Below are 57,671 nucleotides of genomic sequence, written 5' to 3' on the forward strand. Positions count from 1 at the left end.
AAATTAAAGGGTATGCTATAAAACAAGTATAAAATCCAAGGTTAAATACATTACAACCATAGGCAAGTAACCCGCCATCTCCAAAGAACAGTGCTTGAATTAACAAAACAGAAGCCATAGTTAAGAATCCCGCATAGGGCCCTAATAATATTGCAAGTAGTATTCCTCCTCCAATGTGTCCACTAGAACCAGTACCAGGGATTGAAAAATTAATCATTTGTGCAGCAAAAACAAAGGCTCCCATTACCCCCATTAAGGGAATTTTCTTTTCATCCATATCATTCTGTATTTTTTTAATTGAATAAGCTGTAATTCCAGTAGTAGCAGCCAACATAGTTCCTCCCACCACTGGTGAAATCAAAGCATCAGCCATGTGCATAATATTCACTCCTTTACAAAATAAAATGCTCCCCAAAGTCAAGCATTTAAAACCATCTATTTTATCTCCGCAGTTGTAAATCGGAACCTCAGTTGTAAATCGAAACGCAACCCTTTCGACACCAATTAGGTTGTATTAATAATAAATATTTATTGTAAATCAATAAATATTTATTGACAATTCTATTTTCCAAGTATAAAATGATATTAAAAGGTACAGAATTTATAAAGTACTTAATTGCAAACAAAAATTAATCTGAAGTACAAAAATTTATAGGAGGAAAATTAAAAATGAAAAAATATTTATTTAGTATTCTTTTAGTAGTAGCTAGTATAGCGTGTTTTACGATATTTAATGTAGTAGGTTCCGAAGTCTTGCCAGATGGAACTCTATCTGAACCATTCTTTCTTATACCAATAGGATTTTTATTTGCTGGCATAGCTATTATATCAGCAATAATAATTTTTATAGTATCTAAATTTGTAAACAACAATAACCAATAAGTGTATAATCTATTATTTTCAATTAATAGATACGTATTAGAACTTAATTATTGTATATTGTATTATCTTAATAGTTCTAGATAGCAAAAATAGGCCTATAGGCCTATTTTTTGCCTTCTATAATCATAATATATCGCTTTACATCATCATTTTAATTTCTTTAAACTCATCAAGGTCAGTATAAAGTTCTCCCTTGTATGGATTTCTCTTAGTTTTCTTTATTTTATATATCATATAAAGAAATACAGCTATATTACTTGCAAGAGCTATAGCTCCTAAAATTGTATAAATAGTAGTATTGTAAGTTGATTTAACTACAAACATTCCTGTATCCTGGAAATTTGGAAAAGTTTGAGCAAACATGCACCATATAGCTAAGGTCTGAGCTCTATGCTGTAGCCAAGCACCTTTTCCAACAGTAAATGCACATAGAGTTGGTGCAATGAGTAATGCTAAGCCTGCATACCAAGAATGAGTAGGTATGCAATTATAAGTATATACAAAATTCCATAAATCATATGCAATAATCCAGAACCAAAGCATATCAGGCCATAGCATATCCTTACTTTTGTCCTTTTTAGTTTGTTTTCTAATTACTATTCCAAACCAACCAGTTATAGCAATGATATTTAGTATACCAGCCGCTGCATTCATATAATTCCATGGACCACCCATTACACCTACTACTTCTCCTTCAATAGCTCCTGAATTCATCATCCAATAAGTGGATCCAACCTCAATATCTCTTGCCACTGCTTCTATAATGTTAATAGCTAGAATCAACGGTGGAAAGCATAGTGCAATTTTATTATCAGCTAGTCTCCAAACAACCTCACCAGTAATTTTATCCTTTTTCTCGATATGACGAATACACCAAAATCCAATACATCCTGCTGTTGCAGAATAAACTTTAGCTAGATGGAACCAGTCAGTATAGGTAACATCCTTTAAAACAGTCATCCAAACAACTGTTAAAATAATTGGCAAAATAACAAAACTAAAAAATCCTGCCCACTTCTGTCTTCTAGAAAATTCATTGAATAAAAACAAACCTGCAAAAACTACAAACCACATTCCCCATGCAGAAAACATTGTTGCTCCTTCAACATAATTAAATTCAAACATTTTATTCACCCTCTACCCCTATCTAAATTTAAAATTACTTTATAAAATCTTTTATAGTTAACTAAGTTATTTAAAAAGTTTCTTTACTTTTTTAGTTGTAATTTTCACTTTACGTTTAAGAATTTGCTTTATAACTACAGGTTTTAAATCCTCATAGGCTACACCCTCACCATCATATTTTCTTACAAGGGAAATAGCATCAAACTTACATTTAGTGGTACATTGTCCACATCCTACACACAGGAATTCATCTACAACCGTTGCACCACAGCTAAGACAACGTTCTGTTTCCCTTTTTATCTGGTCTTCAGTAAATGTTTCACGCAAGTCTTTAAAGGTTTTCCTTGACTTGCTTCCATCTACATGACCTACACTCTGTCTAGGAGTACTATCATATCCTTGAAGTTCTATATTTTCCTTATCTAATGCATGATATTCTTTTCTATCTCGACCAATAATCAAACTTTGTCCTGGCTGAACATAACGATGAATTGAAATTGCACCTTCTTTACCTAAAGCAATTGCATCTATTGCAAACTTAGGTCCTGTTAATGCATCACCACCAGCAAAAACATCAGGCTCACCTGTCTGTAATGTAAATGGATCTGCTTTAATAGTATTATTTCTATTTAGTTCAATTTTACTACCTGATAAAAGTTCTCCCCAATTCATTCCTTGACCTATTGAAAGCAGTACAGTATCAGCCTTAACTATGATAGTGTTATTTTCATCATAAGATGGATTAAATCTTCCACTCTTATCAAATACAGAAATACATTTCTTGAATTCTACTCCTGTAGCACGACCATTTTCAACAATTACTCTCTTTGGTCCCCAAGAATTATTAATTTCAATATTCTCTGATAATGCTTCCTCAATTTCCTCTGGAAGTGCAGGCATTTGTTCACGACTTTCCAAACAGTACATTTTAATTTGTGTATTCCCAATTCTAGTAGCTGTTCTCGCAACATCTATGGCAACGTTACCACCACCGATTACGATTACATTGCCTTCAAGTTTTAACTCCTTACCCAAGTTAACATCTCTCATAAAATCTATACCGGTTATAACATTTTCTACATTTTCACCTTCAATACTAAGTTTCCTTCCCATACATGCACCGATTGCAATATAGAAGGCTTTAAAACCTTGATCCCTTAATTCATTAAGACTTATATCTCTTCCAACCTCAACCCCTGTCTTGAATTCAACGCCTAATTCTTTCAGTATGTCAATTTCAGCATTTATTACATTCTTTTCAAGCCTGAATGAAGGTATTCCTAAAGTTAACATTCCACCAAGAACATTTTCTTTTTCAAACACAGTTACTTTATACCCATCAATGGCTAAGTAGTATGCACAGCTAAGACCTGAAGGCCCTGCTCCCACAACAGCAATTTTTTTACCGTACTCGTGCTTACGTTTAGGCACATATCTATGATCAGTATTTAAATCTTGTTCAGCAATAAATTTTTTGATTTCATCAATAGCAACTGGATCGTCAATATCTCCCCTAGTACAATCTGTTTCACACTTTCTTGGGCAAATACGTCCACATACTGCAGGAAACGGATTTTCTTGTTTGATAAGTTCAAGAGCTTCCCTATATCTTCCTTGAGATGCAAGTTTAACATAACCTTGAACTGCAATATGAGCTGGACAATTGGTTTTACAAGGACTTGTACCTGTATCAACTACATCTTTTCTATTGGTTCTATAATCAGGATTCCATTTATCTGGACCCCACTCAGTATCTCGTGGAGTATCAATTCTCTTTATCTCAGTAGTTACTGGTGTTTTTGAACATAACTTTTGCCCCAATTGTAGTGCATTAACAGGACAATTTTGAACGCACTCTCCACAAGCAACACATTTCTCTTTGTCCACTTTAGAAACATAGTTTGAACGTACCATGTCAGCGTTAATAAACATACTAGCAGTTCTTAAAGCAAGACAAGAACATCCACAGCAATTACAAATAGCATGAGTTTTACCAGAACCATCTAAGTTAGGTATTTGATGCATTAAGCCGTTTTCTTCTGCTCTCTTAATAATTTCAAAGGCTTCTTCACGAGTAATCTGTTTGCCCCTCTTCGTACGTATATAGTATTCTGCTGCGTGACCCATCTGAATGCACATGTCTTCCTTAAGATGACCGCAGCCTTCTCCCATAGCTTCTCTTGCTGTACGGCATGAACAATCAGCAACTGAAAAAATATCATTATCATTAAGATACTTAGAAACTTCCTCATAGGATGCTCTTCTAGTTTCACCTTCAATGGCATGTTCTATAGGTATAACACGCATAAGACCTACTCCTACAGGAAAACTTCCTGCTGTCTTAGGTCCTCTTACTCTTCCATAGGCTTCAAAAGCCCTAGGAATCTGAGGATACTTTTTAACATTCTCCTTATTGTTAACCATCATTTCCATGATACCTGGAACCCAGGTCTCATACCAAAATGTATCTACTCCATCAATTTCATTTACAAAACAAACCCCTGCATCCGCTAATTCTAACAAAAGTTCTGTTGTTCTCTCTACAGATTTGCCACATAAAGGAGCAACATCTTTAGCAGTAACCTTTTTACGTATTTCCATACAAAGTACCACCTCAGCCATTTCTTCTGAAACAACAGGTTCAAGAATCATATACTCTGGATCTGTAGCTTTGATTTCATTTTTCGAGCCACGTTTCTTATTACTGATGTGATTTGCAAGATCAAGTACCTTTTCCTTGACCATATATTATCCCTCCCCAAAATAATTATATGTCATCATAAACAAAACTATAAACACCAGCGTTTACAATGAATTGCAAAGATGGCAAGACTCATTATTATTATTATTAACTATATTAAAATAATCAGCACTTTTAGGTTTTATTAAGTTATTAAAACAAAAGTAACCGAAAGAAGCTGATTATTATATATAGTCAAAATATTTTAAAGTAAGTTTATAATATTTTTAATGTTATGAATTATTTAAAGTTATTTATTTTTCCAATTATCTATTTGTCCACGTATCCAGTCAGCCCATTCTCCAATTCCTTCTCCAGTTTTAGCTGAAATTGGAATAACTTTAATATTAGGATTCAGTTTTTTTACCCTCTCTTTTACTGCCTCCATATCAAATTCAAAATAGTCCGATGCATCTATTTTGTTGACTAATAAAACATCAACTATTGAAAACATTAAAGGATATTTTAAAGGCTTGTCATCTCCTTCTGGTATGCTTAGAATCATAGCATTTTTTGATGCACCAGTGTCAAATTCCGCAGGACACACTAAGTTTCCAACATTCTCCAATATTGCAAAATCAATATTATCTGTTCCAAGACCTTTTAAACCTTGTCTAGTCATATCAGCATCAAGATGACACATTCCTCCTGTATGCAGTTGAATTACTTTAACTCCAGTCTTTGAAACCTTGTGTGCATCCACGTCTGAATCAATATCAGCTTCTAAAATACCAATGTTCATTTCATTTTGAAGAGCTTCAATTGTTCTTAAAACAGTTGTTGTTTTCCCTGAACCAGGTGATGACATAAGATTTAATAAAAAGACCCCATCTTTTTTCAATTCTTCTCTAAGTAGCTCAGCCTGACGATCATTGTTGTCAAAAACACTTTGCTTAATTTCTAAAACTTTAAATGCCTCCATGTAAACTCTCCCCCATTTCATATTTAATTTAGGTTACTTTATTGAAGTAGGTTACAATATATTATTACCAACCGTTCCACAATATAACATAACAGTTGTTATGTTTATAATATAATACACACCTACCTTTGTCAATGAATTAACATTCGAAATAATAAATATGTTATGAAAATACAGACTATTATGTCCTTGATATAATAGTCCTATGATATGTGAACCATGATGTTGTAAAAATATGATATACTATTTTTAAATGGGGTGAATAAAATGAACGCTAATGAACCTAATGAAAAAAAGCAACATATTTTAGATGCTGCAATTAGTGTATTTATAGAAAACGGCTTTGAAGAAACAAGTATGCGTCAAATAGCCTCAGCTGCTGGGCTTACTACTGGTGCAATATATCATCATTTTAAGAATAAGGACGAGCTATTCTACCACGCAGTAAAGGAAGCTATGTACTTTGCTCAAAAACTTTCTGAAAAAGATGAAAGTAGTAATCTTAAAAGCACTGAAAATATGTTAAATGAAATTAGTAATAAAGTTAGAGAACGTATGTCTAAGGTTAATGAGCAACGCCTTTTGGTTTTATTAATAGGCTACGTATTATCCAAGGGTGGCTCTCTTAGTGAAAGCCTTAAACAAGATTATAATGAAATAATAAACAAGGTAGCAGATATGTACTTCTACGCATTTGGTATTGAAAATAAAAACTGTAAGAAAAGTCTTGCTGCTATTTTAATAGCAGCTCTAGATGGTGTTGCAATGCAATATTCTCTAGGGGTTTTAAAACAGGAAGATCAAGAATTTAAAGACACTTTTATGAGATTTTTCGCAGAAAGTATTCCTATATTTATGCAAAAAAATAAATCCTAAACTAAGTTACATAAAACAAGGATGCTTATAATTTTTACATAGCATCCTTATTTTTATATTGCTAAAATAAATAATATATGTGTGATTTTTATAATGAAAACTCTAATTGGTAATCCCTTGGGTCATTTTCATATAGTTCTTTATTTATTTCCTCTGCTTCTTTACAGCCTATTGAAAAATAAAATGCAATTGTTTCTTCAGCAGAACCTGCACAAATATAAATTTTATCTGCTTTCCACTCTCTTGCAACATTGGCAGAAAGTACGAATAAATTTTTACCTATTCCTTTATTTCTACACTCTAAGGTTATGAAAAGCTGATCTAATAAAACATAATTAAATTTTTCACCAAAAAATTCACGATTAACTGTTGAAAACCCCAGTAATTTATTATTATCATCAAAAGCAGCAATGGCACTTCCCCCACTTAAAATGGTTTTCTTCAAATTTCTTAGATGATATTCATAGCCGTTTGGCCAATCACAATCTTGGTAATTTATTTCTACTAATTTACGTTTGCCACCCACATCTCTCCATGCTTTTCCTATATATTGAGATGGATTCATTTTGTTTATATACTCACATTCCTCTAATTCTAATTTTCTATATATAACATCTCCCATACTTCCACCTCCAAATACTCATGCAAAATAATCCTATTCTATAACACTTTGAACACCCTAGAAATTTTCTCTTACCACTAATTTTTTACAATAACTTCACTTTTATATTTACTATTTAAATAATACACATATTCTAGTAAAAATCCAATAACTCTAACATCAGTAAAATCTGTATTCTCAATTAAATTTTTATTTTCAATGAATAATTTTAGAACTGTTATCCCAAAATAGTATAGAGATATATAGTGGCATCTTTCCATAATGCTTGAAAAATTTTTTTTCTTGCAATTGAATTGATTTTATTAATATTTTAAATTTAATTTATATGACTTATAAACCTAGTTAATATAAGCCTTAATAGATAATTTAAAAACTGATTTTATTTTCTAATTGTTTATTATATAGGTTATTTATGTAAAGGTGACCATTAATTAATTGAAAATTCATTATGCTTTTCCACTTCACATTAGTGAAGATTCATGATAAACTTATTTTTACCAAAGAATTTCCTAGTAACAAATTTAAAGCCACAGAAACTTATTTTTTTTATTTAACGTTATAGGAGGAAAATATTATGAAGAATCTAATGAAGAAATGGAATGGATTAAGTTTAGTAAAACGTATAATCATAGGTTTAATCATAGGTATTATATTAGCCGTAACCATTCCTAATGTAGCAAAACCATTATCAATTTTTGGATCTTTATTTGTAGGTGCTTTAAAAGCCATTGCACCTATCCTAGTCTTATTTTTGGTAACCAGTGCTATTTCCCAACACAAAAGTGGTCATGAAACCAATATGAAAACCGTTATTATTCTTTATCTTTTAGGAACATTCTTAGCCGGACTTGTAGCTGTTATTGCAAGCTTTATGTTCCCGGTAAGTCTAACCCTTGTAGCTGGGGTAGAAAATATTACTCCTCCTGGCGGTGTAGTAGAAGTTCTTAAAGCATTACTATTAAACCTAGTTGATAATCCAGTAAAGGCTCTTTTCAATGCTAACTACATTGGTATATTAGCTTGGGCAGTAATTCTTGGTTTTGCCTTAAAAAATGCTGCAAGTTCTACAAAATTAATAATTTCCAATGTTTCTGATGCATTATCTCAAATGGTTGTATGGGTAATAAATTTTGCACCCTTAGGAATCATGGGACTTGTAGTTGATACTATCGTTACAAGTGGAATAGCTTCACTTCTTAGCTATGGAAAATTACTTTTACTTCTACTTGGAAGTATGATTTTTGTAGCTCTTGTTGTAAATCCAATAATGGTGTACGTAGCTATTCGTCAAAATCCATACCCCCTTGTATTTAAATGCTTAAAAGAAAGTGGAATCACAGCATTCTTTACACGTAGTTCTGCTGCTAATATTCCTGTAAATATGAGTTTATGTGAAGAACTTGGTTTAGATAAAGATACTTATTCAGTATCAATTCCTTTAGGTGCCACAATTAACATGGCTGGTGCAGCTATTACTATTTCTGTTTTAACTCTTGCAGCTGTTCATACTCTTGGTATCCAAGTAGATATTGGTACAGCAATAATTCTTAGTGTACTTTCTGCGGTAAGTGCTTGTGGAGCTTCTGGAGTAGCCGGAGGTTCACTATTACTTGTTCCTCTAGCATGTAGCTTATTTGGAGTCCCAAGTGACATTGCTATGCAGGTAGTTGGTGTAGGTTTTATCGTAGGTGTTATTCAAGATTCTGCTGAAACTGCACTTAACTCATCCACAGATGCACTTTTCACAGCAACAGCTGAATTTAGTAAGTGGCGTAAAGAAGGTAAAAAAATAAATATTTCTAAATAGAAATTAAATACTAGTGTAATTCTTATATAAATATAAAAGCCTCCAAGGATAGCTTATAAACTATTCTTGGAGGCTTTAAACCTTTATAACCACTATAAAAATTAGAATCACCTTTTGTGTATCATGGATATACAAAAGGTGATGAAAAAATTCATCACCTAAATATTACTTCTTAAATATTCCAAAAGGTTTTCCAACAGGTAAAAATACTCTTCCAAAGTGAGTATTTAATACTGCTGCTGCTGAACCATAGAAAGATACTAAAGCTATTGCTAACTCAGAATAAGCAGCTAGCATATGTGTTCCATGCTCCATTATTCCAAAAGTTGTTAGCGTTAATCCTAAGAATAGGAAATCTATCAATAGGAATATTGTAAATAACACCTTATGAGTTTCCATTGCACCTATAGTCATAAATATTGTAAAAATTAAATACCCTAAATAAGCAACTCCTAATTGATTTATGTCAGCTTTAGCTGCTAGGGCTGGTCCAAATACTCCATTTTGAATTAACCAAGTAAAACCAACACCATACCAAAAGAATGCATAAGCACCAAAAGCAGTTGCTCCAAAAGTGTTGTTATGCTTAAAATCATTTAAACAAGCCAACAATTGTGCTGTTGCTCCTAAAAATATTGCCCATGGTAATACTAAAGATACTCCCTCTGTTAATCCTAACTTTTGAGATGATGCTACTAATGTTACCATTGCTAGTCCAAATAAACCTATTGCCGACGGATCAGCTACTACTACTTTAACCTTTGTTTCTTGCATAATATCCTCCTAATATAAGTTCACACAAATTTCATACTTTTAAACAATAACAAAAATATTATCCATTGTCAATAAAAATTATAATGTTTACATATTTATAAACTATTACTTTGAATTATATAAAGAACTATCCATCAATATTAATATGCAAAATAAAAAAACCGCCACAATAAGTGACGGCTTAAAATTAATAATTTTCTTTTCTAACTTCGAAATAACTTTGAGAATATTTACATACAGGACAAACTTCAGGAGCCTTTTTTCCCATTATAAGATGTCCACAAACACGACATTCCCACATAGTTTCTTCACCTTTTTCAAATACCTGTTGCATTTCAATATTTTTTAGTAATTTACGATAACGCTCTTCATGAGATTTTTCAATAGCAGCCACTCTACGGAATCTTTCAGCTAACTCCTTAAATCCTTCCGCTTCTGCATCCTTTGCAAAACCATCATACATGTCTGTCCACTCATAGTTTTCACCTTCAGCTGCATGTAAAAGATTTTCAGCAGTGTTTCCTAAATTACCCAACTCTTCATACCATATACGAGCATGCTCTTGTTCATTTCTAGCTGTCATTAGAAAAATTTCAGCTAACTGATCGTATCCTTCTCTTTGTGCAATATTGGCGAAGTATGTATATTTGTTTCTCGCCTGGCTTTCACCTGAGAAAGCTTCCATCAAATTCTTTTCTGTCTTTGTTCCTGCGTAAATATTTTTAATCTCTTTTTCTTCTTCAATTTTAACAAATACTGAGGCTGGTTGTTTACATTTAGGACATCTAAAACCTTCTGGCAACTCCCCTTCATGAATATAGCCACATACTGAACAACGATATCTTACCATTTTTTTATTCCCCCTAATTTAAAATTCTTTATTTGAAATTTTAATTATTTATTTTTTCACAATTCATTCCTACTATTTCTTATTATACCACATAATATTTAATTTCCCAATACTAATTAGGTTCTCGAAATTTTATAATAGAGGGTATATCGTGCGTTTCTGTTACCAGTAAATTAAATTTTTAAAAACCTACTTAAATATTAGTCCCTTTTACCATTTCTATATTCTCTCATTAAACTGATAGCAGATAGGAATCCAATGTACAGTGGAATCATCACTAGCAAGATTGCAAAAAAATCCCTTGCTGCAGAATATGATGACGTTGTAAATCCTTTAATACAAAGATGACCTAAAAAATATGATATAGGCAAAAATAGAATTTTTATTGTCACATTTTTTACTTTTTCATATCCTCGGAATACAAACATAATTATTCCACAAAGCATTACCAATGCTAAGTCAATAACTAAATAATATGCCAAAACAAGTCTTGGCAATGTGAAAACACCTCCACCAGGATTTTGGTCATTACCATATATTAATCTATCTTCACTTCCATTAGTCATATAATAGTAGACGGAATCTACCACTTCACCATTTGGATTCAAAACAGTATTATTTGCAGGATTTTTAGCAATACTTCTGTTCCAAATACTATCCCATGCAGTTATATTGTAAACATAACCTGTGTTGTCATCATTAGGATAACTACTTATATCATATCCTGATACTTTATCACTGAATAAAGCAAGTACCGACCCATTATCCTTTTCTATTAAGGATACTGTGCCTTCACTATAAGGAATATACTTTGGCGCAGTAAAAAAAGCAATTGTAATTGAAGCAATAACTATGGTCAACATAACAGAAAAAATAATTGTTTGGAGTTTTTTCTTACGCAAAGTAGCCTTTAGATTTCTCAGTGGGGCTACATCTGTATCTATAGGTGGATTATTATATAATTTCATCTCATCAAGTTGCTTTCTACAATCCTCACAAAAACTAATATGCTGTTCCACAATAATGCAAGTATCATTACTGGCAATATTTTCTAGATATAAAGGCAAAAGATCTCTAATCACATTACAAGGTACTTTCATTTATAATCCTCCATTCGCTCTTTGATCTTATTTCTAGCCCGGTGATACGTAACGCAAGCCCAATTATCACTTTTTCCAAACAAACAAGCAATCTGTTTGAAGCTCAATTCTCCAAAAACTCGCAGTGAAAATACTTCTTTATATGGTTCGTCAAGATTATGAAGAATTTCGTGAATTTCCATAGATTCTTCTGTTGAAGATATTATTTGTTCAAAATTAAAATTATCTTTTTGTTCAGAAAGTTCATCTAAATGTATAGTTTTTTTCTTCTTGCGCAGAAAAGAAAAGTAGCAATTTTTTGCAATTTGACATAACCACACTCGTATATCACAGTTACCCTTAAATTTTTCAATAGATTTTATTGCCTTCATAAATGTTTCAGCTGTGATATCCTCTGCTATATGCCTATCTCCAGATAAACTATATATATACAAAAAAATATCTTTAAAATAATTATTATATATATCCTCAAACTCCGTCACTCTATCACCTCCTCACTTATAAGACGCTTTTGATTTGATTATCTTACACTAATATTAAAAAAATTTAAAAGCTAAAGAGAATTATCCATATATTTTTCAATTTATTCCATTATTACTCTGATGTACATTATGTCATAATATCCATTAATTATAAAATCATTAATATAATAAAATACTCTGCTATACTCAAATATATTGTCTTATCTTATGGTTCTTACAATTTTCTTGAATTAACAATTCTTTTTTACAATTAAGTTTTTTAGAACTTTATTTATATTAGAAATGAACCAATATAAACAAACAAACTAAGACCTATAGGTTATCTAACTATCATATCACACGTATTACGAAGAATGGTAATAGGAAGACAACCCATAGGTCCCTAAAAACTTGCTGAGAAGCTTTTATTAGTATTATATATACTCCAATATATTAATTTATTATTTAAAGACTATTCCCTAAGATAAACTACAAATTTTTTCCAATGAAGACATAAGGAATTTTTATTTAGAACTTTCAAGAATCTTTATAATTTCTTTTGGTTTTAATACCTTTCCAAAGGAAACAACTTTTTCATTAATAACTAGTGCTGGAGTTGTCATTACTCCATAAGCCATAATATCCTTAAAATCCATAACTTTAATTATCTCAGCTTCCTTCCCTGTTTCTTTTAATGCTATTTCAGTATTTTCTTTTAATGTAATGCATTTTTTGCATCCTGATCCTAGAATCTTAATTATCATACATATCACTCCTTAAATATTATTTTAAAAAATCTAAATAAAACAAATTCTATTAAAATTAAATATATAAATATATATTCTTATAGTAGAAGATACCCAAAGGCATTAAAGACATAACCTATGATAATGATTCCTATAGTAACAATTCCTACGAATATACCTAATAGTTTTGGTTTCACTACTTTCTTTAGCATAATCATAGATGGAAGGGAAAGTGCAGTTACACCCATCATAAATGATAAGGCTGTACCAATTCCTACTCCTTTAAGTACCAATGCTTCTGCAATTGGTAGAGTTCCAAAAATATCAGCATACATAGGAACTCCTACAAAAGTTGCTATCAGAACAGAATACCATTTATCCTGACCAAGAACAGCAGTAATTACATTCTCTGGAATCCAGTTATGAATTGCAGCTCCTATTCCTACACCGATTAAAATATATAGCCATACTTTTTTTATAATGTCCAAAACCTGATTTTTAGCAAAAATCATCCTATCTTTTTTAGTCAAATCTTCTTGCTCTACTTCAATCATCTTATTGTTAAAAACGAAGGACTCTACATATTTTTCAAGTTTCAACTTGCTAATAATTGAGCCTCCAATAACTGCAAGAATAAGACCTACAACAACATAAGCAATTGCAATCTTCCAGTTAAATATGCTTGCAAGCAAAATAACAGAAGCTAAATCTACAAGAGGTGAAGATATTAAGAATGAAAATGTAACCCCAATTGGTAGACCCGCACTAGTAAATCCTATAAACAAAGGAATGGATGAGCAGGAACAAAAGGGTGTAACAGTTCCAAGTAAGGCACCCAATATATTGGCCCAAATACCATTAAATCTTCCTAAAATTTTCTTAGTTCTCTCTGGAGGAAAGAAACTTTGTATATATGAAATTAAGAATATTAATACTGAAAGTAGTATGAATATCTTCATAACATCATATATAAAGAAGTGAATACTTCCTCCAATTCTGCTACTAACATCTAGGCCAAATAAATTTTTTACTATAAGTGTAACTAAATTACTAAGCCATTCCATTTTCAATAGTTGATTATTTAACCATTCAAATACAAACACATTCCCATCTCCTTAAATTATATTTTTTAACTTTAATTAATTCCAATATTACAAAGTGAATTTTTTACTTAACTCATTTTAAAAGCTATATAGATAATCGTCTATATCCATTATATGACTACACATAGATAACTGTCAATATGTTTGCAATTATTATTTTTGAAGTTAAATTAAATAAGACAACTTACAATTAGTGAAAATAAATCACTTAATATACAAAACTAAAATAAGCTTTGAATCTTATTCACTAGATTCAAAGCTTATTTAATTTCTATTACGTTATCTTCTTAAAGTTTTTTAATAAAAAATTCTATTTATTATTGTTTTAAATCTTAAACTTCCATAATTATTGGCATAATTATTGGTCGTCTTTTAATCTTCATATATATGAATTGTGATAGAGAATTTTTAACTGCAAATTTTATATTTCTTCTACTCATATCTTTAGCTGCTAATTTCTTTTCAACTTCTTTTAATACAATGCCCCTTGCATCATTAATGATGTTTTCTGATTCCCTAACATAAACAAAACCTCTAGTTATTATGTCTGGTCCTGCTACTATAGTATAAGAATCTTTTTTAATTGTAATTACTACAGTTAGAATTCCATCTTGTGCTAATAATTTTCTATCATGTAATACACTACTTCCAACGTCTCCTACACCTAGTCCATCTACCATTATTGCTCCTGTTTTTACTTTACCTGATATGGTAGCAGCTTTGCTGTGCACTTCCAATACATCACCAACTTGGGATACAAATATATTAGACTTATCCATACCTAGCTTCTCAGCAAGTAATCCATGCTGCATTAAATGACGATACTCTCCATGAACCGGCATAAAGTATTTTGGTTTAACTAAAGAGTGTATTAGCTTTAATTCCTCTTGACAAGCATGCCCTGAAACATGGATTTCTTCTAAGGAATTATATATAACTTCAGCACCCCTTTTAAATAAATCATTTATTACATTGGATATACACTTTTCATTTCCTGGTATTGGAGATGCAGATATAATAACCAAATCACCTTTTTCTACTTGTACACTTCGGTGTATTCCTGCAGCAATTCTTGTAAGCGCTGACATCGGCTCACCTTGGCTACCAGTTGTGATTATTGTAATGTTTTCACTATCGTACTTACCAATGTCATTTATACCAACAATACTCTCTTCAGGAATGTTTAAATACCCAAGATTCATTGCTACTTGAGATATTTTTTCCATACTTCTTCCACTAAAGGCTATTTTCCTTTCATAGAAAATAGATGCATTTACAATCTGTTGTAGCCTATGAATATTTGATGCGAAGGTTGCCACTATTACTCTTCCTGTTGCTTTACCAAAAATCCTATTAAGGGATTCTCCAATTACCTTTTCTGATATGGTATACCCTTGACGTTCCACATTAGTACTATCAGCAAGTAGCAATAATACCCCTTGCTTGCCCAAAGTTGAAAGTCTTTGTAAATCCATAACCTCTCCATCAATTGGAGTATAATCTACTTTAAAGTCTCCAGTGTGAATAACTCTACCAATAGGTGTATGCACTGCAATAGCACAGGAATCTGCAATGCTATGACTATTTCTTATAAATTCTACACTTATATTTTCTAATTTAATAGTATTTCCAGCTTTTACAACATTAAGGTCACAATCTTTTAGTATATTATGCTCTTCTAATTTACTTTCCACCAATCCTAAAGTTAGACGGGTCCCATACACTGGAACATTAAGTTGTTTTAACACATAAGGTAATGCACCTATATGATCCTCATGTCCATGAGTCAAGAAAAAACCTTTTACTTTATCCTTATTTTCTAGCAAATAAGTTATATCTGGAATAACTAGATCAACCCCATACATATCTGGCTCTGGAAATGAAATTCCACAATCTATTACAATAATTTCATCCTTATATTCTATAACTGTTATATTTTTACCAATTTCCCCTAGTCCCCCTAGAGATATAACCCTAATTTTATTTTTAATCTTACTTTTCAAAACATATCCTCCTATTATAAACTAAGTTTATATTCTTTCTCCTCGTTTTAACTTTTCAATAAACTCAGTTAAATCACTTCTTTTTACTCTCCAATGCCTACCAATTTTAAAGGCTGGAATTTTCCCTTCTTGTACTAGTTTATATGTAGTAACTTCACTTATTTTGAAATATTCTGCCACCTCACTAACAGTCATAATCTCATTATCACTCATATTATCATTCATTAAAATTTACCCCCATTTATGTTTAGGATCTTTCTATTTGCTTTTAATTTAAAATCTAAATATGTTAATTCACAAGTTAAGCTTTCTACTTACCCTTGACTTATTCAATTATTATCACTTATATATTATTATATATATATAGTTATAATTAATCAAGTTAGATTAAACTATACTTTAATTAGTTATATTATATTTCATATTATTATGTTAAAATATAAATGATTATATTTAATTATATTTATACCCAAATACAATTAAATTTATTCCCAAAGGTATAAAACACAGTTTTATAAAATATAAGGAGTAATATAGATCATTCTTATATTTTATAATTTTACTTTAAGGAGGCTTGGATATGGATTTTATAAAAAACAACTATAATACTCTGCTTATGGAATGGATAAGATTAAAAACAAAGCAAGCAGTTATTGAAAATTCCCAAGATGGAACTTTAGAAAAAATAGAGGAAGCATTGTTAAATTTAGATATAATTGATATTGAACTTATTAATATTTCAAAGGATTACTATACCTTAAAATTTAAGCATGGAGGCTTATCTAAAATTAAGCAATTTATTTCACAGCAAATAGAGAGCTAACAACTTAATAATTGAAACTCGACTCACTGCGTTCGCTGAGTAAGTGATTCACACCAAATCATAGATTTGGGTTCTCTACTTAAATGATAATAAAAAAATATATGAATTACCTATGCTTTTTCAAAGGTAATTCATATATTTTTATTTTATGACCTATGTTCTATGCCATATGCCTTTTATTTATATGTTTTATAGAATCTATTATTTATCTCCAAATAAAAGACATTGTGAAAATAATTTTTCATATCCCTCTGAGGCACCAAGTTCCATGTATTCCATTTCACCTGCTAATTCCTCTATTTCTTTCTTAACTTTAACAGACATAAGTGCCATGTATGCTCCAGTTTTAGAAGAATTCCCTACATATACTAGTTTATTCTTTACCTCTTCTGGCAAAATTCCTGTTCCTACAAGGCTATCTGCTGGAAGGTGAGCGCCAAATTGTCCAGCTATCATCACCTTATCTAATTCACCCATATCAATCTTAGCCTGTTTTAACAAGGCATAAAATCCTGAAAGCAGAGCTCCTTTTGCTAATTGTACCTGACGAACATCCCCTTGAGTTATTAGTAGCTGTTCTGGAGTACCTTTTAAAATAAATTCTCTTTTATTCCCATTTAATTGTATCATCTTATATCGATAATCAGATTCCTCTAGTTGTTCTTTTTTTATAAATGCTCCATTGTTTTTTACAATTCCTGTTCTAAGAAGCTCTTTCACTACTGCTAGTATCCCACTTCCACATATCCCTATAGGGTCTTCCTCTCCTATAACCTTAAGGTCTATTCCATTTTCAGTGATTTCCACACCTTCAACAGCGCCCTCTGCTGCTCTCATCCCTGAACTTATATTCATTCCTTCTAATGCTGGTCCTGCTGCACAGGAACAGGAAAGTAATCTTCCACCCTTAGATAAAACTATCTCTCCATTAGTTCCAATATCTATAAATAGTATATTTTCCTCAGCTTTATGTAATTCACAAACATAGGCACCTGCCACTATATCAGCTCCAATGTAAGAGGATACAGAAGGAAGGCAATATACTCTTGCACACTTAGCAGCCTTTATCCCAAGGTCACTTGCTGATATGTTTTTTGCCTTTGTAAATATAGGAGCGTAGGGAGATTTTCCAATTGATGTTGCATCAACACCTAAAAGAAAATGCATCATAGTACAGTTTGCAGCAATAGAAATTTCATAAATATTTTCTTTCTTTACTTTTCCCTCACTACATAACTCTTCAACCATTTCATTAATAGCTTCTACAATAGTTTTCTGTAACTCTTCTTTTGAACCCTCTGGATGTTCTAATTCATAGGTTATTCTAGTTAAAACATCTAGCCCAAACTTCTTTTGGGGATTAATTCTTGAAGCTGTAGCTAATTCCTCACCATTGTTCATATCAATTAATGCTGCAACCACCGTTGTAGTTCCGATATCAATGGCAACACCATAAAGAAACTCAGTAGTATCACCTGCCTCAAGGGCAATTAACTCGCTGTCATTAAATACTCCAGTTACAGTTCCATAGCTGCTTTCATAGTCCCTTAGCAACTTCCAGTTGACCTTTTTAGACCCAAGTGCCTCACATAAAGAATCTTCAAAAGGACTTTGTTTTTCTAAAGTAGGCATTTTTATTTCAAAGATTTTTTTAGAAATTGTAGGATTAAACTCAAATTCAGGTACATACCCAGTAGTAAGTATTTTATGCTTTCTTTCCTTTTGCAGAATTTCAATTGTAATATCTTCTTTTGGTACTACCAAGCAGGAAAGTCTTATGTCTGCGTTTATTTCATCTTCTTTCAATAGCTTTCTTTCCGTTGGCGAAAGTGGCGGAAGATTTCCTTCCAACACCCTGACCTTACATTTCCCACAAGAACCATTTCCATTACAAGGATTATCTACAAAAATATCATTTTCTAATAATAGCTGTAGTAAGTTTTTCTTTGGAACATACTCAAAGTCCTTACCTAACTGTTTAATAAAAATCTTAGGCATTTCTATAGCATCTCCTTTTTTAAAGTCTCAAGGATTGCTTTGACATTTGTAAGAGGAGATTTCATTCCAAGTCCACAGGCAGGTGAAATTATGTTCACTCCATCTTTAACACATTTTTTAGTCAAATCAGAAACCTTCTTAGGCTCTCCAAATTCAATTGTATAGGTACTCACATTACCCATAAGTAATCTATCTCCTAAATTCTTTCGTGCCTCACTCATACTAACAATGGAGTCAAAGCTTAGAACATCACTTTTTATTTTTTTTACCTCTTTATACACATTTTTCATTTGGCCACATATGTGCACGATAGTTTTTCCCTGTACTTCTTGAATAGCATCCACTAGCTTATTAATATATTTCACAGCAAATTCTTCAAATAGCTTAGGTCCTAAGATTTCACCAGTTCCACTAGGGTCAGAAATAGCAATTATATCTGCCCCTGCTTCTATTTGCTTCTTTGCAAATAAAATTAATTGATCGGTAACATAATCAACATATTTGTGAGCTTCTTCATTGTTTTTTCTCAGCTCTTTATAAAATACTACAGGTTCCATAACAGAACTAGCAGTGCTTATTGGCCCTGTTAAATTCCCTATTATAGGAACATTGGTCCCCTTTGCTTTTAATAATTTAATTGCATCAATAACTACTTTAGCTCTTCCCTCCTGAAAATTAATCTCGTGGAGTTTCGTCCATTCCTTTACTGAATCTATCGCATACTCCACAACATGAGGTTCATATATGTTTGACCCCATATTCACAGTTGCTCCAAACTCTTCAGACTCAATGGTCATACAAAAAGGAACTCCATAATTTTCAAAACAGTCCTTTTCATATACTGCAGTAGCTAAATCAGCCATAGTTTGCGCATTACTATGAGCCTTTGAAAAATCTATTCCAAGGTCTTCAATTACTTCTGTTGTAACCATGTTCATCATGCCACCAGGACAAATACATGGAACTCTATCAACCTGTTCTCTGTTGAAAACCATATTTAATCGTTCTCTTGGAGATATCATATTACATCCTTCTTTCTAAGCTATATTAAGCATTTTTTTTGCTAATTTTACTGCCTCCACAGCATTGGAACTGTACCCATCTGCACCAATGGTATCTGCAAATTTTTGAGAAATCGGTCCTCCACCTATAAGGACTTTAACTTCATCTCTAATTCCTGCTTCCTTTAACAATTCAATAACTTTTCCCATTCCTGACATAGTTGTTGTCATTAAGGTTGACATGCATACAAAAGAAGCGTTAACTTCTTTAGCTTTGTCTACAAAACTTTTAAGCGAAACATCCCTTCCTAAATCAATCATTTCAAAACCAGCAGTTTCCATCATAATTTTTACTAGATTCTTTCCTATGTCATGGGTATCTCCTTCTACAACTCCAATAACTCCCTTTGGCTTGCTATTTCCTTCTTCTTCTATAGGAAGATGAGGTCTTAATATTGATAGCCCTTCATACATTGCATCTGAGCATAGTAATACATCTGTTACGAAATATTCTTCCTCTTCATATAATTGACTTGCACGGTTCATACCATCTACAAGTCCTTCCATAATACCATCAAAGGCTTTATACTTTGCCTCTACATATTCCTCACAGGCTTCTATTACCTCTTCTTCTTCCATTTCTAATACGCCATCAGATAATCTTTTTAATAACTGTTCTTTAGATGCTGTCATTATTATTCCTCCATTTTAATTACAAAATTTTTCAAACATATATTTTTACATGAAATTTTTCGGATCTATTGGCCACTTTCCATATTTTCTTGCAGAGGCCATAAATTGATCAATATTCTCTAAAGGAACATTTCCTGAAAGGTCACAACCTGATGCTAAAATATAGCCACAAGGACTATCATAAGCCTTTTGCATGCAAGTTTTTACTGCAGAATCTACCTCCTGTGTACTTCCTAAAATTAGAACTTCTACTGGGTCTACATTACCTAGAATTGGAACTTTATCCCCTGCTACTTGTTTTGTGTAAGCTAAATCAACTCTATTATCTATACTTAACATATCGCAACCGGACTTTACCATATCCCCTACTATTGATGTTGTGTCTCCACAAATATGGTAACAAACTAAGCCTTTTGCCTCATGAATATCCTGCATTAAATCTATAGTGTAAGGTAATACAAATTCTAAATATTGTTTTCTATTAAGAATTGTTCCTGATGCAATTGGGTCACATAGCAATATAAGAACACCTCGTTTTATAAATTCTCTACATATCATCTTTAATGCTTCTGTGCAAAACTTAATTAACTCATGTACTTTTTCTGGATTTTTTCTAGTTGCTCTTAAAAAATTTTCTGTTTTATAAATACTTGCTGCTGCAGTAAAGGGTCCAGATATTAAAACCCCTGTTGGAACCTCTTTACCTAGCTTATCAATTAATATTTCTGCAGCCTCAATATGTAATTGGAAAAGTTTATCGTTTTTTAATTCTAACTTTGACATATCAAGTTTATCTATATCATTTAAATCCTCTAAAACATAACTCATAATTGCTGGTACAGATTCCTCTGGATCATTCATCTTACTACCTAATGCAATACCTACACCATGTAATCCATATTCAACCACTAATAAATCGTTTCCAAACCTTTCATAACAAGCTATCTGTGCTTTAGCTTCATTTAACGCACTACTTCTTTTCTCTTTGTGGGTCATTCCTAATGCTAGTCCAGACATAGAGCAAGCTACAGGCATTGCAAGTATTCTGTCCATAGGTTTTCCTGTCATGAAGGCATTTAACCTTTCAATTGGGGTCATTTTATCATCCTTGTGCATATACAACCATCTCCTTTTTTTAAGGTGTTATTTATTTATAGTAATTCAAGGGTTTTAATAACCCCATCTTTTAACTGAAAGTCTTTATTTTTCATGCATGTTTGTCCAACAAACTTTGCTAGTCCTATAGCCTTTATGCAACCTTCTTCATAGTTTAAAGGTCCTCCTAAAGAAACATCCTTCCACACTGCTTTATCAGTTCCTAATAAAGAAAAAGTAGTTTTCGGACAAAGTACTATTATGATTTCTTCATTTATGATTTTATCCATTGTTTTTAATAAAGGATAAGTAAACATTTCCACTACTTGTTCTGCAAACTTAGGTCCAAGAATATTAACTCCCCCAGAAGAGTCTGCATAGCTAATGATGTTTACCCCTACTTTTTGTGCTTCTTCTATAAATTCAATTATTTCATGTTGAAATTTATTAAAAACTTCCCTAATTAACTCTGGATTCTTTCTAAAAGTTTTGAAAACAACCCTTGGTTCAATTAAAACATTCATTATTGTAAATGGTCCCGAAACATTTAAAACCACATTTTCACCTTGTTCTCTCAAAGACTTACAGGCTTTTAAAACTTCGGAAATTCTTCCCTTTGAAAAATCAATTTTAGGTAAATCTAGCAGTTCTTCTGTAGTTGTACAAATATATTCTTTGGCTCTTGGTCCTATATTCTCATCCCCAAGATTAACTTTTCCCCCTAGTGCCTCCCCTTCCACAGTATGACAGAAGGGTAGTGTACAAACATTGTCCTTATAGTATTCCTTAAGCTCCTTTGCAAGTGTCACCATACTATCCCAATTTTTATAAGCATCAGGAAATTTCAAATTGGTTTTTTCAATAATTTCTTTACTAATTCCCTGTTCATTACCATATGTACATTTATAATCAATTATTTTTCCCATGGTACCCCCCTAATTTATTAATAAAAAATTCCTACTATTTTTTTCTTATCTAAGTTACTGCCAATTACGGTTACCTTTGTAGTTTTTACCGTTTCTAAATACTCCCAATGATAATGGTGTGGAGTATAATCAAAGTAAACCAGTTTCTTTGTAGAAAGCTGAACAATTCCCTTAGCTCTTACAATAAAACTATACTCCTGTTGATTTAAAGAAAGTAATACTTTATCTATTTCTTCCTCTGAAAAAGTCCTTAGCTTATCTATAGAAAAAGTTTCAAACATCTTATTAGCTGCCAAAAAGGCAGGCCTATCCTTTAACTCAATTTCATAGGATTCCATACTGTTTATTGTTTCAACAATTTCTTCCCCTGATAAAGAAATCCATGGCTCTTTAAAAATTGTAGCCTTGGGATTTATTAAACTTATTTTCTTAATAATCTCTTCAACTTCACTATCCACTAGATTCTCAAAATGACTTAAAAAAATCATCTGAGCATTTTCTATTTGATCTAAATAAAAACTTCCAAAGTTCTCACTGTAATCATTGAAGGAATCTACATCTACAATGGTGATAACATCCTTAATCTTTATATTTAAGGTTGAATTTGAGGAAACCCTATTACAAACCTTTAGTATATCTGATAAACTACCTACACCAGAAGGCTCAATAAATATATTATCTGGTTTATACTCTAAGACTAACTCTTCTAAGGCTTTATTAAAATTTTCTGTAACAGTACAACAAATACATCCAGAATAAATCTCTTTAATTGGAAGACTATGTTGTATTAAATCCCCATCAATGCCAATATTGCCAAATTCATTTTCAATTAAAGCATTACTTCCTTGCATATTTGGAATTACTTTATTTAAAAATGTTGTCTTTCCACACCCTAAAAATCCCGAAATAATACTTATGTTAGTACCCATAATTCCCCTCCATACATCAATACTCTTAATTATAGCTTTTACACTTAAGGCAGTCTAATTTGAATTTCAAATAGAAAGTTACTATTTAATTGAATTTACCTATACATTAAATTTCATTATATCTTCAGTTGCAACTTTAACATGGGAATTAATTACTTCTATTTCACATACTTAGAAATGCCACTAACTTTCGACTCAAAAAGAGGAAGACTCACGTCTCCCTCTTAATTTATAATAGTAAATACTCCTAAATTCTATTGTTACATTCTTCTTTTTCTTTTATTTACTAATACTACAACTCCTAGAGTTGATAACATTGAACCTACTGCTAACATTCCATTTGAACCAAACACAGAACCAGTCTTTGGAATAACTGAAGTTTTTTCTGTTGTAGTTTGTACCTTTGTAGTTGATGCAGTTGGTGTTTTCGATGTTGTTGGTTTGGTTGGTTTTGTCGGTGCTGGTGGTGTTGTTGGTTTGGTTGGTTTTGTTGATGTTACTTCTTTTACAGTAAAGTTTACTGTCTTAGTAGCTTTATTTCCAGCCTTGTCAACAACATTTATTACAAGCACATAAGTTCCAGTTGCTGTAATTTCTTCACCTTTATACTCTTTATTATTAAGAGTCATAGTCATAGTTGATTCATTATCATCAACGCTAATCACCGGTGTCACACTTCCTTGGTAAACCTTTCCTTCTTCAACTCCTGTTACTGCTATTACTGGAGCTGTCTTATCTATAGTGAAACTTATTTCATAAGTTGAAGAGTTCCCTGCTAAGTTAGATGCATTTACTACTAATTTATGAACACCTTCCTCTGTAATTGGAGATCCATCATAATTTTTATCATCTAAAGTAGCAACATATGTGCCCTTATCAACTTTAATTACTGGAGTTACATCAGTACTATATACCTTGTTCTTCTCAACTCCTGTTACAGTTATAGTTGGAATTTCATCACCCTTAACAACAGTTAGATTCTTTATTGTTGTGTTTCCGAATAAATCCACTGCTTTTAATTCAATTACATCTCCAACCTTAGCTGAAACCTTTTTATTAAATTCTCTAAGCGTTCCATCTGCCCCTAAAGCTTCTAAATATTGCGCATTAGCTTCTTGTTCTCCGTTTATAAAGAATGAATAGCCAAAAGCATTATCTGTAACGTCTCCGCTTAAAGTAACTGTTCCATCTAGATTAAGTTTTACTAAATAGTCTGACTTATCATCAGCATTTGTATTTACAGCATATGATGATTTTAAGTTTATTTCTGGTGCTGTTGAATCAAAGTAAAGTTTGTACATATAATCTGCTACAACAGTCCCATCAGTATCCTCTATATATACTGATATTTTTACAATTCCGTCTTCAATAGGAACGTAAGCCCCTGCTACTAGATCTTTCACAGGTACTACCTTGTCTTGTATTCTTATTTGCTTTACATTCTTACTAAGCTTACATGCTACAGGAATATAATATTTTCCGTCATCGCCCTTTTCTACATCCTCAGCAGTTAATATCATATTTGATTGAATGTTAAATTGATATGAAAGGGTATTTTCCGGTATATCTGCCACAACGAAGTAAGATTTTATTGTAATATTCCCAGCCTCATCTGTAGCTGTAACATCTAATACGCTAGGCCCATCTGGCACAGTTATATCAGTAGAAAATTCATTATTTTCTACAACTACTTTATTATTATTAATTCTGAAATCACTTAAAAATTTCTCATTTATTTTTCCTTTAATTGTGATTGTATTTTTATTTGTTACAATTTTTTCAGTAATACCATCTAAATCACATGGAAGCATATCAGATTCATCAACGGTAATCTCTGGTACTTTTGTGTCAAAAATTACATTATATACTCCATCCCTAAATATGTCTGTAATAATGTTACCATCCTTATCCTTTGGTACTAAAGTTATAGTATTTTCTTCTTGATCCTTAACAGGTATAGTTGCACTAAAAGTACCTAAGTTTTTGTCTAAAGTTGCTGGAACATCATTTACTGTTAATGTTTCAACATTATCACCTATAACACCTTTTACAGTATATTTCCCATCTGCAACGTCTTTATATGCAAATCCATTAGTACAGTTTGTAGTTCTTGTTGCATTAGTTGGTATTGCTCCACTCTTAACTAAAAGGTTAAATGTAGCAGTAGTTGAATTTCCTGCATTGTCAGTGATATCTACAGTTATTACATTTTGTCCTTTTCTTAAATCACCCTTTTTAACAGTGAAGTTAAATACACCATTATCAATTGTTAGTTTTGCTGAATTTAGTAAACTAGATATTCTAGTACCATTAACCTTAACCATAGGAGCACCAGTATCTCTTCCATCAGCAAAAACTTCTCTAGCAAGTCCTGAAAGCTCATCACTAGCCTTCCATTTTAATGTATATCCATTTTCTAAAGTATCTATAGTATCCTCTGATACAATTTCTATTTTTGGTGCTACTGAGTCAACCTTAATAGGCATATCAAAAACTTGTTCTTTTGCGTTTTCAATATCTGCTTTTGCTTTAATTCTATAGTAGTATTGTCCATCTTTTACGTATTCATAAGCTTTTGTTGTTTGATTGTAAACTTTGACATCCCATCTACTTGAATAAATACTTTTTCCTGTTGTCTTATAAGGCATAGTCGTATTCTTTCTAACGTCATATTCCACACCAAGATTTCTAATAATTTTGCCTTTACTATCTACAATTTCCGTCTTAATTTCCTTAGCATTTCTTATAATATTTAAATTTGCATATACAGGTCTTAAATAATCCTCTGTTACTGTTGATATTGCAACATTTTCTGGAATAGTATAAGGGACTTCATCAGCTCCTCTAGCTACTCCTAACCATCTAGCTCCAAAAGCATGTGAACCAACTAGTATGGAGCCATCTGCAACGTGATTTGGATCCCACTGAGGCTTGTCTACTACTAGTGGTTTAGACCAATCACCATAAAAGCCGAGATATGGTATGGAAAGTGATGGTGCTCCATCAGTTTCAGACTTAAATTTAACATATCCTTCAACAAACTGCTCTGTTTCAAAACCAGTAGGTATTGTTATTGTAACTGAAACATTTACTGTCTTACCTGGTTCTACTGTAACTGAATTATTACTAAATGTCATTTTTGCTCCATCTATGTTGATATCATGTACATTTGAAGTAACATTTCCTTCTTTATCTGTATTCGATTTAATCTCAGTTAACACTCCTCCATTTTGCAGGGTATAGGTTGCTGCCTTATCTCCATAGTTTGTAACATTTAATTCAAATGTCTTTTCTTTTCCTATTTCCTTAAGAGCTGCTGCTGCTTTTCCATTATAGGTTACAGTTACATTATTGTTTATTGCATCCTTTATTTGAATTAAACCAGCACCCTGATTTCTTGGAGATATAGGTACATCATTAGCACCAAGTAATATCTTAGATGTATTCATGCTTATATTTTTTGTAAAATTAATAAGTTCACCAGTTGGCACACTAAGTTTTTGTGTCTTCTTACCTCCCAATATCAAAGCTTCAGCTCCTGCTACATGTGGTGAAGACATTGATGTACCACTCATTGATTGGTACTTATCATCATTAGCAAGTGACCAAATATTTCCTCCAACTCCTGTTATCTCAGGTTTAAACTCTAAATTTGGAGTTGGACCCCAGGAAGAAAAGTCTGACATTTTTCCTATATTTGAATTACCTGCAGAAATAATACTTCCATTAAAATTTAATTTTAAATTACTGCTAATTAGACTTTTAAGAATCTCTGCATCCTTTTTCGATATACAAATACAAGGAATTGTTACTCCATCCTTTGGAGCTGTATTAACAAGTTCATCATCAATGCCATAGAATATTACTCCTACAGCCCCTGCTTCTTGTGCATATTCCTTCTTTTGACCATAGGATGAGGTTTTACCTGTTACATCTAATTTTTGTATTAGAGCTATTTTACCCTTAGCATTTGCATATAGAGTATCATTAGTATCATCGTTATCAATTGAACCAAGGTCAACAATGTCGTAACCTCCAGCATCTTTTAAAACATCATCCGGTTTTACTTCACTTGTTGTATATAGCATTTGACCTTTTACGTTGTTATCTGCTTTATAATCTAGTGAAACCCCTGTTAATATTGTATTTTCAAAGGATGCTACTTGTAAGGCTTCCTTTGAAATACCAGGTGACCCTACTAATCCTGTATCAGGAATATTAGGGTTTTTAACAGGGAATGTGGAGTAATATGAGTTTCCTCCTGACACAACAACCATTACACCCTTTTCAGTTGCTTTTTTAATTGCTACTTGCTCTGAATCATTTGCATCCACAAAGCCTGAAGGCGCCCCAAGACTCATGTTTATAACATCTGCTCCGTAAATAACAGAATCTTCAATTGCTGCGACTATATCATCAGCAAAGGCTGAAGGATTATCTGGATTATTTGAAAATACCTTCATCCCTAAAACCTGTGCTTCAGGTGCTACACCCTTTATATCTCCATTTGCAGCAACTATACCAGCAACGTGCATTCCATGCATATCTGTTGCCATATTTTTATCAACTACATCGTAGTTCTTATCAGCGTAATTATATACGTATGGTACCTTTAGAGTACCATAGGAATTAGCCGCACTCTTTATCTTTGCTTTTTTAATATCTGTAAGTTTTAAATCCTTATGAGTAACATCTATACCGCTGTCAATTACTGATACTACAGTACCTTGTCCCTTATAACCTAGCTCGTCCCAAACTTGTTTAGCTTGGGTCATTTCAACTGCACTATTCATATCAATTTTATAGCTGTTTACTATTTCTACATCGTTTACCCCTTGTATAGCTTTTATTTTATCTATGTCACTTCTTTTTGCTGTTGTACTGAATCCATTTATTAAGTATCCAAATGAGTTCCTTATTTCTGATTTTGATATATTTTTTACCTTGGTCTTTATGAATGCTTGACTTTGTATAACTTGTTTTTTAACCTTTACTGCGTCGGTAGCACTACCTCCCTTAAATAATTCTGAGGTACTGCCTCCTTTAATCAATTCTGAGGCTGAAGGCTTGTTCAATTTTACAATTAACCTTACTAATTCATTAGGATTTACCTCTTCGTTATCACCTCGTGTAAAAGAATGCAGCTTGTCACTTATTGCTTTTTCATCGTCATAACTACTTGTCTTAGCTTTTGAGTTAGTATTCTCTGCTGCATAGACTCCAGGATTGCCTATAGAAAAAAGCATTAAAGCGGATAAGGTTAATGATAAAAACTTTTTTGATACCTTTAGCATTTAAAAATCCTCCTTATTTAATTTTTAGTTCTGTCAGATCAATGATGATATTTTTTATTTAATCTAAATTTATATAAGTTTTTATTTTATTTAAGATTAAATGAAAACTTATATTTTATATAATATCATCTAAAATTAGATAAGTAAATATTTTTATTCATAATTCTGAATAATCTATCAAATTTTTATTATTTAAATTTTAACAATATAAAATCAATTTCTTTTTTATTCTTGACAATACATGAAATCAATATTATTATGTGGTTATAATTTTTCAATGAAATATAGATAAATAAGGGGGGCTTTATGGATATTAAATTTAACAAAAACCCAGGTGAAATCATTGACGTATTTTTAAGTTTATCCATAATAAACAATAGAGAGGCTGATAAAAAAGATTTAAGTGAAACTTCATTTAAAAGAAATGAAAAAATAGAAAAGGTAATAGATTCAATTATAGAAACTGATAAGGTTAACTTTGATAACTTTCAGTTATTTTTTAATGAAGATGTTTATACTAAAGATGTATTTACTTTTGATGACATATGGAACTTTGAAACTTTAAATGACTATTTAGACTTTTTTAGAAATATAGAAACTGATGATTTGAGAAAAAGACTAGCCCACAAAATTAACAATGAGCTAGAAGAGCTTATGCTGGAGAATTATACTCCTGAGGAAGTTACCAAAAGCAATGATTCCTTGTTAAAATATATACGAACAAAAAAAATAAATCCCGTATTTAAATGGGAAATATATTCTATTCTTAACCACAAAGATGATTACATGAAGGATTTTTTAAACTTCATAAGTGATTATCTTAAAGTCTATGAAGAAATTGACGTAATAAGAAAGGTTGAAATAGATAGTTTTAATGATTATATTGAAGATAAATTAGCTAAGGATGGCATTGACTATTTAAATCAGCTAACAAATAATGGCATAAACTTTAAAAATTATAATACAGTACATGTTTCTACTTCTGTATTTTCAGGTATTTTGTTTAGCTCTTCCACTAAGTCAAATGATTGTTACATAATAATTGGTTCTCCTATGAGAGATGGTGTGAAAATTGTGTACGGTAAGGATGAAATAGAAAAAAATATTTCAGTGTTTAAAGGTGTTTCTGATAGTACAAGATTCTCAATTATTAAACTCCTCCTAAATAAAGATTATTATGGACTAGAGCTGGCTGAAGCCATTGGAATTTCTAATGCTGCAGTATCATATCACTTGACCAATCTTATGATGTCTGGTGTAGTTACTGTAGAAAAAGGAGATCATAAATGCTATTATTCTTTGAATAAGGAAAGATTAAAGGAAAGCATAACTTTTTTATGTAATGAATTAGAATTAATATAATCTGTTTATAAATTTTAAGTTAAAAAGAGGGTGAAAAGCCAGTTGTAAAATGAATCCTGGCCTCACCCTCCTTGATTGAATAGACTTATTTAAAAGCTTCTACTTTATCATCTTTCTTTTTATTTTTAATAAATCCCTTTAAGTAATTTTTATTGTAAAATAAGTATTCTATAAACTTATAAACTGCCTCCACTAAAACTAACCCAGCCAACAAATCAATAATCACATGCTGTTTTACAAATTGAGTTGAGATTATAATTAACCATCCAACTATATTAAATCCAAGCTTATATTTTGTTGGCATATTTTTAAGCTTATTTATTCCCTTTAAAGCTGAAAAAGTTGCTGCTACATGAATACTAGGAAAACAATTATAGGGGTTGTCCCTACTATAAATAAACTTTACAAAATTGCATAGAAAATCATCATGGATTATTATTGGCCTTGGAACATAGGTTTGAAAATTTAGATAAATTATAAGACAAATACAATTAACTATATTTAAAGTCAAAAGTGAAATGAAATATCTTTCCTCATCACAATAACACATTATTATAAGTGAGATTATTAAGTTTGGCATATACATCATATATGGAATAATGAATACACTTACAAAAGGAATTAAATCATCTATATCTGTATATACGGAATGTAATTTGGGATTCTGATAATTATTTATAAAAAAATAGCATATACTACTTATTCCTATGGAAAATACCCATAAATATGGTTTTATAGTTTTCACATTATATTTTTCTAGTAACCATTTCATAAATTTCACCTTCATACGAGAATATTATATATTAATATTATATTATTTGTAATTTTTTATCTACGTTAACATTTATAATTAATCAAAAATTTAAATATAATTTTTTATATCTACTACACAAAGCTATTACTTTTTCGTATTTGATCACTCCCTAAAGGAAAAATCCCTCAGACCGTAGTCTGAGGGAACATTAATATATTTCTATTTAATAGCAACAGCTTCAAAGGTAACGACTTGCTCAGAATTCGATGGATACTGACCAAATTTATAGTCTGAAGAAATCACAATATTTTTAAATCCTATACTTTCAAGTATTAGTCTGAACTCTTCTACACCATACCATCTTAATGGGAACCGCTCCAATTCAGTTTGTAAAAGTACCCCTTCACGCCACTTTTCATATCTCCCATGGGAAATGGTATATTGATTTATATAGTCAACCTCTACAATTTTATTTTCTAATGTGATTATATCTCCATTAGAGCAGTCCCAAGTTTTTGTGGAAACTGTACCTGTTGAAATATCTGTTTGCAAAAATATATCAACAATTAATCTACCACCATTAGACAAATGCCTATAAAAGTTTTGTAATGCTTTTATTGAATCTTCTCTATTATGTAGTAGAAGGAAGGTTCCAGTTGGCACTATAATAGCATCATATTTTGTATCTTGTGAAAAAGACTCCATCTTACCTTCAAAGAGTTTAGGATTCAAACCTCTTTCTTTACAATTATGCTCACATATATTTAACATATCTTTTGAAATATCAAATGCATCCACATTTAATCCTTTTTCTAAAAGCGGAATTAATATACGCCCCGTTCCTGTTGCAGGTTCAAGAATAGGTCCTTTACAAGACTCTAATCTATTCATGTAAAATTCTACATCTCCAAAAGAATGCCCTATAGGCTTATCCATATCATATACTTCTGAAGATAATCTACCATAATAACTTAACATCATTTATCACCTTTCTTCCTTGATTTATCGTAAATACTTATTGGGGGACATACTATACAATGACCTTGTACTAATAATATTTTCGATTCTTGTCTATAATTCAATGTCACCTCTAACTGCCCCGTTCTAATAAGTTAATTTTATTATAACAACAACCTTTAAAGAAAACTGTTCCTGTTTTGCTAAGTATTTATAATAAAATATGATTTCAAGTGAATATTCTTATAGCTTCTCTTTGATTTTTAATTTTAAATAAGGTACAAATACAATTGCTATAAGGGCACTTATCCCCATTAAATATGGATAATAAAGATATTTCATTATGATAAATGGTGACAATTTAGCTAATGCTGATGCTGATAAAAGTTGTGCACCATAAGGAATAATTCCTTGGGACACACAAGAAAACATATCTAATATACCCGCTACTCTTTTAGGTTCAATATCATATTGATTGGATATATCTTTAGCTATAGGCCCTACAGTAACTATAGCTATAGTGTTATTAGCTGTACATATATCAACTAAACTTACTAATGTGGCAATTCCAAATTCAGCTCCTATTTTACTGTTAACTCTTTTTGTAATAAATCCTAGTATAAACTCAATTCCTCCATTGAATTTTATAATTTCAACCATTCCACCAATTATCATTGAAATTATTACAAGCTCAGACATTCCCCCAATTCCTTTGCCTATAGCCTGCAATAGACCTATTATATCAAAGGCTCCCGTAAATATTCCTATGCTTCCTGCAAATAAGATTCCACCAACTAGCACTAATAACACATTAACCCCTAAAAGTGCCGCAAGTAATACTCCTACATAAGGTAAAACTTTAACTAAACTATATGAATAATCCCCTACTACCTTAGAATCTTGCCCCAATGTTATAAAAGTAAATATTAAAGTTGTTATTATTGCTGCTGGCAATACAACTGTAAAATTCATTCTAAATTTATCTCTCATCTCACAGCCTTGAGTCCTGGTAGCTGCTATAGTTGTATCAGAAATCATAGAAAGGTTGTCCCCAAACATTGCTCCACCAACTACAGCTCCAACCACTAAAGCTATAGGTATACCTGTCTTAGCCGCAATTCCTGTAGCTATAGGAACTAAGGCTACTATTGTTCCCATGGATGTACCTATAGATATTGCTATAAAACATGCTATTATAAAAACTCCAGCTACTAGTATGTTACTTGGTAAAAATGTTAGCCCTAAATTAACAGTAGATTCTACAGCCCCCATAGTTTTAGCAACCTCTGCAAAAGCCCCTGCCAATATAAATATCAGACACATTAAAATGATGTTTGGTTCTCCTGCTCCCTTGCAGAATACATCTAACTTTTTATCTAGTGATACTTTTCTATTCATAAATAATGCTACTAATGCTGCTAATAAAAATGGTACAGTTACAGGCATAGCATAAAAGTCCTTTGTAACTAATGATATCCCCATAAAAACTGCTATAAAAATAAATAATGGTAACAAAGCAATAGCACTGCCTTTTTTCAAGTTATCTTTCATTTTTTCCTCCTTAGTTAATTAATGTTTTAATTGTTTTGTATAAGATTTAGTGATCTTAGGCATCTGAAAATAAAAAACTTCTTGCCTTACCTAAAAGATAATGCAAGAAGTTATGTTCTTCCAATTCTTATCTTCCAGGTTAATCCTGCTGGATTTAGCACCATAAAGTTTTAAATAACTACCTTTGGTTGCCGGGCTTCATAGGGCCAGTCCCTCTGCCTCTCTTGATAAGATACTATATTATATTTTTAAATTCTTTATAAGAATAGCATTGGTTTATTATTATGTCAATATAATTCAATATAATTAATCAAAAGCATTTTTATCCATCTTTTATCAAAAAAATCCTCAATTTCTTTTTCTATTTGTTTATGGATAACATCCTTGCCATATTATATATTTAGTATACATTTATTTACCTACCATGTCTTCCGAAGTTTCACCATTGAATTTTCATTATGTTAATGCACTGAACCATGCAGAGTGTAGCAATGCGATACCTTCTCGTATCTGTTGTTCATTCAGTAAACTGTATCCTACAAATATAATGTTTCGCGGACATTCATTCCTATCATTCCAAAATGGAATCATAGAATATACTTTGACTCCGACTTTTTCTGCCTGTTTAATAAGCCAATCTTGTTCTTCACCACCCGGGAACTCCAAAACGAAATGCACCCCTGCCCCACGACCATGTAATATTACTTTTTTGCCAAACATTTTCGTCGCTTCCTGTATAAATATATCATGACACCTTTTGTAGGCGATGCACATTTTTCGAATATGACGCTCATAATTTCCCTCTCTCATATATGCAGCTAAAACACGTTGCGTTAACCATGATACAGGAGAACTATGAGAACAAAATAAACTATGATACCTCTTTAGGAGGCGTACTGGCAACACCATATAGTTCACCCTCAGAGAAGGGGAAAGAGACTTTGAAAAAGTTCCGATATAAATAGTACGATCTTCGGCATCTAAAGAGTGAAGTGCTGGCACTGGATTGGAATCATATCTGAGTTCGCTGTCATAATCATCCTCAATGATGTAAGCATCGTTAACATTTGCCCAATTAAGAAGTTCCTTACGCTGCACAATTGACATTACAGTTCCATAAGGAAATTGATGGGAAGGTGTTACATAAGCAGCACATGCGTTAGAGCAGCAAATTGATGAAAGGATAAGTCCATCTTTACTAGCTGGGATTGCATACACGTTATAATTGTTGTTTATAAATACATCCCTTGCTCCATTATATCCTGGTTCCTCCATTGCAATGGTGTCATTTTCTTTACGCAAAAGAGTGCACAAAATGTTTAAGGAATATTGTAGCCCACTACCGATGATAATTTGTTCCTTGCTACAAACCATACCTCTTGATTTGTACAGGTGTTTTCCGATTTCTTCTCTTAAAAACAGATCACCCTGTTTATCTGGATAATGATTAACTACTTCTTTTTGCGATGATAGGAGAATTTGAGATGTGTATTTTCGCCATAACTTGAAAGGAAATTGCTCATAAGGAAGTGTACCGTACTGAAAATCATATAGAATCACAGGTTTCTTCAGCTCTGATTTTTTGGTAGATAAGGCATTTATACCTTGCGGAACATAGTTTCTCTCCGTAAATTCACTTGAAGTATCCATAACAAAAAATCCTGACCCATGTCTTGCTTGAATATATCCCTCCACAGCAAGTTGGGTATAAGCCTGACTGACAGTATTGCGTGCAATACCTAATGTTTGGGCTAGTGTACGAATACCTGGAAGCCGTTCTCCATGTGCAATATTTCCTTGTTCAATATCTTTTTTGACCTGATTATAAATTTGAAGATACATTGGATCATTTGAATTTTCTTGAATATAAATCATATAATTATAACCATCCTTATACCAAAGTGTATCCTATATTATATCATATAAGTGTAACTTTTAATAGGTTCACTTCTATGCTACAATATGTTTAATTCTATATCAAGTACATATATATCTTGAATAGAAATCAAATTTATATGATTAGGAGGATAATTAAGTTATGCAATATAGAATGAAGAAGTTTCAATTAACGTTGGAGCAGATTGATGAGCTCCTTCATCGTGCTGATACCGGACGATTAGCTACTATCAATGAGGATGGTTATCCATATGTGGTTGCCATGCACTTTGTTTATTACAATAACAAAATTTATATGCATGGTCTACCAAAGGGACAAAAAATCGATAATATAAATAGAAACCCCAAAGTATGCTTTGAGGTTGATGAATTGTTTGGTCTCTTGACTGACAATATCGAGAATGCCTGTGACACCGAAGCAGAGTACAATAGCGTCGTAATTGTTGGAAACGCTTCGCTACTTGAGGACTTGGATTATAAACATGAAGTGTTAAATAAGCTAGTTGAAAAGTACACTCCGCAGTTTGCTGGAAAAGAGCTTCCTGATAAAATGATTAAGGGTACAGCTGTGATTGAGCTTGATATGGTAGAGTGTACAGGAAAATATCATAAATAGAGCAAAAGATAAACTTATTTTGTCTAATTGCCATAAAAACCAAATATGATTTTCCAATAGAATTTATCCCGCTTTTTATTGCGGGATATTTTTTTATTATCCTGCTCTAGAATTGAAAAGTAATTCCTATTAGTTATTAGACGTCACTAACTTTTCTTTCTTCTGTCTACCATAAATTTTCGTAATCACCCTGATTTTTACTATGAAATCCTTCCTTTTATTAAATTGGCTATAGAATACTAATCATCTATCTAATCTCCTACATCGTCAAAACTCCTTTTCATATCTTTTGAAAAATTCGTAATATGAACGCACATTTTCTAATTCCGTCCACTTTTTCACATCAACTGGATTTTCATCAAGATCATATATTTTTGCTCCACCCATAGCAAGGAGAAAAGGTGAATGTGTTGATATAATAAATTGACATCCTAAAAACCGTGCAGAGTCCTCGATAAATTTCATTAATTCCATCTGACGTTTGGGAGAAAGGCTGTTTTCAGGCTCATCCAATATGTATAATCCATTTTCTCCAATTTTTTCAATAAAATATCGAGATGCACTTTCTCCATTTGAATACTCCCTTACATTATCCATAACTTCATTTCTCACAAACTTTGACTGGGTTTTACTCCTAGCAGTATTTACTTTTTTTAGTTGCTCATATTCTTCTATAGACTTCATTTGGAAATGAGAATATTTTGCATCTAAGTATTCTTCAAAAAGTTTTTCCCGTTTTTGATCAATTCTTTCGTTAAGGTTTCGGATATTCAACATATAATCAAATACATCATCACTTGTTATAATTCTGCTATTTTTAGGGATGTCATCTTCAAGTTGCATCTCACACATATTGACATAGTCAGGATAAAAATTAGATTTATTATAGATAGAATCTCGATTGATCCCTGTTTTTTCTGCTATCACATTTAATGCCGTTGATTTTCCCGAACCATTTCCACCATATAAAATCGTAACTGGTTCAAAATCAATTCTTTCAAAACTATGTTTTGATAATATCTTAAATGGATAAAAGGAGTCGTAGCACGTTCTTTTTTCCTCTAGTAAAAAATCAAATTCTATATCATCATTTGGAAATGTAAAAACACTTAAATAAACCATTATAATCACCCTTATCATAACACTATAATATTTGTATTTTTTATTTTGTCTATCATAACCTTTATAACCATCTAATTTTCACTATAACCCTGCCTATTTATTACATCCACAAAGTTAACAAAAGCCCTCAAACCCGCATGACCAGAACAACTAGTTTACTAGTTATATAGTTTTATAGTTAAATATATAAATAGTTTTCTATAAACCTATTTCCCTATGTAAATATTTATATAGAGAACTAGTCATATTTATCTTTTACTTTATTATAATATTTTATTATCAGCTATGCACTACTATCACTATGATTTCATCCTAATGAAAGTTAGATTTTTAAATTGTTTTTTATTACAGAAGTGGTATAGTTAAAATAATTTTTATAAGGTTAACAATATTGCTTGTATATAGTGCTAATACCAAAAGGATTATAGTACAATAAGTAACACGTAGAAAGAAAGCACCAAGATTTTATTATCTTAGTGCCTTTAAAATAGTTTTTGTATCTAGTATTTAACCTATTGATTTAATAGGGCGTGCTTCAATATATCCTCTGTACCCCACATTGGTGCAAGCTGAAATCTTGGTGCAGTTTCTGGTGCCCACTGATATCCATAAACAGTAGGATCAAATTTTTCAATATGATTCCACACTTCATCGATTGCATCCATAAAATCATCATCATTATAGGATTCACCTTGAAAAATCATTAATTTGCAAGGTGGTAATTCTATAAGTTCATACCCATTAGGAATATCATTTGTGTAGTCAATGGGAACTTCTACACCTTGCACATATTGTGATGTTCCTTCTTTAATAAGATGTTTTGGCAGCCACATTCCAATTGGTTCATATATGGCTTCTTTTACACTTGTTAGTACTGACCATACATCACACCCTACCTCTTCACAATATTCAAAATAACCCGTTGCTTTTTTCCCTCGCCTTAACAAAACCTTTCGTGAAGGACGCTGAATAACCTGTACAAATACAGATTTGGTATTAAAATTATCACTCATCTTTTTTCCTCCTTTATGAAATGCACGGTAGGTATCGAAAACTTTCTGAGGCATAAATAGTTTTATTGGTGGTGTACATTGACTATATCTTCTTGGCGGCATCCCAAATTCCTTTGAAAATGCTCTTGTAAACCCCTCGTGTGAGTCAAAGACAAAATCCATCGCTACATCTATAATCTTTTCATTACTATCACGTAGTATTAACGCAGCTTTAGTAAGCCTTAATGCACGAATATAGTCAAATGGTGCCTTACCAGTAACTTCTTTGAAAAGTTTTGCAGCATGCCATGGTGAATATCCTGCCACAACAGCTAGTTCTTTTAACGTAATCTTTCTTAAAATATTAACATCAATGTACTCTTGCATACGTTGTACCGCCATAATAGTTTCAGCCTCACTCATTCTTCCACCTCCAATATCTAAAGTATATATCATAAAGAATTCTATTTCTTGACCTTCATTGCGAATAAAAAAGAGCATTTTTCTTCTCTTAATCACTCTACTAATATACCACTTATTAATAAACCTTATATTTCTAATAATACTTTTTCTAAAATTTCATAATGCCAATAATATAAATCCTCGGTTTTTATTGAAAAAGCTTTTTCTTTATCAACAATTATTTTTCCATTTTTAATAGTTACAAAACTAAAAAAAGGTTCTCCTGATAAAAAGGATAAACTGGCATTTTCACTCCATTCCTCAACTGTTACAAAATCATTTTCAAATAGCAGTTTAAGTAAGTCATAAAAGCTTTTTTGCATAACTCTAAGCTTAAAATGTGGACACTCTTTTTCAACAATATATAAATCTATTTCTTCCCATAACTTTTCAATAACACTTTGCCTATTAATTAAACTTTCTAATGATAAATCTCCTGTACTCATTACTTCAAGAATTCTTGTTTCCCATTGTGTTGGTGTCCAAGAAAGAGTTCTACTAAAATGAATAATCCATTTTTCATGTGGAATGTATTCACCATTTACTATAAATAGAGCTTCTACTAACTTAGTGACAGCATTATTAATCATATAATGACCTTGCACTGTATCCCCCCTATGAATCCATATATCACCTGCTAATCTAAAATACCACCAACAATCAAAAAGTAATCCTTCAGCTTGTAATGGTTCTGGTTTATTTATAAGTTTATCTCTTACAAATTTTTTTATTTCTCCATTGGGATCATATAAAATTTTTGCGTAAGATAAATCCCATAAAGCAATACTATCCCAAGATTTCTGTTTTTCTTCCTCCAAATTTAATATCTTTATATCGTAAAGATATTTTTGAGCCATTGTAATCCCAATTGGTATAGGTGATTTTCCATTATTCCATAGTTCATAATTTTCTTTATCTAAATAAATAACTATGTCAATTTCAGATAGATAATCTACATAACCTCGAGACATCCCTCCATTTAGGGTTATTCCAATTACTCCTTCCAAAGATTTAAGCTTTTTTATACTATTTTGTAATTCTAACATAAAATCATTAATTTTATTTTCACTTTTTAAGTTTACATATGGCCTTTTCATAATAATATCTCCTTCTTAAATTAATCTTTTTATATAAAATATAAATGTAACAGTATAATTTAAATAAAATAAAAAGCCGTAGATTTTACTCTACGACTTCTATCATAAAAAGATAGTTCAATTGCCTAGAGAGTAAAATAAAATCATATACTAATAAAATGGTTCACCAAATAAACTGTCACATCAAACAGTTTTACCACTCTATTTTAATAAATGATTCTATCTTACTTCTCCGTGCCAAATTATACTTTTTGATTACATAGTACTAATTTGACCGAATGGCACTCCACCTTTCAAAATTACACTGTTACATATGAAAATTATACACCTAATTGAAATATTTGTAAACATTATATGTTAGTTTTGGAAATCATACTCAGAATATACTATTTAGCCATATATTTAATAGCAAGTTTCTCCTATTAATGAAATTAATCCATTAGCCAATGTTTCACCCCATGATAAGTAATCATGTCCACTATTGAAGTACTCAAAATAGACATCATATCCCTTTTCTATTAAAACATCTTTTAATATATTATTTGTACCAATCATACCTTCTTTATGTTCTAGAACCCCTACATTTAAATAAAACTTAAGTGGTAACTTTTCTATTGTCTTAAATTTAGTACTTATCCAACAATCTAGTTCATGACCATCATGATCTTTTGGTTTGTACCAATAGGAACCTGATTGAGAAAGTACATTTCCAAAAACTTCGGAATGTTTTAATCCTAAATATGATGCCGTCAATCCACCTAAACTTAATCCTCCAATTATAGCTTCATCAGCTTGACCAGAAATATTATAATTATTTCTAATCCATGGAAGTAGTTCTTTAACAATCATATCTCCAAAGGCATCATCACAACTTAATTCTTTATCTCTCATTCCTATAGAGCCAATAAATATTGCAACTATAGGTTCAATTTTTTTATCTGCTATTACATTATCTATTACATTTCTAGCTGAAAGAATATTAATGTACTCCTCCGCGTCAGTTAGAACTAAAAACTTATAAGGTTTATCATCTTCATCATAACCATAAGGTGTATAAATAGTAACTCTACGACTACCTTCTATATTTTCACTATAAAACTCGTGTTCATGTATGATTCCTTTATGAGTATCATTTCTTTCTTTAACCCAAAATTCTTCCTCTGCATTTGGCATTACTACATATGAATCTACTTCATCTTCATCATCATTTTCACCTTTAAAAACTAATATATTTTTATTTAACTTATCATATTCTAAGTTATTCCATCTCTTTTCACAATTAACATCAAGAGAATCATTAACAGAAAAAGAGTATTGAAAGCGTAATTTGCTATTAATTTCATAGCTTGCATACCATATATCTGTATCTAAAAGTCTCTCCATTTTATTTTCCTCTAAGTTATCTCTCCCTATTGGTAATATAAGAACTATATTTTCAATATCTCCATTGCCCTTATAAACAAAAGTAACTAAACTATTTTCCGAATCACCATCTATCTTCTCTATTAATGGAGCATTACCTTTCTCTATGTTATTCCAAAACACTTGTATAGCTTCAGTGTTTCCTAATTCAATCTTTTCTTTTAATTTCATAATTACTGAACTCTTTAGCATTGTTCTTTTCATATTTTTTCACTCCTCTATTTCTTATAGCTCTATATATCTAAATGACTCCTTTTTCATCCATATATAAACCAAAGTACATGTTAAACTTATTAGTCATCAACTCTACTCAATTGCCTATAACATCAGTTGTATGCATGCTTAAAATCCCCATAATATATATTTCTATAACCTACTTATTTTTCAATATACGCATGCTATAATACCACAATATATTACCCGAGTTGAGTAGCCAGCCTATGTTATGTCAGATCAATAAAATCATATCTTCAAAAGCATTTCATACTGACTAACACTATATTCAAACCCTAATTGGAGTAAAAAGTTTTTAGTAGATTCAGATTGATCATCTACGTTAAGAACGCTAATTTTATGTGGATCTGTATTTTTTATCATATCTGTAATTATACTTCTTGCAATTCCTTTACCCCTATAATCCTTATTCACTGCTATTTGTGGAATATCTCCTGTTTTCTTATCAATAATTCCATAGCCAACAATTTTGTTATCAAAACGCACAATAGAATATTGAAATTCTTCTGGTATAGCACTTATAGAATCAATAGAGTTCTGCCAAGATGGCTGAAAATCCCAAAATCCTGTTAATTGTCTTAAGTTAATTTTGTCAACATGTTCAACCATATAGGTTGTTATTGGATTATATTTATTTTTATCTAGATGAAAACATTGGAACTCTCTTTGAATCTCGAAGCCTTGTTTTTTATATAGTTCAACCGCAGATGTATTAGATTTAATTACTTCAAGCAAATATTGCTCTACTTGCTTTTCTTTAAGCTCTTTTTTGATATTTAAAAGCATATTGCTTGTGATACCTTGTCTTCTATATTCAACTGTAACGCCTGTCCCAAGATCATATACTGTTGATTTTCCATTCCAATTTCTAAATCCATTTAAAACGAATCCTACTAACATTTCACTTTTAAATGCACCTATGGACATTTCGGAGACATAACCCCTTCTTTGAAGCATTTGCTTAAACTTCCAGATAGGTAAATCCATCTTAACCTGATAATCAGAAAATGCATCTGAAAACGTTTTATGAAGTGTTTCAATACTTGTTTTATCTAATATTTTATAACTAAACATTTCTTATCTTCTCCTTTATATTATATAATCTTTTAATTTGGCAATAAGTTTGTCAATATTCTTGAAAAAATATTTCTTTAAAGATATGCTTAATATTTATATTATATGTGTTCTTTTAGTATATCACATTAACATTTGCTAATTACATAAAAACCAATACTTAATAACACTAAGTATTGGTTTTTTATCTTTTATTTATTTTTTCTTAACAGGAATCCAAATTTCACTGTAATAATTTTCATCCTGATTACCCTTTGGATAATCAGCTATATTTGTATACATTTCAATGTTATAACCAGCTGCAATTTCATAATCTTTACAGTTAGGTAGCCATTCTGAGAAGATTTTTTGGTTTACATCTTGCAATGATTTTGGCATTGCACCCTTGCAGGCAAAAACAGCCCAAGTGTGCTTAGGAATAATCTTTGTAATAAACCCCTCTGGAGTTAATGTGGATGGAATATAATTATCGGCAATCAAGTATTCAAATTCATCTGAACCCATACTCTCATCAATGCATACACCGTACATTCCGCACACAACTTTACCCTTTCCTGTTTGATAATGCTCTGTCCAAAACTGTGGAATTTCTCTAGTTGCACTATCATATTTAAATACCTTTGATACTCCCATAACTGTAAATGAATCTTTTTCAACAATTTTGTAATCCATAATATAACCGCCTTCCAATGAAAATTTGATTTTTAAGGTCCCAAAAGATTTAATCATTGCTCCGTCTTTTCGAACTGCAGTAGGTGTGACACCATGGAAACGAGTGAAGGCTTTTGTGAAACTATCTGGTGAGTTATAGCCATATTTCACTGCAATATCAATAATTTTCTCATCAGTAGATACAAGCTCACTGCCGGCAAGAGTAAGCCTACGTTGTCTAATATACTCTCCAACCGTAAAACCACAAAGCATTGCAAATCCTTTTTGGAAATAAAAAGGTGACACCAAAGCTTGTGTTGCAATTTCCTCTATTGTAAGTTCCTCGGTGATATTTTCCTCGATGTAACTAATAGCTTCACCAATACATTCAATCCATCCCATACTCATCACTCCTGTCTACATTTATATCATATTGCTTTTCAAGCAGTTATTCCCGACTTTTTTTGTTATGTTTTGTCTGGAAGATTAATTTTTAAAGCTTGGCCAACACCATAATGCCGTAGATAGATTATGTTAAATGGTTAGATAAAGGGAATATATATTATGCAAATATTTTTTATCTCTAAATAATTCATAGCTTGAACCAGATAAAACAAATCCAAGATTTTCAACAAGACGAATTGACCTTTTATTGTCAATATAAATGCATGCACTTATCTCTTTTATATTCATATTTCTTATGGCGAATGTAATAATTTCTTTAATTGCTTCTTGCATATACCCATTTCCCCAAAATTCTTCTTTAAGATCATAACCAATTTCCACTTTATACTCTGTGTGATTCCAACAATGAAACCCACATGTACCCATTTTAATCCCATCTGATTTTCTTATTATAATCCAACGATTCTGTAATCGTGGTTCCTGCTGTGTATAAAAATTAATAATTTCATCTGCACCTTCAACATCAGTTAATGGCTCAGCATCAAATAGGTATCTATTAACTACATCATCTGAAAATTCGCTAAATATAAAATCTCTGTCATCACTGGATATGTTTTTAAGAAATAATCTATCTGTTTCTATATTATTAAAAAACATTATTTCCTCCTTTTATATAAAAAGTTTTCTAAAAATCTTTCAAAGGTGGATACTTTAAGTTTCGCAATTCCGAATCAGAAAAAACATTTCCACCCCATACTCTTTCTTTTACCTACTCTTCTAACCTTTTTTGTTGTCATCTATAAATCTCCATTGCAACTTATCTGCTACAATAAATGTATCCATAGGTTCATTTAAAAGTTTATTTTCACAAGGAGCTTCTGGATCAAACCAATCATTATTAGCCCAAAGTATATATCCCTCATGCATAGATAAATAACATGATGTAATATCACTAAAATAGTTTTTTTCATATCCTATTAAATTCATACGACGCAAACCAATAAACTGTAACTGAAGAGTTTTCAATACCATTTGGCTTTGAAAATTAACCTTCAATTTTGAAGTTTCAGCACTACAACCTGTCATTGTTCTTTCTTCATTAACGCTTGCACCACTTATATAGTCAACTTTACAGATACAAGAATCATGAAAGCCACAATATCCATTTAATAAATCTCAATATCATTATTGTTCTTTATTATATTCCATCCATCGCTCATTATATTTACTCCTTTTTCGTATGAATTAGTAACTTTATATGTACAACTCTTCATAATATAATACCATTATTTACTATAAATGTACATATTTTAAGAATTAATGACACAACTTAATCCATAATATTCTTACTGATTTTTAATACTTATTAAAAATTAAGAGAATCCTTTTTACATTTAGGATTCTCTTAAAATATTTATAATTTATATTAAATCTGAGCATTGTTAAATATTTAGTAATGAATTTGAAATTTCCTCAAATCTTTCATCAGATATACCAAGTTTTTTCTTAAATCTTTCACCTTCTAATCTTTCAATAATTACCTTGTTAGGAGATATTTCTTTAATAACACTTTTTAGTTTCTGTATGGATTCTTCATCATCGTTATAGCCCTTTAGAATAGTTACTTCTAATATAAATTTACCTTTATACTGCTCTCTAAAAGCTTTCATATTTGAAATATGATTCTCAAGATAATAATCTTTACATACCATTGAAAACCGAATACCATCAACCAATGTTATAAATATATTTCCACCCACAAAAGCCCTAGAGTGTGCATAAATACACTCTAGGGCTTGAAACCATTGATATAATTTTAATAAATTCCATTCATCTAATTAAAAAAACAGCTCTCCTACTTTATAGCCCTCAGGCAGTTCTTCTTCACATAAAAATTTGAAGTTATCATCCTTCAGTATTGGTAGAAATACTTCGTATGGTATCCTTGAAAACTCACAGCCATAGCTACTAGCTCCGAACCACTTACCTTCTTTGCTACTCAAGTTTAAATTTCTCGCAAATTTTGTATGATTTGAGCAATCATGAACTGCTAAATCCCAGTTTTCCTCTTCAGCTATTTTCATGAATTTAAGAGTTAATTCTCTGCTCCAAGTTGGAGATATATAACCATGTCTGGAAATATACATGTTTTCGCCTTCATAATTGTGTATGTTATTCTCATTTAAATGTAGCTCTGCACAATTTATAAAATCCAGATTTGTGTCTAAAATTGCTTCTTTTTTCTCAAAAAATCCTTCAAAAAACTCAGGAGTCATTGGAGTTTCAATACCTACATTTTTAATATATTTTTTAGCAAGTCCAATATTTTTTATAACTTTATCTGCACAACTAGTTGCCCCTAGGTTGAATCTTATCTCATCAAGGCCAGCTTCTGCTAAAGCCTTCAAGGTTTCTTCTGTAGCTAAAGTACCATTGGTATATAAATGTTGATGAACCCCTGCCTCACTAAACTTCTTTATAACAGGATAGTACTTTTCAATTTCCATAAAAGGCTCTAAATAAACATAGCATACCCCAGTAGGCTTCTTATGGATGGAAAGAAGTAAATCTATATCCTTCTCATAAAACTTTGTACCTCCGATTTCCCACATACCTTCACCTATAGGAGGCTGATCCTCTAATTCTCCATAGTTATAGCAGAATTTACACTCTATGTTACATTTGTTTGTTTTTCTAATTGCACTTAAGCCAGTTCCCATAAGACAAGAACGGCATCCCATTGCAAACTTTCTTTCATTTCCCACGAAATAAGTTCTATTCCCAAGAGTTTTTAAGTCTTTAATTTCTGACATTAAGATATTATTCCTATGATCAATTGACTCCTCTATTTGTGCAAAGGTAGCGTATATGATTTCCTGTTGTTTTGTCATAAGCTCCTCATCCTCTGGTAGCATGGCAAAAAACTCAAACCACATCAACGCATCTTCTTTTGAAATTTTCATTATGTATCCTCCTCTAATTTATCTTCTTAAAGATTCAATCTTAATTCTTCTTGTTATACTTTTTCACGTATTCTTCTTCAAAAGTCATACTCATTCGCTTTATTATATCACTTTCATTGTTTCCTTACTATGTCTTTGGAAACTTATAACTTTTTGCAATTAAAAAGAACCCTGATTTCTCAAGGTTCTAAATGTGTTTCCTTGTTAACATAGCTACAACTTTACTTTGTTGAAACTTGCTGTTTGTGTACCCCACATGAGCTTGGCATTATAACTGGCTTCTTAACAACGTTACTCTTAACTTTAATGATTTTCATCTTGTTCCCTCCTTTCTTTTTGATGTAGCAAGTTGCATACCCTATAACCTACATTATTGTTACATCTTTATCTATTGAAATGGCAAGTTTTCTCCTTTGTTGGATATATCCTAAAATAAAATCAAAGGGAGAATTCTATACCAGTTTCATCTAAGCAATAAAACACTTGTGATATTGCTATTAATTACGATTAGCTTTCTACATACCACTTACTTTGGGAATTATACAATTCTTGATACTTTCCATTTATACTAATTAATTCTTTGTGAGTTCCTATCTGAACAACTTTACCTTTGTCCATAACAACTATTTTATCTGCCATCTTAGTTAGAGCCAGTCGGTGCGTAACAATGAAAGATGTTTTTCCTCTTGAGAACTCGATAAATTTCATATATAACTTAGATTCTTCTATTGGATCAATGGCAGCAGTAGGTTCATCAAGAAGAATCATATTATGCTGCTTATAAAAACCTCTTGCGATGGCTACTCTTTGCCAATACCCTCCTGAAAGGTCCACCCCATCAAAATCTCGTGAAAGCATTGTATTCATACCTTGTGGAAATACTTTGGAATTCACATTTAAATCAGCTTCTTTTAATGAGTTCTCAACACATTGATTTATCACAGTGGTTGATGTATCACTTATAATAATATTATCCTGTAATGTCATCTTATATCGTTGGAAATTTTGGAATATACTAGATATATTTTTCATCAAGCTTTTATGGTCTAATGATTTTGTATCTTGATCATTAAAATATACGCCACCTTTATTGGGTAAGTAAATTCCTGAAATTAGATTTGTTAATGTGCTTTTCCCAGCACCATTTTCTCCTACAATTGCTACGATTTCGCCACTCTCAAATTTAATAGACACATTTGAGATAGCCTCTAGCTTACTTCCTGGATAGCTAAAGGAAACATCCTTAAACTCAATTTGTGGAGCTTTTTCATAGTTGATTTTCTTTTCTTCTTGTTCTTTTATATTCATAAATTTAAGATAGTTATCAACAGTACCAATCCGTTTCATTGCGTTTCCTATTATGTAGCAAATCATCTGTTCTAGCATACTCATAATCATTCCAGTTGAAGCTAAAACAGCACCAAAATTTCCTACTGAAATAGAACCGTCAAAAAGATACTTAATAAGCAATAAAAGTGTAAGTATATGTCCCAATAATGCCGAAATTTTAAATAACAGCTCAATTCTTATTGATTTAACTTGAGTATTAATAATTTCGTCATTCAGTGTTTCTAATTTATTCTTATATCTCTTAATAAAGAAATTATATGCTCCTAGTAATCTTGTTTCTTTCAACTTTTCTTTTCCAATGATGCATTCCTCATAATGCTCGCACTCTCTACGTAACGGTGCAGCCTTATCTTCAAGTCGAGCATATAATCTACTTTTAAACATTTGAGAAAGCATAACAGGGAGAGAAAATAGAAAGATAATTATAACTAAATTTGGTTTTAACCTATAAAGGTAAATACCTATAATCATAAAGTATGGTATGTAGATAAGTGTAGTATCCACAATTCCTGTTATAAGTGATACACTATTTTTTACACCTTCATGAGCCTTATTGATATCATCTAAAAAAGAAGTGTCCTCAAAACAAGCTGTTTTCTGCATGGCACATTTCTGATTAAACAATTTTTCAAGTTTTCCTGTAACTTTACGCTCATAATCCAAACCAAAAACTGTACTTATTCCATTCAATACTGGGTTCGCTAAAATGCAAAGAAGAAGTAATATAAAAGAACCAATTATTCTTGCTAACATTGCTTCACCAGTAATATATTTACCAATAACGTTAAAAAAGCGGTCAAGTGCTACAGTATTAAGGGCAAGTGTTAAACCCAATAGCAAGTCAATAATGCAAATAAATAGGAAGTACATTGGACAGGCACCAACTACTTTCCGAAAGGCCTGAACAATTGTAAGGAAGGAAGATTTTTTATTAGTTTTCATTCTCATACCACCTCCTCTGACTATGAAACATTTCTGCATAAGAACCATTTTTCGTCATTAGTTCATTAAAATTACCATGCTCGCTTACAGCTCCGTCTTCAATCACATATATAACGTCTGCAAGTTTCGTTGAAGCTAATCTATGACTAATGAGAAGTGTTGTCTTCCCATGATTAATTTTTTCAAAGTTCTCGTAAAGCCGACTCTCACTTACTGGATCTAGTGCTGCCGTTGGTTCATCTAAAATTCTCAACGATGCATTACTTACCAGTGTTCTTGCCATTGCAATTCGTTGCCACTGTCCTCCTGATAAATCAAGACTATCTTTTATAATTCTTCCAATATAGCTATCAATGCCTCTAGGTAGTTCTTGTACTAACTCAATTAATCCACTTTCTTCAATTGATTCTTGAAAACGTTGAGTGCTATAACCATTCACATTTCCTAATGTAATATTATCCTTCAAAGAAATCTCGTATTTTGCAAAATCTTGATATACCACAGCAAACATGGATTTTAATTCCTCCTGGCTGTACATCTTGATTGAAATATTGTTAATAAGAATATCTCCTTCAAATTCCTCATACAATCCTGTTAGTAATTTAGTGATTGTTGTCTTTCCTGAACCATTAGCTCCAACAAGAGCATAATGCTTTCCGCTTTCAATAACAAGGTTAAGGTTCTTTAAAACATCGCGTTTAGTTCCTGGATATCGAAATGTTACATTCCTAAATTCTATGCGATTCACTAAAACTCTATTCTCTGATGAAACGCATAAGTACTCATTCTTATACTTTAATGACAATAGACTCGTAAAATCTTCTAAGTATTCTTTGGATTGAGCTATTGCTTCAGTATACTCCGGCAATTGCCAAGCCAAATCTGGAATTAGCGATATCGTACTATTAACAATAGAAATAAATAGTCCTATAGACAATAAACCTCTTTTCAGCGGAAACACAAGAATTAAGATAATAACCGCTATCAGTAAGGAAGTTAAAATTCCACCAATTTCAGACTCCTTTAACCATTTTAAACTGGCTTTAAACTTGAGATTCCTAGCAACTTCGTATTGCTTATGCCACGAATCATTAATCTTCTTTGAGTAGTTAAAAAGAGTTCTTTCTTTAGCAGCATTTCTTCCTATCAAAATTTCTGATAGGTACCCAGCTTTTCTTATATGTTTTTCAGACTCTCGATTCGCTTCATAATTTTCCTTACCGCCTCTTATCGCAATACGGAATGTTGGTATTGCTATAAATGCAATTGCTAATGCCGCCCACGCAACCTTAAATAGAAGCACACCCATAATTCCTAGAATCTTAAGTATTAGACTAAATGCTCCCAAAACCTGTCCATAAGACTTAACACATTGAGTCTCAGGTTGTCTAGAAACCCTAGATATTAAGTCTAAACTCTGGTCATCCTCAAAATATTCATATTTAAGTGATGCAACCCTTCCTATTAAAGAAATAAAAAAATTCTCTCTTAAAATATTTTCAAGCTTAGTATTAAGATACTCTAATAATAAAGGAGACAAACTCGAATACAGTGAACATAAAACAATTGCCAATACAGATAACTTTATATGAGCTGCCCCTGAACCTTCTGTAAAAAATCTGATTGAAGAATTGATGAAGTATGAAACAGCTAGCAATGAAAGTGTTGGAACTACACCACTGAAAAAACTAACAACTGCAATTGAAATAGAATAAAAGGGACAGTAATGAATAGGAATGCGAATGATATCAAGTATCCCGAGTGTCTTTTTTGTGAACAAGTTAAAATTTGACATCTAATTATCCCCCTAAAATATTTTAGTGCTTAATAGTCACATGTGCGATTATAATAAATTTCTATAGCCTATAATTCATTATTAAAATCTAAATTAAGCAAAATGCTCATAATTGTCAATTATGCGTTGAAATCTTTCTTCTGATTCTTCAAGAATTTCTACAATTTTTCTTAATGAATACTCATAATGTTCTTTCATATAGCAATTTCCTGTTAAGTATGGGCGTTCTGCTTTACCTGAAATATACTGTGCTACACAGTCTCTACATATATTTCTTGCCCAACATTCATTGCATACCTTATTGTTTTTATTGTTGCATTCCCTTACCAATGGATCATTAATATCATATTTAATTAAACTTACACATGGGTGACGATTCCCATCGGTGTCAAAGGTTTCTAGAAATCCTTTACTCAACTCACAGCAAAAGTCATCAAAGCATATACCATGTAATAACGACTCAATTATTGCCTTTACAAAGATACTAATATTCTTATTTGGTGCATTTTTATAAATCTTACTATATGATTCATCAATATACTTTTCAATATCTTTTTCTTCATCTTGATTATCTTTTATTTTAAGCCAATCTATTTCAGTTGCTACTTCAGAAATATAGTATTCAACTCCCAAGCTTTCAAAATACGTAGCAAGTTCATCTCTACTTATATTGTCAAGATGAAATTTTGTCAATGTGCAATTAAGTTTAACCTTATCTGAAATTGCAGTTTCTTTTAATCGGTTTATAACACTAATTATTTTATGATGTAGGCAATTTACTCTAAGTGTATCATGAATGAAACTCGGACCATCAACACTTATTGTTATATTAAACTTATATTTTTCAAAAAAACTAATCATTTCATCATCAATTAATGCACCATTGGTTACAATATCATAATTTTCAATAATAAAATTAGCTTCAAGTTGCTCCACAATATGTTTAATAATCTTAAAATTCAAAATGGGTTCTCCACCAAAAAAGCTAACCTTAGATATTTTATCATATTTATCTTGTAAGTATTTAACTGCTTTATCCGCAGCTTCCTCACTCATAATAGGACTTACCTCTCCAAAAAAATCTCCTTTTTCATAACAATAAGCACAGTTTCCATTACAATTTATTGTTGTTAGAAATAGTGCTTTCCCTAATGTTCTATCTGCCATTTCGTAAAATTTAGGCATTTCCTGAACATTTTCAAATGAATCTTTATATAACGTCAAGGAATTGCCATCAAAATAGTATTTTGATGTATTTACTGGAAATTCATATATCATTTTCGCACCTCCAATTGTCATTGTATTAATTTAAATCTATAATAATACATTCATTTCAAAACATCAGAAGACCTAGTCACTACTTAATCAGTAGTTGCTAAGTCTTCTTTTTGATTGGATTTCCATTTAAATAAATAGTAAGCGTATAACTCATTGTGTCTTTTGCATTACTATTAATTTATAAGTGCTCAAAATCTCTATATAGTAACTCAACATAAAATTTTGTAAAAAGCACTATATGAAACCCATACATACTGTATCGTCTATTTATTTCACTATTGTTTTAATTTATCACCATAAATAGCTTATTGTAAAATCATGGAAATAAATATAGTAATCAAAACTTTGACGATGATACTCTCATGTTTGAGAATGTATCAATAAAAGACTATTACTTTACATTGTTGTAGCTTGATTCTTATGCACGCCACAGTTGTTTGGTACGATAACTGGTTTCTTAACTACATTACTCTTAACTTTGATAATTTTCATTTGGTTTCCTCCTTTCTTTTTATATAGCATGATGAATACTATATAGCTTGCATCATTGCTACATTTATATCTATTGAAATGGTAAGTTTTCTCCCTTTAGGATATATATACATCATTAATTTGTATATATCCTAAGTTAAAATCTTAAGTAGAATCCTATACCAGTTTCATCAAAGCAATTAAACACTCCTAATATTTATATTAATTTTGATTAAATTTAAGCTTGTACTACTAAAAATAACATTAAATTCAATCTACTATTACAATTATTTTCTTATTAAGTTATATATAGTCTTTTCATTTTTGCATTTACACATTGCAGAATATTCACAGTTCAAACAATCATTACTACAATTTAGTGGATAGAAATATTCAAAAGGGTTATTATCTACATCACTCATAACCTCATCAACTATTTCTTCATCAAAATAGCAGTATAACAATTGACTAATGTGCTGATTGTTATCATGTTCAATTTTTAAAGCCAAGTATAATTCATAACAATAGTAATACCTACTACTTGGGTCAGAAGGATTTAGCGTCTCATTATATTTTCTCATCCATAGAAGAGCATTCTCAAGATCATTAACTTTGATATAAAGAAGACACATGAACAATTTTATGGAAACAATGGAGTAAATATTATCATCAGTAAGCTTAATATCATCAATAAAGATGTCAAGAGTGTGATTTTCAGAATAGTTTTTTTTCTTTAGAAATTCAATCACAAAATAAGCTTCATCAGTAGATATGTCATGTAACTTAAATTGTATGATATTTCGAAGCCTTTCATAATCAATGCAATCTTCAATCACCACCGGATCCATAACATTGAATAATTCACTCATCCCGGGAACTAAAATACGATAAGCTAATATCTCAGACTTTGTTACATCTCTCACAAAAATAGAATGACCTAAATCATTAATCAAAGAAATCAATTCAAATAGCATCTCTTGATTATCAACATAAGATTTCTTCTCAAAACTTCCCTCATATGATGGATTTCCCACAAAAAATGTTGACGGATATCGACCTGAACTATCTACAAATATTTCTATAAAATTATCAATATCGCCACCTTCTTTTAAGAAATCACTTCCCCGTGTCATCCCTTCGAAATCTTCAATCTTTTTACCTTGCATTAATTCTGTAAAACAACGCTCAACAGCAACCTCAAGTGATGGATGTGCAGCAGCTTTTACAAAGTAAGAAATATCCTTACAGTTGTACAGAACCAGACCAATGGCTGGAATCCCTCTCCCCAGAGAGAAATCCTTTAATTCTACTTTATAATTTCCAGTTTCCTCAATTGCATCTATCCAATTAATAACATCTGGCATGTTATTTTTAACCTCAGTAGTAATAGTAGGTGGTGTAATATGTTTTTCTATAATTTCTTTGATTACAAACCTTTCTAAAATTTCCGATATTCCTTGGACAAAAGCCTCCGCCTTAGTGTTTCCTGCCACCATTCCGTTGGTACCATAATAAAGATCTACAATATCTATAGGTAGGGCTATCACTTCATCATTTTGAATATTGTGAAATCTTTCATATCTAATATACTCTCCTGATGAATAACTAAACTGCTGCATTTTTTCAAGTATTTTATCATCAGTCTCTCCTTGCACACAGTTTATCCAATAAGATAAATTAGAATAAATAACATCATCATTCTGTTTCTCAACAAAAGAATCATCGTTATATTTACAATTATCTTTTAAAAGACTTCTCCCTTTAAATCTAAAAAAGGCGAGATTTTGCAATCTTTCCATAATCTCACCATAAGCACTTGCCAGTGCATATATCTTATCTGTTCCTTTCCCGCATGTATAGAAATCAGTTCCATCCACCACTAATGCTACTGAATATAGTCCATGAAAACTATCGAACCATGTTTCAGTCACAAAAACTCCCCAATTTGATAGTGCTCTTCTTGCCGTTTCAATTGTTTCTAACGGTTTTCTGTCCTTGAATTTTTGATACATCATTATATCTCCTTTCAGCCTATTAAGCCTCGATACCTTAGCCCATTCTATAGAAACATTTTATTAATATATTTGTATCATTAAGTTTTGTATTGTTAATTTTTTTACTATTAGTTTATTTTCAAATGAATATCTCAACGAATAATTTACCATTAATTACATTTTAATTATATTTTAGGAGTATGTCTACAAAAAGTATTCGTCAATTATCAACTTTATACTAATTTATTCGCCTTGCAATTAGAATGAAATTTTTGTCCAATACTTTTTTTCAACAAAAGTGTTGCATTTATCATGTTGTTTTTAATATATGTATTATTTTATTTACAATATATCTTTTTATTATTTATTGGTTTAAAAATAAAAATAAACGGCGGCTCTGATATCACAAAACCACCGCAAGTAAAATATTAGAGTGCAGAAACTTCTCTGCACTAAGAACGATTTTTTTCTTTATGAAAGTGTCAGTCAACTAACCGTAATGTAAATGCTATTAGAGTTCATTTTTATTGTTAGCACCAGGAGTAGTGACAATAACTTTCTCCGGAGTAATAATCAATGCACCCTTTGCAGTAAGTTCTCCCTTAAACATATCAGAAACTACGTTCTTAAATGTGTCAACCATTGGTCCCTCAGTAATATATTGAGCAGTACCCTTAATCTGATACCCCTCCATTGTGGATGTGTTACTGGCTGAAACCGCAATTTTTCCGTTTGCTCTGATGTTGTTTAATGTAGTTTCCAAAAATACATCCCCAACTACCAGCTTACCATCATCTGTCACGTTCTTAAATGCTACAGGTACAGCATTTGGCTCAGTTGAATAGGTTGCTAGATACCACATCTGTTCTTTAAATAGTTTAATTACTTTTTCATTCATATAAATTCCTCCTTTATTTGATAATAGCTTAAGCATAGATTTATTATATTCTTCACACTCATTCTCCAAAAGATATAAGCAAATTATTGAGTTACTATTAAATTTAATAGCAACTTGTTGCATTAGAGTATTAGAATTATAATTTATAAATGGAGGTGAAAAAAATGTATCAACCTAAATTAGAAAAAGATATTCGCTGCCCTCTTGAATATGGACTGGAAATATTCGGTGGAAAATGGAAGTCACGTATCATCTGTGTATTAGCTGAAAAGAAAATCTTGCGATATAGTTCCTTAAGAAAAGAAATGATGAATATTACTGATGCTGTTCTGTCAGCTACATTGAAAGAGCTGATTGCTGATGAAATTGTACACCGCCAATCCTACGACGAGATTCCTCCCAGAGTAGAATACACTTTGACGCACAAGGGACAATCAGTAGTTCCAATACTTCAAAGTATTTGTCACTGGTCAGGGGCATATCACAAAGAAGATTCTGAACACATAATGGTGCAATGCCAAAAGTGTGATTATATATTTGAAAATAAATAATGTTTTCGGAAAGTAAGGACTGTATGAAAACTACATACACCATAAATACCAATTAATACTTTTGCATTTTGTATACCCTATAAAAAACTCCCCTCAGACCGTAGTCCAAGGGGAGTTTAAACATAAATAAATTACATAATATCTTATCCTATTCTCTAATCCAAGAAAACACATATTCCATATGGTCTGGCAATTCTAATTCTGGTTCACATTCTGTATCAAAATAACCTATGAGCCCCTTTTCTTTAACTGAAAAATCAAAGTGAGCTGCAGCAATTCCCATATCCACCCTTTGAATATCATATGGAAAACTGTCACTATATCCCGGCTGTTTATACTCATAAAAGTGGCATGCATTATCCTTTATTAGAATTCTCCAAGGCTGCTTATTTGATGCTGATGGGCCTAAGCGAACCATTTCCAAAGGTACCTCTAGATCTCCTGCTTTTTCTTTTGTAAGAGTTGTCTGAAAATCATTTATATAAAACAATTGATTCCATTCTTTACGCTGATCTGCTTTTATCATTTTTCTCATTACAATTTCTTTCATATGCTTCTTTGTAGCAGCATAACCATAGGGAGTTATGATTGGAAATATTTCATCTTCTTCTATATTCATAGCCTTTGCAAATCCTTTACGATTAAAGGTTCCCCCTAACCAACAGGTCCCAAGTTCAAGATGAGCTAAATAAAGAATAACTGCTTCTAGTTCATATCCTAGGGCTTCTAATGCCATTGGTTCTAATTTAATAGTTGTTCCAATATATTGCATTGCCCCCTTAATAACACCGTAAGTTCCAAGCTTATCTTCATCCTTCATTTCCCTATTGTCAAGATAATGAAAGTTAACTTTTTTTCCAAAAGGATTATCCAATGAATTAACAAAGGATTCAATTGCCTTTCTTTTATCTAGTTCAACCTCTTGTTCTTTATAATTTCTTACGCTGTATCGTTTTTTTACTGATTCTTCTATTGAAAAATTAATATTCATTGATGTTTCTCCCTTCTATAATAAATATCTTCTGCTTTTACTCAACTATAATACATATAAATATTCTTTTGTTCTTAGGTAAGAAGATTAACACCCTGAGTTAATACCCATAAGTTTAAAGTGAATCCAATACCCTTACAATAAATCTTTCTGCTTCTTTAAAATCTCTTTGATTGGGATGCCCTTGTGATAATCTGCCCATAATATTAAAAAGCTTTTTGTTAGTAAAATCCTTTGCTATAAAGCTACCTTTACAGGCAAAGCTCCCTTTGTTTATTGCTCCTTTTGACTCTAAAAGTTTAATTAACCTTTTATTATAGAACTTCATCCCAACTCCACTGGTTGAAAATACAAAAATATTTTTACCTGCTAAATTCAACTTATCAACCAAATTAAAAAGCTTTGGTGAGAAACTCTCCCTGTATACCCCAGAACCAAATCCAATCAGATCATAACTTTCTATGTCTAAATCACTAACATCTCTTATATTAATTAACTCCGAATCGATTTTGTCAGCCAATATCCGTGCAATTTCTTCAGTGTTTTTTTTATAATCAGAACAATATATTATCAGCGATTTCATAAATCATACCCCCACTTAATTTCCTTTTAATAAAATTATACTTTAAATATTTATAAAACATGTTAATATTCTCAAGAAAGCTCCATTAAACTATCAGAGGGAAGGGACATGCAACAAACTTTATTGCTCAATTAACTTCTTCATTTTCCACACCATTCTAAATCATATAAAGAGCAAATGCAATACTCAAAATAGTCTCCTACATTTTTAATTCTGCTTCAATCCTTTTGCTATCCTCTAAATCATAGAGATATTCACATAGTGGACTTGATTTTAATGGCTCAATGCCTTTCCATCCATTTTTCAAGGCAATCTGATAATATCTTTTAGCTTCTTCCCTCTTATTGATTTTAAAGTAAGCACATGCTGCGTTATAAAATTGCCATAGAAACCCACGGTTATTTTCAAAGGCTCTAGTATAAAATTCAGCTGAAAGCTTGTAATTAACATTTTTCTTGATATAATAATTACCATTTATTAAATAATTATC

At 31.4% G+C, this 57,671-nt stretch carries 50 protein-coding genes and 1 riboswitch (2 of these 51 cut by a window edge); of the genes, 7 read left to right on the plus strand and 43 right to left on the minus strand.

Annotated elements, in window-relative coordinates; translation table 11 throughout:
- A protein-coding gene (locus tag B3Z56_RS17105; RefSeq protein ID WP_346846410.1) for an energy-coupling factor ABC transporter permease crosses the window boundary here: on the minus strand, positions 1–379 show its 5' end (the start). The gene continues 722 nt to the left of window position 1, outside the view; the window shows 379 of its 1,101 coding nt (coding positions 1–379); the start codon lies at positions 377–379; its stop codon lies beyond the left edge, outside the window.
- Between the two features lie 290 nt (positions 380–669).
- On the opposite strand from B3Z56_RS17105, the gene B3Z56_RS17110 reads away from it, so the two are divergent.
- A complete protein-coding gene (locus B3Z56_RS17110) occupies positions 670–882 on the plus strand; it encodes a DUF3955 domain-containing protein (RefSeq protein WP_346846409.1) in 213 nt (70 codons plus the stop codon).
- Between the two features lie 138 nt (positions 883–1,020).
- Here B3Z56_RS17110 and B3Z56_RS17115 read toward each other — a convergent pair whose 3' ends face one another.
- The 3 genes from B3Z56_RS17115 to hypB all read right to left on the minus strand — a co-directional run bounded on the left by B3Z56_RS17115 (position 1,021) and on the right by hypB (position 5,669).
- Positions 1,021–2,007 carry a DUF5692 family protein gene (locus B3Z56_RS17115; protein ID WP_346879359.1) on the minus strand — a complete coding sequence of 329 codons (987 nt, stop codon included), beginning with the start codon at positions 2,005–2,007 and terminating at the stop codon, positions 1,021–1,023.
- 66 nt (positions 2,008–2,073) lie between these two features.
- Complete coding sequence (locus B3Z56_RS17120; protein WP_346879248.1) at positions 2,074–4,752, minus strand: FAD-dependent oxidoreductase; 2,679 nt, start codon at positions 4,750–4,752, stop codon at positions 2,074–2,076.
- Between the two features lie 245 nt (positions 4,753–4,997).
- The gene (gene hypB, locus B3Z56_RS17125) at positions 4,998–5,669 is read right to left on the minus strand and encodes a hydrogenase nickel incorporation protein HypB (RefSeq protein WP_346846406.1); all 672 of its coding nucleotides are present in this window, start codon (positions 5,667–5,669) and stop codon (positions 4,998–5,000) included.
- 267 nt (positions 5,670–5,936) lie between these two features.
- Here hypB and B3Z56_RS17130 point away from each other — a divergent pair, with 267 nt between their 5' ends.
- Entirely contained in the window at positions 5,937–6,545 is a 609-nt protein-coding gene (locus B3Z56_RS17130) for a TetR/AcrR family transcriptional regulator (RefSeq protein ID WP_346846405.1), read from the plus strand.
- An 88-nt stretch (positions 6,546–6,633) separates the two neighbouring features.
- On the opposite strand, the gene B3Z56_RS17135 is transcribed toward B3Z56_RS17130, so the two are convergent.
- Positions 6,634–7,167 carry a GNAT family N-acetyltransferase gene (locus B3Z56_RS17135; protein ID WP_346846404.1) on the minus strand — a complete coding sequence of 178 codons (534 nt, stop codon included), beginning with the start codon at positions 7,165–7,167 and terminating at the stop codon, positions 6,634–6,636.
- A 77-nt stretch (positions 7,168–7,244) separates the two neighbouring features.
- A complete protein-coding gene (locus tag B3Z56_RS17140; protein ID WP_346846403.1) occupies positions 7,245–7,427 on the minus strand; it encodes a hypothetical protein in 183 nt (60 codons plus the stop codon).
- 314 nt (positions 7,428–7,741) lie between these two features.
- Between B3Z56_RS17140 and sstT the strand changes: the two genes are divergently transcribed.
- Complete coding sequence (gene sstT / locus B3Z56_RS17145; protein WP_346846402.1) at positions 7,742–8,974, plus strand: serine/threonine transporter SstT; 1,233 nt, start codon at positions 7,742–7,744, stop codon at positions 8,972–8,974.
- 165 nt (positions 8,975–9,139) lie between these two features.
- Here the strand turns inward: sstT and B3Z56_RS17150 are convergent, their stop codons facing one another.
- From B3Z56_RS17150 to B3Z56_RS17185, 8 genes are all read right to left on the minus strand, one after another.
- Positions 9,140–9,748: an acetate uptake transporter gene (locus B3Z56_RS17150; RefSeq protein ID WP_035130633.1), complete on the minus strand. Its 609-nt coding sequence runs from the start codon at positions 9,746–9,748 to the stop codon at positions 9,140–9,142.
- A 187-nt stretch (positions 9,749–9,935) separates the two neighbouring features.
- Positions 9,936–10,598: a rubrerythrin gene (gene rbr / locus B3Z56_RS17155; protein ID WP_346846401.1), complete on the minus strand. Its 663-nt coding sequence runs from the start codon at positions 10,596–10,598 to the stop codon at positions 9,936–9,938.
- Between the two features lie 200 nt (positions 10,599–10,798).
- Positions 10,799–11,698 carry a zf-HC2 domain-containing protein gene (locus B3Z56_RS17160; protein ID WP_346846400.1) on the minus strand — a complete coding sequence of 300 codons (900 nt, stop codon included), beginning with the start codon at positions 11,696–11,698 and terminating at the stop codon, positions 10,799–10,801.
- A complete protein-coding gene (locus B3Z56_RS17165) occupies positions 11,695–12,180 on the minus strand; it encodes an RNA polymerase sigma factor (RefSeq protein ID WP_346877037.1) in 486 nt (161 codons plus the stop codon). The genes B3Z56_RS17160 and B3Z56_RS17165 overlap by 4 nt, the downstream gene beginning before the upstream one ends.
- A 503-nt stretch (positions 12,181–12,683) precedes the next feature.
- Positions 12,684–12,923 carry a thioredoxin family protein gene (locus B3Z56_RS17170; protein ID WP_035135794.1) on the minus strand — a complete coding sequence of 80 codons (240 nt, stop codon included), beginning with the start codon at positions 12,921–12,923 and terminating at the stop codon, positions 12,684–12,686.
- 80 nt (positions 12,924–13,003) lie between these two features.
- A complete protein-coding gene (locus B3Z56_RS17175; RefSeq protein WP_346846398.1) occupies positions 13,004–14,008 on the minus strand; it encodes a permease in 1,005 nt (334 codons plus the stop codon).
- 332 nt (positions 14,009–14,340) lie between these two features.
- Complete coding sequence (locus B3Z56_RS17180; protein WP_346846397.1) at positions 14,341–16,011, minus strand: ribonuclease J; 1,671 nt, start codon at positions 16,009–16,011, stop codon at positions 14,341–14,343.
- A gap of 27 nt (positions 16,012–16,038) precedes the next feature.
- Complete coding sequence (locus B3Z56_RS17185) at positions 16,039–16,236, minus strand: helix-turn-helix domain-containing protein (RefSeq protein WP_198028608.1); 198 nt, start codon at positions 16,234–16,236, stop codon at positions 16,039–16,041.
- 355 nt (positions 16,237–16,591) lie between these two features.
- Here B3Z56_RS17185 and B3Z56_RS17190 point away from each other — a divergent pair, with 355 nt between their 5' ends.
- Positions 16,592–16,834 carry a hypothetical protein gene (locus B3Z56_RS17190; RefSeq protein WP_346846396.1) on the plus strand — a complete coding sequence of 81 codons (243 nt, stop codon included), beginning with the start codon at positions 16,592–16,594 and terminating at the stop codon, positions 16,832–16,834.
- 201 nt (positions 16,835–17,035) lie between these two features.
- Here the strand turns inward: B3Z56_RS17190 and B3Z56_RS17195 are convergent, their stop codons facing one another.
- The 7 genes from B3Z56_RS17195 to B3Z56_RS17225 form a co-directional block, all read right to left on the minus strand.
- Entirely contained in the window at positions 17,036–18,832 is a 1,797-nt protein-coding gene (locus B3Z56_RS17195) for an ASKHA domain-containing protein (RefSeq protein ID WP_346846395.1), read from the minus strand.
- Positions 18,833–18,834: 2 nt separating this feature from the next.
- Entirely contained in the window at positions 18,835–19,854 is a 1,020-nt protein-coding gene (locus tag B3Z56_RS17200) for a methylcobamide:CoM methyltransferase MtbA (protein WP_346877041.1), read from the minus strand.
- 15 nt (positions 19,855–19,869) lie between these two features.
- Entirely contained in the window at positions 19,870–20,526 is a 657-nt protein-coding gene (locus B3Z56_RS17205) for a corrinoid protein (protein ID WP_346846393.1), read from the minus strand.
- A gap of 45 nt (positions 20,527–20,571) precedes the next feature.
- On the minus strand, positions 20,572–21,642 hold the full coding sequence (locus B3Z56_RS17210; RefSeq protein WP_346879249.1) for a uroporphyrinogen decarboxylase family protein: 1,071 nt from the start codon (positions 21,640–21,642) through the stop codon (positions 20,572–20,574).
- Between the two features lie 35 nt (positions 21,643–21,677).
- Positions 21,678–22,547, minus strand: a complete 870-nt coding sequence (locus B3Z56_RS17215) for a uroporphyrinogen decarboxylase family protein (RefSeq protein WP_346879250.1) — start codon at positions 22,545–22,547, stop codon at positions 21,678–21,680.
- Between the two features lie 17 nt (positions 22,548–22,564).
- The gene (locus tag B3Z56_RS17220; protein ID WP_346879251.1) at positions 22,565–23,476 is read right to left on the minus strand and encodes a CobW family GTP-binding protein; all 912 of its coding nucleotides are present in this window, start codon (positions 23,474–23,476) and stop codon (positions 22,565–22,567) included.
- A 260-nt stretch (positions 23,477–23,736) separates the two neighbouring features.
- Positions 23,737–28,770, minus strand: coding sequence for a S8 family serine peptidase (locus B3Z56_RS17225; RefSeq protein WP_346879252.1), 5,034 nt, complete (start codon positions 28,768–28,770; stop codon positions 23,737–23,739).
- Positions 28,771–29,076: 306 nt separating this feature from the next.
- Here B3Z56_RS17225 and B3Z56_RS17230 point away from each other — a divergent pair, with 306 nt between their 5' ends.
- The gene (locus tag B3Z56_RS17230) at positions 29,077–30,132 is read left to right on the plus strand and encodes an ArsR family transcriptional regulator (protein ID WP_346879253.1); all 1,056 of its coding nucleotides are present in this window, start codon (positions 29,077–29,079) and stop codon (positions 30,130–30,132) included.
- A gap of 85 nt (positions 30,133–30,217) precedes the next feature.
- On the opposite strand, the gene B3Z56_RS17235 is transcribed toward B3Z56_RS17230, so the two are convergent.
- From B3Z56_RS17235 to B3Z56_RS17250, 4 genes are all read right to left on the minus strand, one after another.
- Complete coding sequence (locus B3Z56_RS17235) at positions 30,218–30,904, minus strand: phosphatase PAP2 family protein (RefSeq protein ID WP_346879254.1); 687 nt, start codon at positions 30,902–30,904, stop codon at positions 30,218–30,220.
- A gap of 201 nt (positions 30,905–31,105) precedes the next feature.
- Positions 31,106–31,864, minus strand: coding sequence for a class I SAM-dependent methyltransferase (locus B3Z56_RS17240; protein WP_346879255.1), 759 nt, complete (start codon positions 31,862–31,864; stop codon positions 31,106–31,108).
- 222 nt (positions 31,865–32,086) lie between these two features.
- Entirely contained in the window at positions 32,087–33,394 is a 1,308-nt protein-coding gene (locus B3Z56_RS17245) for a Na+/H+ antiporter NhaC family protein (protein WP_346846387.1), read from the minus strand.
- A 124-nt stretch (positions 33,395–33,518) separates the two neighbouring features.
- Positions 33,519–33,628: riboswitch (SAM riboswitch) on the minus strand.
- A gap of 222 nt (positions 33,629–33,850) precedes the next feature.
- The gene (locus tag B3Z56_RS17250; protein ID WP_346879256.1) at positions 33,851–35,269 is read right to left on the minus strand and encodes a PLP-dependent aminotransferase family protein; all 1,419 of its coding nucleotides are present in this window, start codon (positions 35,267–35,269) and stop codon (positions 33,851–33,853) included.
- Positions 35,270–35,432: 163 nt separating this feature from the next.
- Here B3Z56_RS17250 and B3Z56_RS17255 point away from each other — a divergent pair, with 163 nt between their 5' ends.
- Positions 35,433–35,906, plus strand: coding sequence for a pyridoxamine 5'-phosphate oxidase family protein (locus B3Z56_RS17255; RefSeq protein ID WP_346879257.1), 474 nt, complete (start codon positions 35,433–35,435; stop codon positions 35,904–35,906).
- Between the two features lie 267 nt (positions 35,907–36,173).
- Here the strand turns inward: B3Z56_RS17255 and B3Z56_RS17260 are convergent, their stop codons facing one another.
- The 15 genes from B3Z56_RS17260 to B3Z56_RS17330 all read right to left on the minus strand — a co-directional run bounded on the left by B3Z56_RS17260 (position 36,174) and on the right by B3Z56_RS17330 (position 55,125).
- Complete coding sequence (locus B3Z56_RS17260; protein WP_346879258.1) at positions 36,174–37,028, minus strand: AAA family ATPase; 855 nt, start codon at positions 37,026–37,028, stop codon at positions 36,174–36,176.
- Between the two features lie 512 nt (positions 37,029–37,540).
- A complete protein-coding gene (locus B3Z56_RS17265; protein WP_346879259.1) occupies positions 37,541–38,539 on the minus strand; it encodes an AraC family transcriptional regulator in 999 nt (332 codons plus the stop codon).
- Between the two features lie 29 nt (positions 38,540–38,568).
- A complete protein-coding gene (locus B3Z56_RS17270) occupies positions 38,569–39,579 on the minus strand; it encodes a DUF4037 domain-containing protein (RefSeq protein WP_346879260.1) in 1,011 nt (336 codons plus the stop codon).
- A gap of 402 nt (positions 39,580–39,981) precedes the next feature.
- The gene (locus B3Z56_RS17275; RefSeq protein WP_346877052.1) at positions 39,982–41,205 is read right to left on the minus strand and encodes an alpha/beta hydrolase-fold protein; all 1,224 of its coding nucleotides are present in this window, start codon (positions 41,203–41,205) and stop codon (positions 39,982–39,984) included.
- Positions 41,206–41,463: 258 nt separating this feature from the next.
- Positions 41,464–42,309: a GNAT family N-acetyltransferase gene (locus B3Z56_RS17280; RefSeq protein WP_346879261.1), complete on the minus strand. Its 846-nt coding sequence runs from the start codon at positions 42,307–42,309 to the stop codon at positions 41,464–41,466.
- A gap of 195 nt (positions 42,310–42,504) precedes the next feature.
- Positions 42,505–43,362 (minus strand): AraC family transcriptional regulator, encoded by an 858-nt coding sequence (locus B3Z56_RS17285; protein ID WP_346879262.1) that lies wholly within the window; start codon positions 43,360–43,362, stop codon positions 42,505–42,507.
- A gap of 132 nt (positions 43,363–43,494) precedes the next feature.
- A complete protein-coding gene (locus B3Z56_RS17290) occupies positions 43,495–44,022 on the minus strand; it encodes a GNAT family N-acetyltransferase (protein WP_346879263.1) in 528 nt (175 codons plus the stop codon).
- Between the two features lie 120 nt (positions 44,023–44,142).
- Positions 44,143–44,451: a hypothetical protein gene (locus B3Z56_RS17295; protein WP_312654259.1), complete on the minus strand. Its 309-nt coding sequence runs from the start codon at positions 44,449–44,451 to the stop codon at positions 44,143–44,145.
- A 356-nt stretch (positions 44,452–44,807) separates the two neighbouring features.
- Positions 44,808–45,101, minus strand: a complete 294-nt coding sequence (locus B3Z56_RS17300; protein WP_414633088.1) for a hypothetical protein — start codon at positions 45,099–45,101, stop codon at positions 44,808–44,810.
- A gap of 102 nt (positions 45,102–45,203) precedes the next feature.
- A complete protein-coding gene (locus B3Z56_RS17305) occupies positions 45,204–46,328 on the minus strand; it encodes a radical SAM protein (protein WP_346846381.1) in 1,125 nt (374 codons plus the stop codon).
- A gap of 507 nt (positions 46,329–46,835) precedes the next feature.
- Positions 46,836–48,620, minus strand: coding sequence for an ABC transporter ATP-binding protein (locus B3Z56_RS17310; RefSeq protein WP_346879264.1), 1,785 nt, complete (start codon positions 48,618–48,620; stop codon positions 46,836–46,838).
- Entirely contained in the window at positions 48,610–50,160 is a 1,551-nt protein-coding gene (locus tag B3Z56_RS17315; RefSeq protein WP_346879265.1) for an ABC transporter ATP-binding protein, read from the minus strand. Before B3Z56_RS17315 ends, B3Z56_RS17310 begins: the two co-directional genes overlap by 11 nt.
- A gap of 348 nt (positions 50,161–50,508) precedes the next feature.
- Positions 50,509–51,693, minus strand: coding sequence for a radical SAM protein (locus tag B3Z56_RS17320; protein ID WP_346879266.1), 1,185 nt, complete (start codon positions 51,691–51,693; stop codon positions 50,509–50,511).
- 758 nt (positions 51,694–52,451) lie between these two features.
- Positions 52,452–54,176 carry a YcaO-like family protein gene (locus B3Z56_RS17325; protein WP_346879267.1) on the minus strand — a complete coding sequence of 575 codons (1,725 nt, stop codon included), beginning with the start codon at positions 54,174–54,176 and terminating at the stop codon, positions 52,452–52,454.
- Positions 54,177–54,669: 493 nt separating this feature from the next.
- Positions 54,670–55,125, minus strand: coding sequence for a pyridoxamine 5'-phosphate oxidase family protein (locus B3Z56_RS17330; RefSeq protein ID WP_346879268.1), 456 nt, complete (start codon positions 55,123–55,125; stop codon positions 54,670–54,672).
- Positions 55,126–55,220: 95 nt separating this feature from the next.
- On the opposite strand from B3Z56_RS17330, the gene B3Z56_RS17335 reads away from it, so the two are divergent.
- Positions 55,221–55,607 carry a helix-turn-helix domain-containing protein gene (locus B3Z56_RS17335; RefSeq protein ID WP_346846376.1) on the plus strand — a complete coding sequence of 129 codons (387 nt, stop codon included), beginning with the start codon at positions 55,221–55,223 and terminating at the stop codon, positions 55,605–55,607.
- A gap of 148 nt (positions 55,608–55,755) precedes the next feature.
- On the opposite strand, the gene B3Z56_RS17340 is transcribed toward B3Z56_RS17335, so the two are convergent.
- From B3Z56_RS17340 to B3Z56_RS17350, 3 genes are all read right to left on the minus strand, one after another.
- Positions 55,756–56,598 carry a nitroreductase family protein gene (locus B3Z56_RS17340; RefSeq protein WP_346846375.1) on the minus strand — a complete coding sequence of 281 codons (843 nt, stop codon included), beginning with the start codon at positions 56,596–56,598 and terminating at the stop codon, positions 55,756–55,758.
- Between the two features lie 115 nt (positions 56,599–56,713).
- Complete coding sequence (locus B3Z56_RS17345; protein ID WP_346846374.1) at positions 56,714–57,181, minus strand: flavodoxin domain-containing protein; 468 nt, start codon at positions 57,179–57,181, stop codon at positions 56,714–56,716.
- Between the two features lie 199 nt (positions 57,182–57,380).
- On the minus strand, positions 57,381–57,671 hold the 3' portion of the coding sequence (locus B3Z56_RS17350; RefSeq protein ID WP_346879269.1) for a GNAT family N-acetyltransferase. 858 nt of this gene lie beyond the right edge of the window; only the last 291 of its 1,149 coding nucleotides appear in the window; its start codon lies off the right edge, out of view; its stop codon occupies positions 57,381–57,383.

The organism is Clostridium sp. UBA7791 (assembly GCF_002480755.1).
In the GTDB taxonomy this organism is placed as follows: Bacteria; Bacillota; Clostridia; order Clostridiales; family Clostridiaceae; genus Clostridium_J; species Clostridium_J sulfidigenes.

What these genes read in the sequence shown, in the direction of transcription:
- B3Z56_RS17200 (WP_346877041.1), bottom strand. Translation starts at nt 19,854, where the DNA reads ATGATATCTCCAAGAGAACGATTAAATATGGTTTTCAACAGAGAACAG.
- B3Z56_RS17250 (WP_346879256.1), bottom strand. Translation starts at nt 35,269, where the DNA reads ATGATTTATATTCAAGAAAATTCAAATGATCCAATGTATCTTCAAATT.
- B3Z56_RS17195 (WP_346846395.1), bottom strand. Translation starts at nt 18,832, where the DNA reads ATGCCTAAGATTTTTATTAAACAGTTAGGTAAGGACTTTGAGTATGTT.
- B3Z56_RS17325 (WP_346879267.1), bottom strand. Translation starts at nt 54,176, where the DNA reads ATGTATCAAAAATTCAAGGACAGAAAACCGTTAGAAACAATTGAAACG.
- B3Z56_RS17275 (WP_346877052.1), bottom strand. Translation starts at nt 41,205, where the DNA reads ATGAAAAGAACAATGCTAAAGAGTTCAGTAATTATGAAATTAAAAGAA.
- B3Z56_RS17270 (WP_346879260.1), bottom strand. Translation starts at nt 39,579, where the DNA reads ATGAAAAGGCCATATGTAAACTTAAAAAGTGAAAATAAAATTAATGAT.
- B3Z56_RS17295 (WP_312654259.1), bottom strand. Translation starts at nt 44,451, where the DNA reads ATGACAGGTTGTAGTGCTGAAACTTCAAAATTGAAGGTTAATTTTCAA.
- B3Z56_RS17260 (WP_346879258.1), bottom strand. Translation starts at nt 37,028, where the DNA reads ATGGTTTATTTAAGTGTTTTTACATTTCCAAATGATGATATAGAATTT.
- B3Z56_RS17245 (WP_346846387.1), bottom strand. Translation starts at nt 33,394, where the DNA reads ATGAAAGATAACTTGAAAAAAGGCAGTGCTATTGCTTTGTTACCATTA.
- B3Z56_RS17235 (WP_346879254.1), bottom strand. Translation starts at nt 30,904, where the DNA reads ATGAAATGGTTACTAGAAAAATATAATGTGAAAACTATAAAACCATAT.
- B3Z56_RS17285 (WP_346879262.1), bottom strand. Translation starts at nt 43,362, where the DNA reads ATGGGATGGATTGAATGTATTGGTGAAGCTATTAGTTACATCGAGGAA.
- B3Z56_RS17290 (WP_346879263.1), bottom strand. Translation starts at nt 44,022, where the DNA reads ATGTTTTTTAATAATATAGAAACAGATAGATTATTTCTTAAAAACATA.
- B3Z56_RS17345 (WP_346846374.1), bottom strand. Translation starts at nt 57,181, where the DNA reads ATGAAATCGCTGATAATATATTGTTCTGATTATAAAAAAAACACTGAA.
- B3Z56_RS17320 (WP_346879266.1), bottom strand. Translation starts at nt 51,693, where the DNA reads ATGATATATGAATTTCCAGTAAATACATCAAAATACTATTTTGATGGC.
- B3Z56_RS17190 (WP_346846396.1), top strand. Translation starts at nt 16,592, where the DNA reads ATGGATTTTATAAAAAACAACTATAATACTCTGCTTATGGAATGGATA.
- B3Z56_RS17115 (WP_346879359.1), bottom strand. Translation starts at nt 2,007, where the DNA reads ATGTTTGAATTTAATTATGTTGAAGGAGCAACAATGTTTTCTGCATGG.
- B3Z56_RS17150 (WP_035130633.1), bottom strand. Translation starts at nt 9,748, where the DNA reads ATGCAAGAAACAAAGGTTAAAGTAGTAGTAGCTGATCCGTCGGCAATA.
- B3Z56_RS17280 (WP_346879261.1), bottom strand. Translation starts at nt 42,309, where the DNA reads ATGTTTAGTTATAAAATATTAGATAAAACAAGTATTGAAACACTTCAT.
- B3Z56_RS17240 (WP_346879255.1), bottom strand. Translation starts at nt 31,864, where the DNA reads ATGTTAAGTTATTATGGTAGATTATCTTCAGAAGTATATGATATGGAT.
- B3Z56_RS17185 (WP_198028608.1), bottom strand. Translation starts at nt 16,236, where the DNA reads ATGAATGATAATATGAGTGATAATGAGATTATGACTGTTAGTGAGGTG.
- B3Z56_RS17210 (WP_346879249.1), bottom strand. Translation starts at nt 21,642, where the DNA reads ATGCACAAGGATGATAAAATGACCCCAATTGAAAGGTTAAATGCCTTC.
- B3Z56_RS17340 (WP_346846375.1), bottom strand. Translation starts at nt 56,598, where the DNA reads ATGAATATTAATTTTTCAATAGAAGAATCAGTAAAAAAACGATACAGC.
- B3Z56_RS17205 (WP_346846393.1), bottom strand. Translation starts at nt 20,526, where the DNA reads ATGACAGCATCTAAAGAACAGTTATTAAAAAGATTATCTGATGGCGTA.
- B3Z56_RS17130 (WP_346846405.1), top strand. Translation starts at nt 5,937, where the DNA reads ATGAACGCTAATGAACCTAATGAAAAAAAGCAACATATTTTAGATGCT.
- B3Z56_RS17230 (WP_346879253.1), top strand. Translation starts at nt 29,077, where the DNA reads ATGGATATTAAATTTAACAAAAACCCAGGTGAAATCATTGACGTATTT.
- B3Z56_RS17335 (WP_346846376.1), top strand. Translation starts at nt 55,221, where the DNA reads ATGTATCAACCTAAATTAGAAAAAGATATTCGCTGCCCTCTTGAATAT.
- hypB (WP_346846406.1), bottom strand. Translation starts at nt 5,669, where the DNA reads ATGGAGGCATTTAAAGTTTTAGAAATTAAGCAAAGTGTTTTTGACAAC.
- B3Z56_RS17220 (WP_346879251.1), bottom strand. Translation starts at nt 23,476, where the DNA reads ATGGGTACTAACATAAGTATTATTTCGGGATTTTTAGGGTGTGGAAAG.
- B3Z56_RS17170 (WP_035135794.1), bottom strand. Translation starts at nt 12,923, where the DNA reads ATGATAATTAAGATTCTAGGATCAGGATGCAAAAAATGCATTACATTA.
- B3Z56_RS17110 (WP_346846409.1), top strand. Translation starts at nt 670, where the DNA reads ATGAAAAAATATTTATTTAGTATTCTTTTAGTAGTAGCTAGTATAGCG.
- B3Z56_RS17140 (WP_346846403.1), bottom strand. Translation starts at nt 7,427, where the DNA reads ATGGAAAGATGCCACTATATATCTCTATACTATTTTGGGATAACAGTT.
- sstT (WP_346846402.1), top strand. Translation starts at nt 7,742, where the DNA reads ATGAAGAATCTAATGAAGAAATGGAATGGATTAAGTTTAGTAAAACGT.
- B3Z56_RS17225 (WP_346879252.1), bottom strand. Translation starts at nt 28,770, where the DNA reads ATGCTAAAGGTATCAAAAAAGTTTTTATCATTAACCTTATCCGCTTTA.
- B3Z56_RS17120 (WP_346879248.1), bottom strand. Translation starts at nt 4,752, where the DNA reads ATGGTCAAGGAAAAGGTACTTGATCTTGCAAATCACATCAGTAATAAG.
- B3Z56_RS17160 (WP_346846400.1), bottom strand. Translation starts at nt 11,698, where the DNA reads ATGAAAGTACCTTGTAATGTGATTAGAGATCTTTTGCCTTTATATCTA.
- B3Z56_RS17215 (WP_346879250.1), bottom strand. Translation starts at nt 22,547, where the DNA reads ATGGGAAAAATAATTGATTATAAATGTACATATGGTAATGAACAGGGA.
- B3Z56_RS17310 (WP_346879264.1), bottom strand. Translation starts at nt 48,620, where the DNA reads ATGAAAACTAATAAAAAATCTTCCTTCCTTACAATTGTTCAGGCCTTT.
- rbr (WP_346846401.1), bottom strand. Translation starts at nt 10,598, where the DNA reads ATGGTAAGATATCGTTGTTCAGTATGTGGCTATATTCATGAAGGGGAG.
- B3Z56_RS17305 (WP_346846381.1), bottom strand. Translation starts at nt 46,328, where the DNA reads ATGAAAATTTCAAAAGAAGATGCGTTGATGTGGTTTGAGTTTTTTGCC.
- B3Z56_RS17255 (WP_346879257.1), top strand. Translation starts at nt 35,433, where the DNA reads ATGCAATATAGAATGAAGAAGTTTCAATTAACGTTGGAGCAGATTGAT.
- B3Z56_RS17135 (WP_346846404.1), bottom strand. Translation starts at nt 7,167, where the DNA reads ATGGGAGATGTTATATATAGAAAATTAGAATTAGAGGAATGTGAGTAT.